At 65.4% G+C, this 54,880-nt stretch carries 59 protein-coding genes and 1 tRNA gene (1 of these 60 running past the window's edge); 19 read left to right on the plus strand and 41 right to left on the minus strand.

Annotated elements, in window-relative coordinates; translation table 11 throughout:
- From ACZL02_RS07510 to ACZL02_RS07580, 15 genes are all read right to left on the minus strand, one after another.
- Positions 1–565 carry the 5' portion of a head-tail connector protein gene (locus ACZL02_RS07510; RefSeq protein WP_472937970.1) on the minus strand. The gene continues 2 nt to the left of window position 1, outside the view, so the window shows 565 of its 567 coding nt (coding positions 1–565); it begins with the start codon at positions 563–565; only part of the stop codon is in view: it crosses the left edge, with 1 base visible at position 1.
- 3 nt (positions 566–568) lie between these two features.
- On the minus strand, positions 569–955 hold the full coding sequence (locus ACZL02_RS07515) for a hypothetical protein (protein ID WP_472937971.1): 387 nt from the start codon (positions 953–955) through the stop codon (positions 569–571).
- 70 nt (positions 956–1,025) lie between these two features.
- Complete coding sequence (locus ACZL02_RS07520) at positions 1,026–2,276, minus strand: phage major capsid protein (RefSeq protein WP_472937972.1); 1,251 nt, start codon at positions 2,274–2,276, stop codon at positions 1,026–1,028.
- A 191-nt stretch (positions 2,277–2,467) separates the two neighbouring features.
- Positions 2,468–3,181 carry an HK97 family phage prohead protease gene (locus ACZL02_RS07525; RefSeq protein ID WP_472937973.1) on the minus strand — a complete coding sequence of 238 codons (714 nt, stop codon included), beginning with the start codon at positions 3,179–3,181 and terminating at the stop codon, positions 2,468–2,470.
- The gene (locus ACZL02_RS07530; protein WP_472937974.1) at positions 3,162–4,439 is read right to left on the minus strand and encodes a phage portal protein; all 1,278 of its coding nucleotides are present in this window, start codon (positions 4,437–4,439) and stop codon (positions 3,162–3,164) included. Before ACZL02_RS07530 ends, ACZL02_RS07525 begins: the two co-directional genes overlap by 20 nt.
- Positions 4,436–6,145 (minus strand): terminase large subunit, encoded by a 1,710-nt coding sequence (locus ACZL02_RS07535; RefSeq protein WP_472937975.1) that lies wholly within the window; start codon positions 6,143–6,145, stop codon positions 4,436–4,438. The genes ACZL02_RS07530 and ACZL02_RS07535 overlap by 4 nt, the downstream gene beginning before the upstream one ends.
- Positions 6,121–6,585 (minus strand): hypothetical protein, encoded by a 465-nt coding sequence (locus ACZL02_RS07540; RefSeq protein WP_472937976.1) that lies wholly within the window; start codon positions 6,583–6,585, stop codon positions 6,121–6,123. Before ACZL02_RS07540 ends, ACZL02_RS07535 begins: the two co-directional genes overlap by 25 nt.
- Positions 6,586–6,830: 245 nt before the next feature.
- Complete coding sequence (locus tag ACZL02_RS07545; RefSeq protein WP_472937977.1) at positions 6,831–7,091, minus strand: hypothetical protein; 261 nt, start codon at positions 7,089–7,091, stop codon at positions 6,831–6,833.
- The gene (locus tag ACZL02_RS07550) at positions 7,088–7,390 is read right to left on the minus strand and encodes an HNH endonuclease (RefSeq protein WP_472937978.1); all 303 of its coding nucleotides are present in this window, start codon (positions 7,388–7,390) and stop codon (positions 7,088–7,090) included. The genes ACZL02_RS07545 and ACZL02_RS07550 overlap by 4 nt, the downstream gene beginning before the upstream one ends.
- A 140-nt stretch (positions 7,391–7,530) precedes the next feature.
- A complete protein-coding gene (gene nusG / locus ACZL02_RS07555) occupies positions 7,531–8,100 on the minus strand; it encodes a transcription termination/antitermination protein NusG (RefSeq protein ID WP_472937979.1) in 570 nt (189 codons plus the stop codon).
- Between the two features lie 366 nt (positions 8,101–8,466).
- A complete protein-coding gene (locus ACZL02_RS07560; RefSeq protein ID WP_472937980.1) occupies positions 8,467–10,053 on the minus strand; it encodes a DNA primase family protein in 1,587 nt (528 codons plus the stop codon).
- Entirely contained in the window at positions 10,050–10,352 is a 303-nt protein-coding gene (locus tag ACZL02_RS07565) for a transcriptional regulator (protein ID WP_472937981.1), read from the minus strand. The genes ACZL02_RS07560 and ACZL02_RS07565 overlap by 4 nt, the downstream gene beginning before the upstream one ends.
- A 32-nt stretch (positions 10,353–10,384) precedes the next feature.
- The gene (locus tag ACZL02_RS07570) at positions 10,385–10,885 is read right to left on the minus strand and encodes a hypothetical protein (protein ID WP_472937982.1); all 501 of its coding nucleotides are present in this window, start codon (positions 10,883–10,885) and stop codon (positions 10,385–10,387) included.
- Positions 10,882–12,138, minus strand: coding sequence for a DUF7146 domain-containing protein (locus ACZL02_RS07575; RefSeq protein ID WP_472937983.1), 1,257 nt, complete (start codon positions 12,136–12,138; stop codon positions 10,882–10,884). Before ACZL02_RS07575 ends, ACZL02_RS07570 begins: the two co-directional genes overlap by 4 nt.
- Positions 12,139–12,159: 21 nt before the next feature.
- Positions 12,160–12,597 carry a hypothetical protein gene (locus tag ACZL02_RS07580; protein ID WP_472937984.1) on the minus strand — a complete coding sequence of 146 codons (438 nt, stop codon included), beginning with the start codon at positions 12,595–12,597 and terminating at the stop codon, positions 12,160–12,162.
- Between the two features lie 244 nt (positions 12,598–12,841).
- On the opposite strand from ACZL02_RS07580, the gene ACZL02_RS07585 reads away from it, so the two are divergent.
- The 12 genes from ACZL02_RS07585 (at position 12,842) to ACZL02_RS07640 (ending at position 18,723) form a co-directional block, all read left to right on the plus strand.
- Entirely contained in the window at positions 12,842–13,159 is a 318-nt protein-coding gene (locus tag ACZL02_RS07585) for a hypothetical protein (protein ID WP_472937985.1), read from the plus strand.
- Positions 13,160–13,161: 2 nt separating this feature from the next.
- Positions 13,162–13,842, plus strand: a complete 681-nt coding sequence (locus tag ACZL02_RS07590; RefSeq protein ID WP_472937986.1) for a helix-turn-helix domain-containing protein — start codon at positions 13,162–13,164, stop codon at positions 13,840–13,842.
- A 325-nt stretch (positions 13,843–14,167) separates the two neighbouring features.
- The gene (locus tag ACZL02_RS07595) at positions 14,168–14,515 is read left to right on the plus strand and encodes a hypothetical protein (protein WP_472937987.1); all 348 of its coding nucleotides are present in this window, start codon (positions 14,168–14,170) and stop codon (positions 14,513–14,515) included.
- Positions 14,516–14,610: 95 nt separating this feature from the next.
- Positions 14,611–14,841 (plus strand): hypothetical protein, encoded by a 231-nt coding sequence (locus ACZL02_RS07600; RefSeq protein ID WP_472937988.1) that lies wholly within the window; start codon positions 14,611–14,613, stop codon positions 14,839–14,841.
- Entirely contained in the window at positions 14,841–15,113 is a 273-nt protein-coding gene (locus ACZL02_RS07605) for a DUF2312 domain-containing protein (RefSeq protein WP_472937989.1), read from the plus strand. The genes ACZL02_RS07600 and ACZL02_RS07605 overlap by 1 nt, the downstream gene beginning before the upstream one ends.
- Before the next feature lie 11 nt (positions 15,114–15,124).
- A complete protein-coding gene (locus ACZL02_RS07610; RefSeq protein ID WP_472937990.1) occupies positions 15,125–15,370 on the plus strand; it encodes a hypothetical protein in 246 nt (81 codons plus the stop codon).
- On the plus strand, positions 15,370–16,479 hold the full coding sequence (gene dnaN / locus ACZL02_RS07615) for a DNA polymerase III subunit beta (protein WP_472937991.1): 1,110 nt from the start codon (positions 15,370–15,372) through the stop codon (positions 16,477–16,479). Before ACZL02_RS07610 ends, dnaN begins: the two co-directional genes overlap by 1 nt.
- 4 nt (positions 16,480–16,483) lie before the next feature.
- Positions 16,484–16,714, plus strand: a complete 231-nt coding sequence (locus ACZL02_RS07620) for a hypothetical protein (protein WP_472937992.1) — start codon at positions 16,484–16,486, stop codon at positions 16,712–16,714.
- A 325-nt stretch (positions 16,715–17,039) separates the two neighbouring features.
- Complete coding sequence (locus tag ACZL02_RS07625; RefSeq protein WP_472937993.1) at positions 17,040–17,255, plus strand: DUF3310 domain-containing protein; 216 nt, start codon at positions 17,040–17,042, stop codon at positions 17,253–17,255.
- A complete protein-coding gene (locus ACZL02_RS07630) occupies positions 17,252–17,437 on the plus strand; it encodes a glycoside hydrolase family 25 domain-containing protein (protein WP_472937994.1) in 186 nt (61 codons plus the stop codon). The genes ACZL02_RS07625 and ACZL02_RS07630 overlap by 4 nt, the downstream gene beginning before the upstream one ends.
- A gap of 69 nt (positions 17,438–17,506) precedes the next feature.
- The gene (locus tag ACZL02_RS07635; protein ID WP_472937995.1) at positions 17,507–17,686 is read left to right on the plus strand and encodes a hypothetical protein; all 180 of its coding nucleotides are present in this window, start codon (positions 17,507–17,509) and stop codon (positions 17,684–17,686) included.
- 8 nt (positions 17,687–17,694) lie between these two features.
- A complete protein-coding gene (locus tag ACZL02_RS07640) occupies positions 17,695–18,723 on the plus strand; it encodes a tyrosine-type recombinase/integrase (RefSeq protein WP_472937996.1) in 1,029 nt (342 codons plus the stop codon).
- A gap of 79 nt (positions 18,724–18,802) precedes the next feature.
- Here the strand turns inward: ACZL02_RS07640 and ACZL02_RS07645 are convergent.
- A tRNA-Leu gene (locus ACZL02_RS07645) sits at positions 18,803–18,886 on the minus strand.
- Between the two features lie 496 nt (positions 18,887–19,382).
- Between ACZL02_RS07645 and ACZL02_RS07650 the strand changes: the two genes are divergently transcribed.
- Positions 19,383–19,529: a DUF1127 domain-containing protein gene (locus ACZL02_RS07650; RefSeq protein WP_472931881.1), complete on the plus strand. Its 147-nt coding sequence runs from the start codon at positions 19,383–19,385 to the stop codon at positions 19,527–19,529.
- A 196-nt stretch (positions 19,530–19,725) separates the two neighbouring features.
- Positions 19,726–21,186, plus strand: coding sequence for a methylenetetrahydrofolate--tRNA-(uracil(54)-C(5))-methyltransferase (FADH(2)-oxidizing) TrmFO (gene trmFO / locus ACZL02_RS07655; RefSeq protein ID WP_472937997.1), 1,461 nt, complete (start codon positions 19,726–19,728; stop codon positions 21,184–21,186).
- Here the strand turns inward: trmFO and ACZL02_RS07660 are convergent.
- From ACZL02_RS07660 to yajC, 4 genes are all read right to left on the minus strand, one after another.
- Positions 21,169–22,962 (minus strand): DUF4153 domain-containing protein, encoded by a 1,794-nt coding sequence (locus ACZL02_RS07660; RefSeq protein WP_472937998.1) that lies wholly within the window; start codon positions 22,960–22,962, stop codon positions 21,169–21,171. The genes trmFO and ACZL02_RS07660 overlap by 18 nt on opposite strands.
- A gap of 227 nt (positions 22,963–23,189) precedes the next feature.
- Positions 23,190–24,041 carry a phytoene/squalene synthase family protein gene (locus ACZL02_RS07665; RefSeq protein WP_472937999.1) on the minus strand — a complete coding sequence of 284 codons (852 nt, stop codon included), beginning with the start codon at positions 24,039–24,041 and terminating at the stop codon, positions 23,190–23,192.
- Positions 24,042–24,068: 27 nt separating this feature from the next.
- Complete coding sequence (locus tag ACZL02_RS07670) at positions 24,069–24,458, minus strand: Mth938-like domain-containing protein (RefSeq protein ID WP_472938000.1); 390 nt, start codon at positions 24,456–24,458, stop codon at positions 24,069–24,071.
- 88 nt (positions 24,459–24,546) lie between these two features.
- On the minus strand, positions 24,547–24,894 hold the full coding sequence (gene yajC, locus ACZL02_RS07675; RefSeq protein ID WP_472931876.1) for a preprotein translocase subunit YajC: 348 nt from the start codon (positions 24,892–24,894) through the stop codon (positions 24,547–24,549).
- 144 nt (positions 24,895–25,038) lie between these two features.
- On the opposite strand from yajC, the gene ACZL02_RS07680 reads away from it, so the two are divergent.
- Positions 25,039–25,911, plus strand: a complete 873-nt coding sequence (locus ACZL02_RS07680) for an ATP-binding protein (protein WP_472938001.1) — start codon at positions 25,039–25,041, stop codon at positions 25,909–25,911.
- A gap of 512 nt (positions 25,912–26,423) precedes the next feature.
- On the opposite strand, the gene ACZL02_RS07685 is transcribed toward ACZL02_RS07680, so the two are convergent.
- From ACZL02_RS07685 to ACZL02_RS07730, 10 genes are all read right to left on the minus strand, one after another.
- Positions 26,424–26,846: a hypothetical protein gene (locus ACZL02_RS07685; RefSeq protein WP_496258419.1), complete on the minus strand. Its 423-nt coding sequence runs from the start codon at positions 26,844–26,846 to the stop codon at positions 26,424–26,426.
- 60 nt (positions 26,847–26,906) lie between these two features.
- Positions 26,907–27,224 carry a hypothetical protein gene (locus ACZL02_RS07690; protein WP_472938003.1) on the minus strand — a complete coding sequence of 106 codons (318 nt, stop codon included), beginning with the start codon at positions 27,222–27,224 and terminating at the stop codon, positions 26,907–26,909.
- A gap of 379 nt (positions 27,225–27,603) precedes the next feature.
- On the minus strand, positions 27,604–29,169 hold the full coding sequence (locus ACZL02_RS07695; protein ID WP_472938004.1) for a peptidoglycan DD-metalloendopeptidase family protein: 1,566 nt from the start codon (positions 29,167–29,169) through the stop codon (positions 27,604–27,606).
- Positions 29,170–29,324: 155 nt separating this feature from the next.
- Complete coding sequence (gene blaOXA / locus ACZL02_RS07700) at positions 29,325–30,134, minus strand: class D beta-lactamase (protein ID WP_472938005.1); 810 nt, start codon at positions 30,132–30,134, stop codon at positions 29,325–29,327.
- A 154-nt stretch (positions 30,135–30,288) separates the two neighbouring features.
- Positions 30,289–30,945 carry a protein-L-isoaspartate(D-aspartate) O-methyltransferase gene (locus ACZL02_RS07705; RefSeq protein ID WP_472938006.1) on the minus strand — a complete coding sequence of 219 codons (657 nt, stop codon included), beginning with the start codon at positions 30,943–30,945 and terminating at the stop codon, positions 30,289–30,291.
- A gap of 43 nt (positions 30,946–30,988) precedes the next feature.
- The gene (gene surE, locus ACZL02_RS07710) at positions 30,989–31,738 is read right to left on the minus strand and encodes a 5'/3'-nucleotidase SurE (protein WP_472938007.1); all 750 of its coding nucleotides are present in this window, start codon (positions 31,736–31,738) and stop codon (positions 30,989–30,991) included.
- On the minus strand, positions 31,738–33,021 hold the full coding sequence (serS, locus tag ACZL02_RS07715; protein WP_472938008.1) for a serine--tRNA ligase: 1,284 nt from the start codon (positions 33,019–33,021) through the stop codon (positions 31,738–31,740). The genes surE and serS overlap by 1 nt, the downstream gene beginning before the upstream one ends.
- A 44-nt stretch (positions 33,022–33,065) precedes the next feature.
- Complete coding sequence (gene tatC, locus ACZL02_RS07720) at positions 33,066–33,887, minus strand: twin-arginine translocase subunit TatC (RefSeq protein WP_472938009.1); 822 nt, start codon at positions 33,885–33,887, stop codon at positions 33,066–33,068.
- Positions 33,884–34,552: a Sec-independent protein translocase protein TatB gene (gene tatB, locus ACZL02_RS07725; RefSeq protein WP_472938010.1), complete on the minus strand. Its 669-nt coding sequence runs from the start codon at positions 34,550–34,552 to the stop codon at positions 33,884–33,886. Before tatB ends, tatC begins: the two co-directional genes overlap by 4 nt.
- 256 nt (positions 34,553–34,808) lie before the next feature.
- On the minus strand, positions 34,809–35,042 hold the full coding sequence (locus ACZL02_RS07730; protein WP_472938011.1) for a twin-arginine translocase TatA/TatE family subunit: 234 nt from the start codon (positions 35,040–35,042) through the stop codon (positions 34,809–34,811).
- Between the two features lie 83 nt (positions 35,043–35,125).
- On the opposite strand from ACZL02_RS07730, the gene ACZL02_RS07735 reads away from it, so the two are divergent.
- Positions 35,126–35,323 carry a hypothetical protein gene (locus tag ACZL02_RS07735; protein WP_472938012.1) on the plus strand — a complete coding sequence of 66 codons (198 nt, stop codon included), beginning with the start codon at positions 35,126–35,128 and terminating at the stop codon, positions 35,321–35,323.
- A 111-nt stretch (positions 35,324–35,434) separates the two neighbouring features.
- On the opposite strand, the gene nagZ is transcribed toward ACZL02_RS07735, so the two are convergent.
- The 4 genes from nagZ to ACZL02_RS07755 form a co-directional block, all read right to left on the minus strand.
- Positions 35,435–36,457 (minus strand): beta-N-acetylhexosaminidase, encoded by a 1,023-nt coding sequence (gene nagZ / locus ACZL02_RS07740; protein WP_472938013.1) that lies wholly within the window; start codon positions 36,455–36,457, stop codon positions 35,435–35,437.
- Positions 36,458–36,560: 103 nt separating this feature from the next.
- Positions 36,561–38,342 (minus strand): SPOR domain-containing protein, encoded by a 1,782-nt coding sequence (locus tag ACZL02_RS07745; RefSeq protein ID WP_472938014.1) that lies wholly within the window; start codon positions 38,340–38,342, stop codon positions 36,561–36,563.
- A 98-nt stretch (positions 38,343–38,440) separates the two neighbouring features.
- Entirely contained in the window at positions 38,441–40,201 is a 1,761-nt protein-coding gene (gene argS, locus ACZL02_RS07750) for an arginine--tRNA ligase (RefSeq protein ID WP_472938015.1), read from the minus strand.
- Between the two features lie 102 nt (positions 40,202–40,303).
- Positions 40,304–41,515 carry a deoxyguanosinetriphosphate triphosphohydrolase gene (locus tag ACZL02_RS07755; RefSeq protein WP_472938016.1) on the minus strand — a complete coding sequence of 404 codons (1,212 nt, stop codon included), beginning with the start codon at positions 41,513–41,515 and terminating at the stop codon, positions 40,304–40,306.
- Between the two features lie 162 nt (positions 41,516–41,677).
- Here ACZL02_RS07755 and ACZL02_RS07760 point away from each other — a divergent pair, with 162 nt between their 5' ends.
- Positions 41,678–42,013: a HesB/IscA family protein gene (locus tag ACZL02_RS07760; protein ID WP_472938017.1), complete on the plus strand. Its 336-nt coding sequence runs from the start codon at positions 41,678–41,680 to the stop codon at positions 42,011–42,013.
- A 10-nt stretch (positions 42,014–42,023) separates the two neighbouring features.
- Complete coding sequence (gene xth, locus ACZL02_RS07765; RefSeq protein ID WP_472938018.1) at positions 42,024–42,806, plus strand: exodeoxyribonuclease III; 783 nt, start codon at positions 42,024–42,026, stop codon at positions 42,804–42,806.
- Positions 42,807–43,261: 455 nt separating this feature from the next.
- On the opposite strand, the gene ACZL02_RS07770 is transcribed toward xth, so the two are convergent.
- The 7 genes from ACZL02_RS07770 to ACZL02_RS07800 form a co-directional block, all read right to left on the minus strand.
- Positions 43,262–44,104, minus strand: a complete 843-nt coding sequence (locus tag ACZL02_RS07770; RefSeq protein ID WP_472938019.1) for a tetratricopeptide repeat protein — start codon at positions 44,102–44,104, stop codon at positions 43,262–43,264.
- Between the two features lie 16 nt (positions 44,105–44,120).
- A complete protein-coding gene (ilvD, locus tag ACZL02_RS07775; protein ID WP_472938020.1) occupies positions 44,121–45,842 on the minus strand; it encodes a dihydroxy-acid dehydratase in 1,722 nt (573 codons plus the stop codon).
- A gap of 381 nt (positions 45,843–46,223) precedes the next feature.
- Positions 46,224–47,588, minus strand: a complete 1,365-nt coding sequence (locus ACZL02_RS07780; protein WP_472938021.1) for a long-chain fatty acid transporter — start codon at positions 47,586–47,588, stop codon at positions 46,224–46,226.
- 305 nt (positions 47,589–47,893) lie between these two features.
- Positions 47,894–50,680, minus strand: coding sequence for a valine--tRNA ligase (locus ACZL02_RS07785; RefSeq protein ID WP_472938022.1), 2,787 nt, complete (start codon positions 50,678–50,680; stop codon positions 47,894–47,896).
- Positions 50,681–50,766: 86 nt separating this feature from the next.
- On the minus strand, positions 50,767–51,864 hold the full coding sequence (locus ACZL02_RS07790; RefSeq protein WP_472938023.1) for a PopZ family protein: 1,098 nt from the start codon (positions 51,862–51,864) through the stop codon (positions 50,767–50,769).
- Between the two features lie 177 nt (positions 51,865–52,041).
- On the minus strand, positions 52,042–53,460 hold the full coding sequence (locus ACZL02_RS07795) for a TolC family outer membrane protein (protein WP_472938024.1): 1,419 nt from the start codon (positions 53,458–53,460) through the stop codon (positions 52,042–52,044).
- Between the two features lie 185 nt (positions 53,461–53,645).
- Positions 53,646–54,296 carry a protein-L-isoaspartate O-methyltransferase family protein gene (locus ACZL02_RS07800; protein ID WP_472938025.1) on the minus strand — a complete coding sequence of 217 codons (651 nt, stop codon included), beginning with the start codon at positions 54,294–54,296 and terminating at the stop codon, positions 53,646–53,648.
- Between the two features lie 310 nt (positions 54,297–54,606).
- Between ACZL02_RS07800 and ACZL02_RS07805 the strand changes: the two genes are divergently transcribed.
- Complete coding sequence (locus tag ACZL02_RS07805; RefSeq protein WP_472938026.1) at positions 54,607–54,762, plus strand: DUF1127 domain-containing protein; 156 nt, start codon at positions 54,607–54,609, stop codon at positions 54,760–54,762.
- Positions 54,763–54,880 lie beyond the last annotated feature (118 nt).

Consider the following 54,880-nt stretch of genomic DNA (forward strand, 5'->3'; position numbering starts at 1 on the left):
AGAGAATGCCGCGGCGATTGCGCCGGACGATGCTGTCGTACTGCGTTTGCAGCGCCTTGAAGCGTTCGCCGTCTGGCCGGTCATATGCCATCTCGACGTCGAGCTTGATTGCCAAACGGATATCGGACGGCACCGCCTCGGGCGCGCCGTAGCCGGCGACGAAGGCTACCCGCACGGCGTCTTCGGCCGCCGAGATCGTCGGCCAGAACCGGCCCGCCTTCGGCCGCACGAACCAACCGACAGCATCGAGGTCGAGGACGGTATCTGCTTCTGCAACCGTGACCATCGCCCCTGACGAGTCGATGTAGCTCACCGTCGCGCTCTGGATCGGCGACAGTGGCAATCTCACTGGGACGCAACGGAAGTCTGCGGCCAACGACCACGTCTGAGTGACGAGTGCCTGACCAAGTTCACCAGAATAGCCGTCGAGCTTCTTCACCGCAGCGGCGAGCGCCTCGTCGAGCGCGTCGTCGTCATCGCCATGGTCGATCCTCAGATGTTTCTTGATCGCAACGAGGTCTACCGGATGGCATGCCGGAGGGCTGATGAGGATGGGCGGGCGCACGGATCAGTCGACCTTGGGCTTTGGCGCAGCCTTGTTTGCATGTTCCGGCGCTCGCTTGTTCAACACCGGCGGCGCGGCTTTCCCGCCTTCGTCTTCGCCTTCGCCTTCGCCGCCGACATCATTGCCGGTACCCGTGCCTGCGGACGTCGCGGCAATCGCAGAGGCAATTTCCTCGGCGGTGCTGCGGGAAACGTAGCCTTCCGGCGGATAGTTTTTTGCCATGTACCCCCTGGCAACGTACTCCGCGACCGTGGGCCCGTCATCGCGCAGGCCAGACGCCTCGCGGACAGCGCCATAGCGCTGCAGCCGGTCGAAATCTGCCTGGTCGAACTCGCGCTCGGTGCCCTCCGGCATGCCGTCCAAGGGCTTTGTCAGAATTGCTTTGATCATGGTCTGCCTCCTTCGGTTCATGAGAAGGGCGGGACAGAGAGCCCGCCCTTCGTGATGAGCCGAACTGGCTTCAGGGAACGCGGCCGAGATCGCCGTAGACGATCGCCTGCGGGCGATAGATTGCCATGGCGAGCCGCTCTTCCGCGCGGATCGTGACCTTGTTCCGGACGAAGTTGTCCTGGTCCTCGGTCGACACGTCGATCGTCGCGTCCTGACGGTCGAAGATCTGGGCCGCGAGGTTGAACGCGCCGACGAGTGCCTTGTCTACGCCCATGGCCTGCGTGGCGACGACAGGCAGGCCCCAAAGTGTCGGAGAGACGGTGCCCTGCGGATTGCCGATGAGGTAACGGCCCTGCGCATCCTTCTGCATCTCGATCGCAGCCCAGTCGATCGGGTTCAGAACGATGCCGTTCGGCGGGTATTCCGCCAGCGCTGCCTGCAGGATCATCAGACGGATGATATCGACCTGCGTGGTGGCGACGAGGCCACCAGCCGCTGCGTATGCGGTCGCCGCCGTGACGAGACCGAGCAGGTTCTGGCCGACGCCCGAACCGTTCAGGAGCTGGCTTTCCTCGGCATAGGAGAGTCCATAGCGCAGACGCTGATCGATGATCGAACGAAGTGCAGGAACATCCGCCAGGATCTGCACCGAAGTGCGCATCCAATGGGCGATCGTGCGGACGCTGGCGACCTTGTCCTCGAACTGCAGTTCCGACTGAGGCTTGGGGGCGCCTTCCGCCACCACCGCGGCATTGTTCGTGAACAGCTTCTCCTGTTCGTACTCGATCGAGTTGCTGGCGGTCGAGCCTGGCAGAAGAAGCGAACGAACGGTGAGGCGCCGCTGCGGAATCTCGACCTGCAGGCCACGTCGGTCCGACTGCACTAGCGCACCAGCGGAGCCGGCAGCGTCAGTGGTCAGCGACGTGATGTCCTTTACATCGACGAGCACTCGGCCGCGCGGGCGCTGCTGACCGGCAAACGATTTGAACGATTCGTCTTCGACAAAACGCTCGCCCGCGGTCAGAAGCTGATCACCGGGATCGCCACGGCGCGACATCTTCTGCTCAAGCTCATCGAGCCGCGCCTTGGCTTCGTTCATACCGGTGATCGCGCTGTCCGCCAGCTCCTTGGCGGTGGACGCGAGAGGAGTGCCCTTCTGGGCTTCGGCCAACGCCTTTTCGGCGATCTCCTTAACCTGGTCATGCTTGGTTTCAAAGTCGCGGCGGACCTCGACCGCCAATTCAGCTGCGGTCTTCTGGCCGCCAGAGCCACTGCCGCGCTCGGGCTCGAAAACAATGCGCGGACCGAAACGCAGGCTCATCATACCGGACGCGAGGTAGGCAATGCCGCCGGCGCCGATCGAGGCGAGCGGCGCGAGAGCGGAGAGTTCAGCCGGCCCAACAAGGCCGACGGAGGCATGTGCGCTGGCCGACGTGATGACGCCGAGCATCGCGATCGTCGCCACAGCGATAATCGTTCGGAAATTCATGGAATTGTCCTCTTGGGGAAGGGTTAGGCCGACTGGCCCGAAAGGGCGCGCAGGAATGCCACGCCGTCATCATCCGCGTCGGCAGGTTCCCCCTGCCCCTTCAGGTGAATGCGCGCGGCGCGCTCCGCCTGCGAATTCGAGAAGCCCAGCCCCTTGAGCCAGGTTTCGAACTCTCGCTGTGTGAGCCGGTCACCGGCCCGCAGCTTCTCGTTGAGATCGTGAGCGGCCTTTGCGGCCTTGACGCTCGAAACGATCGCGTTCTCGTTCGCGCCGACAGAAACGATGCTGACCTCGATGAGGTCGAGCTTCTCAAGCGTCCAAACGCCCGAATCCGTGTCGACGCTGTATTCCTTGATCCGGTAGCCAATCGACAGTCCGTCGATGTCGCCCGCCTTGAGAAGCGCATGAGCCTCACGGCCGCGCTGAACTTCCATGTTCAGCTTGCCCTGCATGAGCAGGCCGTGGCTGTCCTCTTTTGCGCCTAGCCACTTTCCAATCGGCTCGCCCGGATTGTGCTGCCAGAACAGCTTCGGCATCGTGCCCTTCGCCTGGTGGGCCGCAAGACTGTCGGCGTAGGCACCGCTGGCAATGACATCGCCGTAAACGTCCGGCTCGCCGCCGAAGGTGCTACCGTACCCCTCGAACTCGCCGCTGTCCTTGAGCGCCTTGATCTCAAGAACCGGCGCGGTTTTCTTGTCAGCAGCCGAAACAGCGTCCTTAAACAGCAGGCTTGTCATTGCGATCTCCATTTATGGCGCTGGCGAGCGGAACGTCCTGCATCTGCACGGTCACCACGTCACCGCCATCGATCGGCGGCAGGTTCTCCAGCGCACGGACCTCGTTGCGCGTAGCGATGCCCATGCGGATCGCCTTCTCGTAGGCCTCGTATCGGCTGGCCGTATCGCCACGCAGCAGACCTTCGAAGTTGAACTCGATGGTGATGCCCTGTGCCCGGCGCTCGGCCAGGGGCACCAGCTGCTTCAGGAGCGCCTGCTCGATGCGCTTCAGACGCTTTCGCAGCGTAAATTTCTGGAACCCGAGGACGTCGGCTTCCTTGCCGGTGCCCCAGTTCGACGACTTGTCGCCGAAGCCGACCATCGCCGGTGGAACGCCGAAGATGCGGCAGATCTGCTCGCCGCTGAATTTCCGGCTTTCCAGCATCTGCGCGTCGGCCGGGTTGATCGAGAGCGCCGACCACGTCAGCCCTCCGTCGAGCAACATGGGTACTCCCTGGCGGATGGAACCCATGTATTTCGTGCGCAGATGCGCTTCGAGTTCCTCACGCTGCGGCGCCGTTAGCCTTACATTCTCCGGAGTGGAGAGGACGCCACTGGCATTCACGCCATTCTCGAACATCGCTCCAGCGGCCATCTCAGCCGATAGCGCGTCGTCGAAGACGCTCCGGCACATCGATAAGGTCGAGCCGCCCGACAAAGCATCCCCAAGCGATCCGCGGATGTGCAGCACATCCTGCCCCTGCTTCACGACACGGCGCCCGTTCTCGGTCCATTCGTATTCGATCGCGCCGTCGACGAGACGGCGAGCCTTCACCATGTCGGGACGTATGGGGTGAAGCCCCGTCAGGGTGTTATCGCCTCGCCGCTCCATCAGCGCGTATGCGTTGCCGTGAAGCTCGACGCTCGCGGCCATGACCTCCCAAAAGTCGACAGCTGTCTGGTCATAGTTCGGGCTGTCGTGCAGCACGAAGTAAAGCGGGTGATCCTTGGCGACGCTGCGGATGCCTTTCGCGTCGGTCCGATAGACCATTAAAGGCAATGAGGCGATCGTCCCGGCGATGAGCTGCACGCAGGCGTACGTTGCAGAAAGGCCTACAGCTGAGGCCCCGCGGGACGCGCGCCCATCTTGGTAGTTGGCGACAGTCACCTGATTCGTGACGAAGTTATCGCCGTTCTCGGTAGACACCTGCCCGCCGCGCCAAGGCTCGATGTCCTTGGCACCGTCGGGCCGGAACAGCCTAGAAAGCCAGTTGCTCATGCATAGCTCGCAATCCAGTCCGTAGCGTCAAAGTTGGTCGCCTGCGGGTTTCGGCTCATCAGCATGACGGCGTTGAAACTCGCGGCGAGCGGGTCGATCTTCGCCTTGCCGGCGGCCTGCTTCGTGATCAGCACGGCGTTTCCGCGCAGCTCGACCTTGGCGTTACTGACGCACCAAGCCATCAAGCCGCAGCCGGGGTGCCAGAGCGTTCCGTCCTTCAGCTTTCGCTCCATCCCCCAGATGGCGCTTGACAGCCTGAACCCCTGGCTGACACCGACGACACGCTCACCGTCCATCTCTCGCGATGCAAGTTTGTCGACGATGGCTGCGACACCGACCGGGTCGAGGCCAACGCCAGCCTTGTCTGCCAGCTTACCGGCAACATCGATCTGCTCGACGATATCGCAGACTTCACGAATGTCCTGCGTGGCGTCCGTGCAGATCACCAGATCGCCGTCTTTTTCGAAGTCCCGCAGTATCTCGACGATCTCGGGACGGCGCTTCAGAACGTCCTCGTGCGCCCAAGCGCGGTTCCAAAGCAGCCAGTCACGGGTTTCCTTGTCGCGGCCGATCACGGCGAGGCCGAGCAGATCGTCAAGGCCGCCGCCGTCGATACCGACGACCACAGCATCCGAACGCTTAATGATGGTCTCCAGTGTCAGCCGTGGCTCACGCGCACCGAGCCAGTAATCGACGCCAACCCATCGGTCGGAGTGCAGCGCCAGGCCGATCTCGACATTCAGATGCTGCGAGGCCCAGCGCCGCTCCTCTTCCTCGCCCTTCTCGACTGACATGGCATAGTCGGCGGCAAGGCGATCGAGCGTGATGGAGAGCCCGAGGTTTGGAAGCACCATCGGCCAGTTGCGGGCATCCCGCCACGGCATCTTTTTGTCGGTCTGCATCTCCTCTGGGAACTCGTAGAGAACCGGCAGCAGACCCTGATTCTTGATCCTTCCGTCCCGCACGCCGCGGGCATACTGCAGCTCGGACTTGAACACGCCCGCCGGCGGCTGGTCGCTCTGCGTGGTGATGATCACCAGCAGGCTTTCCGGGTTCGGCAGCAAGCCGCCGCGGATCTGGCCGAGCACACGCGAGGCGTATGAGTAGGTCGACATGATGTGCAGCTCGTCAAGCAGCACGAACACCGGCTTTGATCCGGTCAGCACTTTCATGTCGAAGGTTTTCACCTTCAGCTTCGCGCCGTTGATCAAGTCGACGATCGTCTTTTTGTGCTCGACGACGCGGAAGCGTTTTTTCAGATACTCATCGGCTAGCACGATGCCGGACGCTTGAGAGAAAGCCAGGTCCGCCACCTCCTGCGTCGGACCGATCAGGAGCATCTCCGCATTCGGTCGCTCGTTACAGAGCATGGCAGTCATCGAAAGCGCCGCGCCGTTCGTCGTCTTCGAATTTTTCTTCGGCACGAGCGCGAATATCTCAGATACGTTCCTGACGCCGGTTTTCCGGTCCAGCGAGCCGAAGGCGGCGCTGACGATGTCACGAAACCACTGCCCGCCGGCCTCTGCCAGCGTCGGCTGGCCAGGAACGTCCGGCAGCCGCAGCTTGTCAAAGATCGAGACCGCGCGGGCCGCCTCGAACTTATCAAGGGGCAGATCCGGAACGAGCGTGCGGCCTGCTTTGAGACGATCAACCCAGTCCGGGCAAGCCAGGTCCCAGTGCGCTACTGGCGCAACAATGCCCCCCATTCGCTACCCTCATGACCGGTCCGCGCGTCGCGCACCGCCTTCTCTTTTTTGCCAAGCTTCGGCTCGGCGGCAGGGGCCAGATCGCGACGAGGACGCATGACGCTTTCGGCCAGCATCATGTCGTTGCGCTCCAGCACCTTGCGGAATTCCTTGATTGCGCCGACGTTTCCCTGGGTGACACCGACCCAGAGCACCTCGGCAACTCTGGCTTCCATCCGGTCGCGCATCTCGTCGCGAAACTTCAACTCGCGAAAATAAACCTTGCGTAAAGTCGGCGGCGTGATGCCGATGGCCTTCGCTATCCGCTCATTGCTCCAACCGAACGCCAGTAACATACTGACTTTATTGCGTTTTTCATTGGTCGGCATATGGGCCGGCCTGCCTCGACAGCCATAACCCTCTGCTATGGGGTCGCCGAAGAGGTCAAAATTCTCGACCATCGAAAAAAATCTCCGAATGAGATGGAGGCCGGTACGGGCCGAAGAGGGCCTTCCAGACTTTCGCCCCCCCCTCCATGCGTGACTTTTTTGCAACGCAGATTTTTGGAGGTCGATTTTTTGAACGGGCAAGATTTTGGAGGTTTTCGGATCGTTTTTGTAATTTCGAATTCGGCGAAGACTGGACGATTTGGTCCGTAAGCGACGTTTTTTCGGAGCAGGACAGAGGGGAAGCCCTCAGAACTTTTCTACTCGATAGACTGAGAGGGTGCCTGCCCGACCGTCAGCATGACCGGAGGGTGGCCGGTGCCTATGACGCGCAGCATCACTGGCGCACCCGCATTAAGCAGCACCAACTCGTCGGGCGTTGGCTCCCAAGCTGTAACCATCGACGGCGTTCCTTCGCCTTCAACTGCGCAGTTGATCAGCTCATCGCGTAGCGGAAGGCCGAGATAGCCTTGGCTCTTACCGAGGATGCGGGTCACGCCTTCGACCATACGGATGATCATCGCCCAACCCTTCGCGCCTTTGCCTTCGCCGTCTTGGCGTTGTGGCATGGCCAGCACATCAGCATGACGTTGGCCGCGTCCAACTCGGCACCGCCGTCCTTACGCTCGACGATATGGTCGCCCAGCACCCGGCCTCTGGCGCCGCACTTCTGGCATTGGTTGCCGCGCTCGCGCTTCAGCCGCGCCATCAGCCCGCGCCATTCAGGGCTGAGATAGAAGCTCTCAGCTATCTTTGGAGGCGGGCGCAGGCGGGGCGATAAGCTCGCCAGCGCAGGGGCAAGGTTCGTGATCCGACCCATGGCGCACCCTCCAGACACGAAAAAGGCCCGCTTGCGCGAGCCTTCATAGATCTTCAACTGTGCCGACCCGCATGTGGGGTGACTGGATTCGGGTTTGCGGCGATAGCGCAGGGACCCAAGTCGTCCTGCGCTGATAGTTGTCACGCCGCTTGCAGCCAGTCAAGAGGCACTTCGACGTCCGTCACGGCACCCCCGAACAGCGTCAGCAGCAGCTTTGCCCGCGGCCCAGCGATCTCCGTCACCGGCACGCGCATGCCCTCGAAAGGCCCGTCGATCACCTCGACCACGTCGCCGACCTCGAACTCCCGATGCGTGTACATGTACCGCTGCACATCAGGCGCATTCACCCCGCCACCGAGGCGCCGGATCATCTGCACCATGGCTGCCGATGGCAGCCGAAGAGGCGTGCCCTGTATTCCGACCACGCCCGAGATGGCCGGCAGGTTGAACAGTTTGAACCAAAGCGGGACGCCTGGCTCGAACCCGGCGAAGACGTATCGCGGCGAGGCAGGAAACTCGCGGATGGTCTTGCCTTTGGTGAACTTGCTCACACGCCGCCACTCCCGCCGTATCGGCACGAAGGTGCGCAAGCCGTAGCGCCGGAGGATCTTCTGCGCCACGAACTCGCCCTGCGGCGGCGTCAGCAGGGCATACCAGTGCAGCCCTGCAGCCAACGCAGGCACGCTCATATCGATGGTGGCATCCGACATGCGGGCCTTCATCGTCGGCATTTTGGTGCCGGGAGGGTTACTCCCCACGCCGGGAGGGTTTGGGAGGATGGAGGGTGTGCGGCCCGTTTCCATTTTCTCATATCTTTCAGTTGTTTAGTTATTAATTTGGGAGGGTTGGGAGGATTGGGAGGATAAAAACAGTTTAAATCTCAAATGCATGCGCAGGCAGGCACATCTATGGAACCCCTCGCAAACCCTCCCAATCCTCCCGAACCCTCCCAACAGCCTGCGGCGCAAGGGCTCCCAAAACTGACAACCCTCCCGGCATCCTCCCGAAACGGGAGGGTTGATCCTCCCGCGGGAGAACAAACCATGGATCTATTGCGGGGTGCGGGGCGGCCACGATCACGCGTCCTCGTCCGGCGGCGCAAACTCGCGGTCGTCCGGCTCCGGGGTCTCGGATTGCGCTGTGCCGCGGAAGTCGTGCGCTTCCTTGACTAGCTTCAACCCCTCCCACCAGACGACATCGGACGTCTTCTTCCGCCAGCCGCGATCCTCCATCGCCTTGGAGAAACCCTTCTGCGACCACTCCGTCTCGCCGGCCCACTTTGTCCAGGCGACGAACACGGCGTAAAGGACGGAGGACTGCGTGCGGCAGCCGGGCTCCTTCTGCGTGGCCTGCGACAGGAACCGCCCCATTGGGTCGGAAGCATTCTGATAGTCGGACGTCGCGTCTTTGATCGCTTCGGGAATGACGAGGCCATTCTCCAGCCAGTCCCGTAGCCCGTCCAGCATCCAGTTGAATATGCCGCTGGCTTCTGCCTCCAGCTTCTTCGGCAGGTTCCGGTCGACCTGATCATCAGGGATGATGTGTTCAAAGGGAACGAGCACAATGCGTCGCCAGATGCCGTGGTCGGCACCGGAGATAGTCGGCTTGTGGTTGCCGGATATCGTCAGTTTGAAACGCGGGCGAAGCGTGAAGAACTCCTTGTTCAGGAACCGAGCCTTGATCGGCTCGCCGCCGGTAATCAGCTTGATGAAGGCCTCGGCGAGTTTCGCCCCCTTCTCGGGCTCGGACGTCCGCAGCTGACGGATACCCTTCAGCGCTGCGATATCCGGGCTGGCCTCGCTGCCCTTGCGCTTGGTGCCCTGGTCGAGAAAAGTCTCAATGCCGAGCGTCTCGGAATAGTCGCCGAGGATGTTGGCCGTCAGGTCGACCAGCGTCGACTTGCCGTTCGAACCCTCGCCATAGAGGAAGACCAGCTTCTGCGCCGTCGTCAGGCCGGTGGCGTTATAGCCGAACCACTGCGCTAGGAATCGGCACTTCGAAGCCTCTGGCTGGACGCTCGCGAGAAACGCGAGGAACCTCGGGGCGCTGGCCTCCGGGTCGTAGAACACCGGTGCCATCTTGGTGATCCGGTCGATGGGGTCGTGCGGCTTGATGATTATCAACGGCTCGCCATCCGCCACCTCGGAGGGCCTGCGGAAATGCAGGGTGCCATTCAGCACGGTCAGCTTCATCGGATCGCTGTCGAGATCATCGGGCCGGGCACTCATCGAAGGCCGAGACTGTTCGCTCACAGCGTTCAGACGCGGCCTGTTCTCCGACGACCGCCCCCATTGCTGGATGCGGTCGCTCAGCCAAACCTCTGGCCTCGACTTGGTCGCCTCGCTGACGACGATATCGTCCTCGCTCATCTCCATGGCTTCTGCTTCGGCCTGGATGGCGCGGATCGTCTTGTGCACGGCCGACAGCACCTTTGCCTCGCTATCGTCGAAGCTCCAGCGACGGCCATCCCACCACGCCCATCCCAGTTCGAAGCACCACAGCAGTCGGTCTCGGTTGCGGGCATAGAAGCGCTCCGCATTGCCGAGGTCGGTCAGCGGCAGCTTTGCTAGCTGCAGGTCGAGAGGGTCGCTTGGTCGACGCGAAACAGGTCCGGCGCCGGCGGTGACGCGACGACCGCCCTCAATGCGAATGACTTCGCTCATCGCCCTGCCCTCACCATGCATCTGATGGATTTCAACGCCGGACGCGTTGACAGCACGGCCTGTGGCCCACGCCACGACTTCCGCCCTTCGCGCCGTTCTTGGTCCTCGGCCCGATAGTCGGAAGCCAGGCGGTTGATCGCCTGAAACACGCCGAGGGCCTTGGCGAGGCTGCGCTCAAAGCGCAATGCCATGTAGAGGTCGTAGATCTCGGCACCGCGCAGCTTTCGACGGTTGTTGAACTCGCTGCGGCACGATGGGCGGCAGAACTCCGCATGCGTCCGCACGCTCTCGAAGCCCACCCCGCACTCGGAGCACGCGAATACACGCGCCTTCACAGCAAGCCTCCCAGATGAACGGCAGGTTTCAAGCGGGCTTGCCTGATGGCGAACGCCTCCCGCGCTCGACGAGCAAGCTCGGCGCGCTTCGCTTTGCGATCCCGCCTCGAAGCACTCAGCCGGAGATCGTCAGGGGTGAGCCGCTTCATGGCGGCGATCTCGGGGTGCCGCGACAGCGCGGCAGCGCGATCCGCAGCATCAAGGGCATCGCCTGACCATGCCGGAGACAGTCCAATGTCCCTGCACCATCGACGATAGCGCGTGGTCGCGTACAAGACCGTCGTATGGTCCCGATCGAAATGGGTCCCAAGCCAATGATAGGAGGCCGGCTTGCCTGCGATCTTGAGGGGGCCGTCTCGCAGCAAGCCGATGGCTATGGCGCGAGCTGCGGAAGCTCGATGAAAGCGATGCGTCGAGAGCACTATTTCCATCGGCACGTTTACGGCTTTAGCGGAGAGCTGTGCGGCCTCGCGAACGACTTTCGGAAGGGCGCTCATTCCGCGGCCTCCCGGCACTGCTCGGCCGCAACGTCTGCCCAGTCCTTGCCGCTCGGGGCCATGAGACCGCGACATAGGCGGCCGTAGCGGGCATGGCGCTCGGCGCCGCGGATCAAGGCGGCGCGCGTCATCACCGGCTCGCTGTCGCCGTCGCCGAGGAGCACAAGCTCCTCAATGCTCTCAGGCACCGGCAGGCAGGTGCTCATCATGTCCGGCTCTTCGCCGGGCACAAAAACCCTATGCTTGCGTCCGCCGCGGTCGACTTTGAAGGTATCTGGCACCAGCACCCGGCATCCTGCCGCTGCCGTGCCGCATAGATTGCCGAGGTCGCCGGCGGCGCAATAAAACGTGTCGTCGCGAAGGCCATCGAAGGCGGCAAAGCCAAGCACCGTCTCGATCCCCTCGCCTGCTACCATGCGGCGCGCGCCGGAAAGGCGACCGATGAGCGGAAGGATGCCGCCCATTTTGGAGCCGCGCATCTTCTTCGTCGGCAGAAGGCTGCCTTTATCGGGGTTGACGATCGACGGCCGGAACTTCGGCGCATTGTCGAGGTCGATCCACGTCCGGTGCAGCCCGATCATCCGGTATTGCGAGATCTCCGGCACGACGAAGCATGCCAGCAGCGCGGCGCCACGGTGCAGGATCTCACGAGCCTTGCCCTTTAGCTTGAAGGCATAGGCGAGGCTGGGATGGCAACGCAGATAGGCGGGGTCGATCGCCGCTGTCGGCAACCCCCTGGCCCGCAGGTAGCGCTCAGCCGGCGACCCGTGAAACGGCAGTCCGGCATCCCAATCGTGCCGGCAACGCCGCAGCTCGTCATCCCGGTACATGTTCTCGTCATGCCGCTGCTTTTCAGCCCGCACCAGCGCCTCGGCGCGCGAAGCCTCGGCACGGATGATTGCCTCGCGCTGCTCTTCGGCGCGCTCTGTCGGCGACAGGTCGCCATAGCCTGGCCGATCACGACCGACGATCAACTCGCAGGCGCCGATGAAGTCGACGCCGGTGATGTGCATCACCATAGTCAGCGCCGATCCCGCGGCGCCACCGCGGCAGATGAACTTTTGTTTTCGGGGGTTGATGGCGAAGCGGTCAGTGCCGCCGCAGATGGGGCATGGCCCATAATGCTCCGCACCCACGCTCGGCCCGCTGCGCTCAAGCTGCGACAGCGAGAAGCCGGCGCGCTCGAAGGCGGCGAGAATATCGACGGCTTTCGCCTCTTCAACAAAGGCGTCCATTTCAGCGGTGCGGTTCATGCGTTTCCGTCCCGTCCGCGCTCAGCGAACCGTTCGCGCCGGCGCTTCGCTCGACGGACTGACCACCGATCGATGCGCAGCATGATGGCTTGCCAGATGCGGCTCGCCGCGGACTTCGTCAGCCGCTTCATAGGCGAGCTCCTCCCTCTGCCGTCGCGACCGCGCGGCAGCGTTTTCGTTGCGTTCGCATTGAGCGTCGTAAGCCAGCTGCAGCGCTCGATAGGCGGCGCCGGAGACGTCCGTCATCGACTGCCAGCGGTTCCAGATCCGCGCGGCGTAGGACCGCTCGATGCCGGCGGCCTTTGCCGCCCTGTCGCGAGCCGCCGTCCATGTGTCGGTCGGGCCGCGATGCTGAGCAATCGTCAGCGCTTCGAGGAACTTCCTGGATTCGATGACCGCACTCATGCTGTCGTCCTCGACACGTTTGTTGTCGCGCGCGACATGTCTCTTGTCGGACATGGAAAGCTCTCCGGTGCCATTGTCAGGGCATCGGAGCGCTGCAGACGAAGGGGTTTGAAATTCTTGGAAATGCCGAGCGTCCCGTGCGGGTGGCCCTCGGAAGTAGTGCGAATACCAGTCGAGCAGCGGCCGTGCGGGGCGCGCCGACAAACTTTAGAAAGACCGGGTGTGCGGCCCGCAGGGATCAGATGGGGAGGCGTGTCGACTAGTCGGCCGACCTCCCCATCCTGCGTTGAAGGATTTGATGAAAACGGAAGCGACATTATGCGACCGCCTCGGCTGGCGGATACATGTCGGGGCGGAGTTGATGGCGAGACACGCCGGAGATCCGCTCGATGTCGATGACGCGCACAGGTGGGCACACCCGCCACTGCCAGACGGCCTGGGGCGAGATGCCGAGTTCGACAGCAACAGCGGTTGGCCCGCCGACCTGCTGGATGGCCGCCTTGAGCGCGGCATTCATGGTGTCTCGATCGCTCATACAGCCGTTCAAGCACAGCTTGAATTTTATTTCAAGCAATACTTCAGTGGACCCGATGCCGATGCGATCTCCACAACATGATTATGGATGGCACGGTCGGATCAGTTCTGAAGCTCGCTCGAAAGAGCCGCGGCATGCGACAGCAGGATGTTGCGAAGGCTGTCGGTGTGAGCGTGCAGGCCGTCAGCCAATGGGAGCGCGGCGACAACGAGATATCGATGGACAACCTCCGCACAGCGGCGGCTTACCTCGGTTTCGATGCAGTTCCAGCCTTCCGTGGCGAACTGCAGCTTATTGAAACGGACGAACCCCCGAACGAAGTGGAAAGGGTTACCGATGTTGGTCGCCCCGATCTTGGCCCGCGGGACGTCCCGCTTTCCGGCGTTAGCCTGGGAGGCGAGGATGCAGATTTCAGCTTCAATGGCGAGATCGTCGACTACGTTCGGCGTCCGCCAGGCATCGCAAATCTGCGCAACGTTTTTGCTCTGCATGTCATCGGCGACAGCATGGTTCCTCGGTTCGAGCCGGCTGATCTAATCTACTGCGGCGGGCGCCTTCCAGTTCCTGGCGACGACGTTGTCATCGAGATGTTCCCATCTGATAGCGCACCCGCTGGGAAGGGTTTCATCAAGCGACTAATAGCAAGGTCCCCAAGCGTCGTGACCGTCCGCCAGTTCAACCCGCCGCGCGAGATCCAGTTTGACGCATACGAGCTGAAAGCCGTGCATCGCGTGATACCTTGGAAAGAGCTTCTTGGGTTCTGAGGTAGTGGGCTTCCGCCCTTCTGGCGACAGCTTGATCTAGGAACTGCGGCTGAACAGAAATGTTCTTGCCCCGCCTTCCATCCTCTTTGCACGAAGTGCAGACGAGCGCTGACGCGAACTTGTCAAAGGAGGCGTCGGGCTTGATGCCCATGCCGAGCAACTGATCGACCCGGCGCCAGCGCTCTCGTCCACAGTCGCCGCACTCGATACAAACTGACCGCAAATCGCCGATCAAAACCTGTCCCGCCATAACTCAACACCGCGTTTGTTCTTCATCCGTTCTCATAATTGATTCGATTAACGCGAGAGTCCATCCGACTGCTGAATGATATTTTTTCAAGCTTCACTTGATTTCCAAATCAAGCAGTGCTTTATTCCCTCCATCGAACTCGGCCGCACCCGATGGAGAACCCCGATGCAGCTTCCTGCTACCCTCCCCCCTTTCCGTCTGCCTTTTGAGAAGATCGCGCTGATCAAGACGTTCCGCGTCTGGCACCGCCTCGGTCGCGAGGCCGCAGCCTTTGGCTGCGAATTCCGTGAAGCAAGCAGGATCGCCGTCTGGCTTTCTCGCGAAATCCTCCGCGCCGCCGGCAAGGATGTCGCCACTCTCGCTGCGCTCAGCCTCTTCATTTCGGGCTTCATCGTCGGCCTCTGCGCCCTCGCCGGCGTCTGACGCCCGGCGGCCAGCTGCGCTTTGACGGTCGCCGCGAGTGCCCGTCATCGAGCCGCTGGGGCTTGAAGGACTTTGAGATGATCCAGACACGCCAAATGACCCCGACAGAGATCGCCGTGCGCGACCGCCGCCCCGCAATCTTCAAAGTGCCGCCGAGCATCGCCAAGCACATGGCCGCCCACATGCGCGATATCGCGGCGGTGAACGACGGTGCCTGCCTCGATCGCGACCTGCTGCTGCGCGGCTTCACCCTCGGCGAGCTGCGTCACCACGGCGCCGAGGCCAACCGCCTCGCCATCCTCGCCGACGTCGGTGGGAGGGCCTGATGGATACAGATGAACCAATTATCGACACGCCCGCGGACAGCACCGTCGCCGCCGACGAGCTGCGCGCCTTCATTGTGCGCATCGAGCGCCTGGAGGAGCAGAAGAAGACGATCTCCGACGACATCAAGGAAGTCTACGGCGAGGCCAAGGGCCGCGGCTACGACACCAAGGTCATCCGGCACATTGTCGCCATCCGCAAGCAGGATGCCGACGAGCGGGCCGAGATGGATGCCATACTGGAGCTCTACCTCCGGTCCCTCGGCATGCTCTGAGGGAGGTGGCGATGTTCTTTGAGATCGACGAACGCGAAATGGAGCAGATCGCAGAGTGCGTCGCCGCCGGTAAAGCCGACGAAGCGCTGACGCGGCTCTGTGACCTCTGGCCGAGCCTCGGCCTGCCCGGGCAGATCAAGCGCCGCGTCGCCATGCGCGCCGCCGAGCCCGCCTCCCGCCTGAACGATCTACCCCGTCCGGCTCCGGCCGTGGCGGGATCGATCCCGTCTTGGCCGCACATTCGAGGATCGCACTGATGGCCGTTGAGTTCATCATCCACCGCAGCATTCTCCAGACAATGTTGGAGCGGGTCGCGCGCGTCGTCGAGAAGCGCAACACCGTGCCGATCCTCAACAACGTGTTGATCTCAGCCGAAGGCGATGGGCGCGTCACCGTCAGCGGCACCGACATGCAGATCCTCGCCACCGTTACGGCCGAGGGCGCCAAGGTAGGCACGGCGGGCACGACATGCGTTGAGGCCGACCTGCTGTTGCAGGCGCTCAAGCGCAGCGTCGATGGCGCCGTGACCTTCGAGGCCAGCGACACGGAACTGATCCTGAAGGCGGGCCGCAATCGTAGCCGCATTCCTCTGCAGGCTGTTGAGGACTACCCGATTATTCCTATCCGCGAGGCATCGCACCGGTTCACCCTTTACGCCGCCGAGATCACGCAGATCATCGAGAAATGCGTCGTCGCCATCACGGCGGAAGAGAACCGGCACTACCTCGACGGCATCTATCTGCATGCTACGGACGAGCATCTGATCGCCGTCGCGACCGACGGCAAGAAGTTCGCCAAGATCGAGCTGGAGCGCCCAGACGGCGCCGAGGGCATGCCGGGTATCATCATCCCGACGAAGATGGTTCGGCACTTGCCGCCGCTCGTCGGCAGCACTGAAGGCCCGATTACCGTCGCCCTGTCCGAGGATTACATCCGGTTCGAGGTGCCCGACTTCGTGGTCCAGTCTCGCTTGGTTGAGGGGTCGTACCCCGACTACCCCCGGTTCCTGCCGCCCCACTCCGGCAAGTTCGCCACCGTGTCGGTCGCCGCCTTCAAGGCCGCCGCCGATCGCATGCTGCTTTTCGCGCCGGATAAGTACCGCGACATCCGCTGCGACTTTAGTGCCGGCAAGATCGAGATGCACACACATTCTGACCGCGGCGACAGCGCCGACGAGATCGAGGCCGACTGTGACTTCGACATGACCATTGGCTTCAATGGCAAGATTCTCGCGGAAATCCTCGGCACGTTCGACGGCGAGACCACGGCGATGGAGCTGACGGATCAGTCGTCCGGCGTCCTCTTCACCGATCCGGCCAACGACCGACACCTCTGCCTGGTGATGCCGGTCGCGGTGAAGGGGTAGCGCGATGGACGATCTCGGAGATCGCGAGCTGCAGGAGAAGATCGCCGACCGCGTCATGTTGATGCTTAGTCAGGCGCGTCCGATCGATGCCTTCGCCGTACTGGATAGCTGCGTCGTGGACACGATCGCGCGTGTGGCCGCTGACGAGGCTGGCGGGATTGCTACGCTATCGGCGATCAATGGCGACATCACCGAAGGCATCCGCCTCGCCTTTGCAGGAGGGCCGCGCCAGTGAGCGACACTAGAGTCGAGAATGGCGGCGATCTAGCCCGCAGCAGGCCTGAGCTAACATCCCGAATGCGCGCGGACCTCCGGCTTTTAGAAGCAGCGCGGACCAATAACGGCATGGTCCGCGTGCGAAATGGATGGGTTGGGCTGGGGAAAAGCATCGCCAAGGGTCGGGAGGCTCAGCTCACCGTCCATGGGCTCGCGCGCGTGGAATACGAAGGCCATCGATACCCGCGCCTGAAAATCACGCGGGCCGGCAGAGCCGCTATTGGCTTCCCGAAATACGAAGATGTTCCGATCGACACAGACCCCGACGACAACGAGAGCCCCTCATGACCGATGTCGTCAATCACCCGCCGCATTACACCGCTCACCCGTCGGGCGTGGAGTGCATTCAGATCGTCGAGCACATGCCGTTTAACCTTGGCAACGCCACGAAATACATCTGGCGCGCAGGCCTCAAGAGCGACAACGCCGTCGAGGATCTCGAAAAGGCCGCTTGGTACATCCGCCGCGAGATCGCGCGCCTTCAGGGAGAACGTCCTTGAACCGCAAAACTCTGGCCGCCGCCATTGCTGAAGCAGAGCGCTTCCTCGATCGCGCTAAGGCCATGCCGAACGACCGCACCGGCACCGACTACTTCTACAACCACCCCCTTGAGCAGGGCGCCATCAAGCGGGCCTCGATGGACCTAACTCGCGCGCTCGCCGATCTCCGGAGGCCAACATGAGCGCAACAATCGAGAAACTGGTGGAAGAAACGGGCAGCGCCTCTGTTGATGCGAAGAGCACGCCAGAACATGGGTAAGCGCCTCGCGATCATCACCCAAGCCGACGTCGCCCGCACCTTGCGCGCGGCAAAGCAAGCTGGCGCCGACAACGTCGAGGTTCGGCCAGATGGCACCATCATCGTGCACCTGCTCGCCGACCCGAGCCGCCGGCCTGCGCCAATTGAGCAGCACCGGGAGATCGTGCTTTAGTGCCGGACATGCCTCGACCGAGACCGCCCTATCTGCTGCGCGAACAGACCCGACACGGAACGGTGTGCTGGTACGTCCGCAAGGGCGACGGTCCGCGCATTCGCATCCGTGGCGAATACCTCTCGGCCGAGTTCATGGCGGCCTATCAGGCGGCCGTGTCCGGCGAGGCGACGCCGGTGGCCGGCAAGGCGAAGACTGGCTCACTCGAATGGCTTGTCGCCCGCTACCGCGAGACCGGCGCCTGGCAGTCCCTTTCGGCTGCGACTAGGCGCCAGCGGGAAAACATCTTCAAGCACGTCATAGCTGGCGCCGGCGCCGAGCCGTTCGCCGCCATCACCCGAACGACGATGATCAAGGGCCGCGAGCGCCGCTCGGCGACACCCGCCCAGGCTCGCAACTTCCTCGACGCCATGCGCGGCCTGTTCCGCTGGGCGCTCGACGCCGGCATGGTGGAGGCCGACCCGACCGTCGGCGTGAAGAACCCGGCGAGGATCAAGGGCGAAGGCTTCCCTGCTTGGACTGAGGTCGACGTCGAGCGCTACGAGGCGACTTGGCCAATCGGCACGCGTCAGCGTGTTTGGCTCGACGTGCTGATCTACACAGGTCTTCGCCGCGGCGATGCGGTGCGCATCGGCAGGCAGCACGTCAGTGATGGCGTGGCCGTTTTAAAGACCGAGAAGAGCCGCTTCACCACCGAAGTGACGATCCCGATCCTACCCGTGCTCGCGGCCACTTTGAAGGCTGGCCCATGCGGCGACCTCGCATTCATCTGCGGAGAGAAGCGGCAGCCGTTGACGAAGGAGTCGTTCGGCAACGTCTTCCGAGAGGCGCGCACGAAGGCGGGCGTCGAGAAATCCGCTCACGGCGTCCGCAAGATCGGCGCCACGCGGGCCGCAAACGCCGGCGCTACCGTTGCCGAACTGGAGGCGATCTTCGGCTGGCACGGCGGCGGCATGGCCTCGCTTTACACCCGAACCGCCGATCGCCGCCGGTTGTCCAAGGGCGCTATTTCCAAGCTCGCCAAGAACACAGCCTGAACGCTTTATCCCCGCACCTCTTAAAAAGTGCGGGGCTTAACGCGATTTATGTAATGAATACAATACTCTAGAAAGGAAGTGGTGCGGGTGGAGGGACTCGAACCCCCACGCTTTTGGCGCTAGAACCTAAATCTAGTGCGTCTACCAATTCCGCCACACCCGCACGGTGCGCCGCGGCCGATTGCTCGGCAGGCACGGCTGCATAACACCAGTCCGGCAGGCGTCAAAGCGCAAATGCGCGGCGGTCCTCGTCAACGGTCTCAGCCGACGGGCGATCTCTCTGCATCAGGCGCCCGCGGTTGACCGGCGAGCGTCTTGACAGCCTTCCGTCCCCTCGCCAGCCGTGCCTCGGCCCGCGCGACCCGGTGCCCTCCTTGGGCCGACCAATCCTTCCAGGCCATACAGAATCCCGCTCACGCGGAGCACACGTTGAGATTGCGTTAACGCAGCGCGATCTTCTTCGGAATGACAAACCGAAGCCAACGATCGAAAGCCCGCTTTTCCAGGCATTCCGCCGACTTTGTTGCGCTGCACCATCCGCAGATCAGCTATGCAAACGGCGGTCTGGTGCCGGTCCAGCCATGCAGCTACATATAGCCCATCGAAACGGGCAGGCAGCAAGCCACCGTTTCAATCGATTAGAACCCGAAGTGAGAGCCATGAACAACATCGTCCGCAGCTACAACAACTGGCGCCGTTACCGCGAGACCTGCGGTGAGCTGAACCGCCTGTCGCAGCGCGAGCTTTCCGACCTCGGCATCTCCCGCGCCGACATTCCTTCGATCGCCCGCCAGGCGGTCCGCTAAACCCAGAGTTTCGCGAGGGCGCACTCCTCCTCCCAGCGCCCGAGCGGATTGAAGCCTGCGAATCCTCCTCCCATCGCAGGTTTGAAAACGACACCCACCGGTTCCTCCCCCGGTGGGTGTTGTCGTTTGAGGGGTCCGCTTTCCCCGCCGCTGCCCGCCGCTTTCCCCGCCGCCGGCCCGGTGCTAAAGTCCCCCTATGCAAAACAAACCTCTCCATGTCGTCGGCGGCGGGCTCGCCGGCTCGGAAGCCGCGTGGCAGATCGCCGAAAGCGGTGTTCCCGTCATCCTGCACGAGATGCGGCCGGTGCGCGGCACCGAGGCGCACAAGACGGAGCATCTGGCCGAACTCGTCTGCTCCAATTCCTTCCGGTCGGATGACGCCGAGACCAATGCCGTCGGCATCCTGCATGCCGAGATGCGGCTGGCGGGCTCGCTGATCATGCGCTGCGCCGATGCCAACCAGGTCCCCGCCGGCGGCGCGCTGGCGGTCGACCGCGACGGTTTTGCCGAGGCGGTGTCGGCGGCGATCGCCGAGCATCCGCTGATCACGCTCGCGCGCGAAGAGGTCATTGGCTTGCCGCCCGCCGAATGGGGCTCGACGATCATCGCCACCGGGCCGCTGACCGCGCCGGAGCTTGCCGAGGCGATCCGCGCCGAGACGGGCGAAGACGCCCTCGCCTTCTTCGATGCCATCGCGCCGATCGTGCATTTCGAGTCCATCGACATGGACAAGGCCTGGTTCCAGTCGCGCTACGACAAGGTCGGGCCGGGCGGCAACGGCAAGGACTACATCAACTGCCCGCTGGACAAGGAGCAGTACCTCGCCTTCATCGACGCTCTGTGTGCGGCCGACAAGACGCTGTTCAAGGACTGGGAAGGCACGCCCTATTTCGATGGCTGCCTGCCGATCGAGGTGATGGCCGAGCGCGGCGCGGAGACGCTGCGGCACGGGCCGATGAAGCCGATGGGCCTCACCAACGCGCACCAGCCCGACATCAAGGCCTATGCCGTGGTCCAGCTCCGGCAGGACAATGCGCTGGGCACGCTCTACAATATGGTCGGTTTCCAGACCAAGCTTCGCTACGGCGACCAGGCCGGTCTCTTCCGTGGCATTCCCGGCCTCGAGAACGCCGAGTTCGCGCGGCTTGGCGGGCTCCACCGCAACACCTATCTCGATTCGCCTCGCTTGCTCGACACCGCCCTGCGGCTGAAGTCGCGGCCGGACCTGCGGTTTGCCGGCCAGATCACCGGCTGCGAGGGCTATGTGGAATCGGCCTCCATCGGCCTGCTCGCGGGTCGCTTCGCGGCGGCGGAGGCGCTCGGACGAGATCCTGCGCCACCACCGGCGACCACGGCGATGGGCGCGATCCTGTCGCACATCACCGGCGGGCATCTCTCGACGGTCGAGGAAGGAGGCAAACGCTCCTTCCAGCCGATGAACGTGAATTTCGGCCTGTTCCCACCGGTGGAAGTCTCGAGACTGCCACGCGTCGACGGCAAACGCGTTCGCGGCAAGGAGAAGACCAACCACCGCCGCCGGGCGATGTCCGCCCGCGCGCTGGCCGACTGCCGCGCCTGGCTCGGCCTGCCAGCCCTGGCGCCCGCTTCGCCAGCGGTAGAAATGGCCCCGGACGCGGCCTCAATCGCTGCGGAGTGAGGGCCAGTCGGCACGGCGCAGGAGAAGCGTCAGCGTCATCTGCGTCGGCAAGCCCGTGCTTGCGTCGAGCGTCGCATAGCTGATCCGGGCACGGATCTTCCGGCCGGTCTCCGAGGTCAGGTCGGCGATGACCGGGGCAAGCTCTGCCGCGGGCGACGGAGAGCGGTCAACATCCATCGCCACCAGCGCCGGTGCGAGGGAGAACCTGTCGTTTTCGCGCGGCGTGCTGAGCACCAGGTTGCCGCCATCCAGCGTCGCGAGCAGCGGATCGGGCGTCAGGCCCGGTGCCTGTCCAACGACCGGATAGACGGTCTGCTCGGGGAGCGCCGTGTCGAAACCGTCCAACGCGAATGCGGCGGGACGAATGGCAGAGAAGTTCCTCTGCACCGGTTCGTCGGTCGATCCAGCTGTCACCTGCCCGTAGCCGATGCCAAGCCGGGTCATCAACACCTGCTGCAGCGTATCCGGTGCTTCGCTTTCCACGGCAGCCATTTCCGTGCGCAAGGGTTCGGGCAGCAGCGGCAAGATCCGCGGGATCTCTCCGACTTCGCCGAGCGCATAGAGCCGTGTGCGCAGCGCCTCCGACTGGGTTGGGCCGAGCGCCTCTGTGGCGCCTGGCCCGAGCAGCGAGGCGGCGATGAGCCCGGCCTGGCTCCGCCCGACCGTCGCGCCGGCGCCCCACGGGCCCGCAGCCGACAGCGCCAGCAGAAGCAGCGGCAGGCCGCACATCAGCCGGATGTCGCCCCGCAATCGCGGCACCGCCTGCAAGGCGACGATTAGCACCGCCGCAAGGGTCGCGAGGCTGAGATAGTAGCGTTCGAGCGTGATGCCCTCGGCTGCGATGCGCACGCCGGCGGCGTAGGTGAGAAGACCCAGCGGCACCACGAGCATCAGCGCCCAGACCCGGCCGAACAGCCGGGTGCTGGGCCCGCCGGTCTCGGCGAAAGGATCCACCATCACCCGGATCGACAGCACCAGCAGCGCATAGAAGCTGACGATCCAGCCGATCTCGTTCTTCGGCACGGCGCCGAGGAGAATCTTGGCGGCATAGAGGTGCAGCACGACAGCCGTCACGAGAGCCAGAGGCGTCGCCACCCAGTCGAACAGGAAGCGCACGCCTTGCGCCAGACGGTCGTCGGTCGCCGAGGTCGTCTCCTCGAAGTCGGTCGGGATGCGGCCCAACGCGAAGAGGGGGCCGACCAGCGTCAGCGCAGTCGCGTAGATATGGCCGTAAGCGTCACTGCTGAGGCCGATCTCGAAGAGATAGCGGACCATTTCGAGAATGGCGGAGACGCCGAGCACGAAGAGCAGCACCGACAGGAAGGCGAGCGTCACGCCGACGACGGTCCACAGCGTAAAAGTCCAGAATTTCGCATCGTCGGGCCGACCGATATAGGGCGCCAGCGGGATGCCAAGCGTCAGGGCGGTCAGCACCGGCGGTGCGAGCAGCCAGAGCTCACCCGCCGCGGTGATGACGAGGCCCGCTGCGGCTGCGGCTGCCAGTGGCAGGAGCATTTGAACGCCCCGGCGCATCGCCCGCGCCTCGGCGAACAGGCGGGTGCCGACGGCGATCGCCGCCGCCGCATGCAGCGCCAGCAGCAGCCGGATCATCTGCTCCTCGGGGAGAAGGTTGATCCCGGCCAGCGACACGTTTGCCAGCACCGACACCGTGAGAATCGCCAATGCGGCAACCGGAAACCGTCCGGTCGCCAGCCCCGCGCCCCGCGCCAGTTGGCGCGCAAACCGCGTGATGCCGCTCATGCGTGTCGGGGCCATCGCTCTCTCCATGGTCGGCGGACGACAGGCCGGGCTGCCGCGGATTGTCGGCGATTGCGGAACGGCCGGGGACCTGGCGTCCGATCGGCATACAACGGACGCTCTGCCACCGGGAGTCCAGAGGATCACGCCATCGCCGGGCGGTCCGGCTGCAAAAAGATGACGCCGTCCCTAGACGCGAACGAAGCGTACTCACAGCGTCAGTTGGCAGCGTCAGGCGGCCCTCGTTAGCGCCGCATCGCCCGCCAGTAGAGGAAGGACCGGCGGAAGGGACCGATACGGGACGGCGTCTCGATTTCCACGGAGCCGCGGGCGGCAATGCGGTCGAGATAGACAGCGGTCATCTCGGCCGGCAGGAACGCCGCGCGCACGCTGGCCGGAAGCCGGTCGCGTTGCCGGCGATAGCGGCTGAAATGATCGCGGCCGAGCGCCAGCATGGCCGAGACCGCCCGTAGCGTCGGTTCGGATGCCCCGGAAAGCAGGTCATCCGCCGAGGTACCGGCGGCGGAAAGAAGGTCGGCGGGGAGGAACACCTGGCGGCGGGCGCGGTGGATCGGCAGCAGGCGCACGGCGCCGACGGCTGCCTGCGCGACGCCGGCATGGCCAGCCGCATCAGTGACTTCGGCGGCATCCCTGCCACCGAGAATCATCGCGGCGAGCACGATGATGGCCGAGGCGGTTTCCCCGGCATAGCCCTCGAAGGCCTGCCGGTCCGGCATCGGGTCATCGTAGAGGTCGAAGATGCGGGCCTCGAGATAGCGCCCGAGAGCATCGATCGGCAGCTCGAACCGCTTGATGGTATCGAGCAGCGCCTCCGCCACCGGATTGCCTTGCCCGCCCTCGCCGTCCGGCCCCGCCTCGATCCGGTCGCGCCACCATTGCAGCCGGATTTCGCCGGGCAGCGGCTGGCTGATCTGCTCGCGCACCCGCGCTGTCTCGATGTTGAAGGCATAGAGGGCGAGAAGATGCGGGCGTTTGTCGAGCGGCGCGAAAAGGACCGAGACCGCGCGGTCGGGATCCTGCGTCTCCACCAGCCGCGCGCACTCAGCATAGGCTTCGGCAAGCGCTGCCGGCGTCATCGGCGTGCGTCCGGACGACCCGCCACGTCAGTCCACCGCCACGAGGGCAGCAGCGACTGGGCGGCCTTCGGCCAGCATGACGTTGAAGGTGCGAACGGCCGCGCCCGTCGACATCGGGTCGCAGGAGATGCCGGCCTTGCGGAAGCGCTCGGCAAGCGCCGGCGGCAGGCGCCGGATGTCCGACCCGGTGCCGAACAGCACGAAACGGATCTCGTCGGACTCTTCGAACACCTTCAGGAGGCGCTCGCCGGTGAACGGCTGCTCGATCGTCGCTTCCCAGCCGTAGATGCCGGAGGGCAAGCAGAGAATCGAGCCGCGGTGGGACATGGCGGCGAAGCGGAAGCCGCCATTGCCATAGGCTTCGATCGGCGCCCTACCGGGAAAGTGCGCCTTGCGAAACTCGATGCCCTCAGCCATTCGCCTGTCCCTTGGCGCCGCCCGCAGGCCGCGCGTGCCGACCGGATCTGTCCGGCCGGCGATGGTTTTGCTCCCGCGGGAGGCTGCCTTACTTCGCGTTGGCGGCCGTCGGCTCGCCCTTGACGCGCACTTCGGTGACCGTGCCCTGCAGGACGCGGATCTTCACCTGCTCGGCGATCTGAACTTCCAGCTCGCCGTTGTCGAGCACCTTGATGACCTTGCCGATGATGCCGCCACCGGTGACGATGGTGTCGCCGCGGCGGATGTTCTTCAGCATTTCCTCGCGACGCTTCAGCTGCGTGCGCTGCGGCCGGATGATCAGGAAGTACATGATCGCGAAGACCGCGACGAAGGGCAGGATGCTGATCAGCAGTTCGCTGGTGCCTCCGCCAGTGGAAGGAACTACGCCCTGGGCGAAGGCTTCGGTCACGAACATCGACTACTCCTGGAGATACATGGCGAGGAAAACGACCGCGTCATCCTTTACGTCCCGCGCGGAATATACGATCGGTCCCCCCGAATGCAACCGCTGCCGGCCCGCAAGGCGCGGCCGCACACCGGTTTGATGAGGGAACGACGCATGGACATGAACCCGGACGATCTGATGTCTGTGCTGAAGCGGATCGCGGCGAGCCTCGAGCGGCTGGCCCCGATGAAACCCGAAGCGCCCGATTTCACCCTTGGCGACTGCTTCGTCTACGAACCGCCGGCAGCGCTGCTGCCCGTGGCGCGGGTCAACCGCGTCGCCATCGACCTCCTGCGCGGCATCGACCGCTCGAAGGATATCCTCACCGAGAACACGCTGCGCTTCGCCAAGGGCCTGCCGGCCAACAACGCCCTCCTCTGGGGCGCGCGCGGCATGGGCAAATCTTCGCTCGTCAAGGCGGCGCACGCTGCCGTCAACGCCGAGATCGGCGGTACTCGGCCGCCGCTTAAGCTGATCGAGATCCACCGCGAGGACATCGAGCACTTGCCGCATCTGATGGGCTTCCTGCGCGCCGCGCCGTTCTCCTTCCTGCTGTTTTGCGACGACCTCTCGTTCGACCAGGGCGACGCTTCCTACAAGTCGCTGAAAGCCGCGCTCGACGGCGGCGTCGAGGGGCGACCGGACAACGTGTTGTTCTATGCGACGTCGAACCGCCGGCACCTGCTGCCGCGCGACATGATCGAGAACGAGAGCGCGACGGCGATCAACCCCGGCGAGGCGGTGGAGGAGAAGGTCTCCCTCTCCGACCGTTTCGGGCTGTGGCTTGGCTTCCACAAATGCAGCCAGGACGACTATCTCGCGATGGTCGACGGCTATGTCGACGCCTACGGCATCATCGCCGATCCCGCCGAGACCCGGCATGCCGCGCTCGAATGGGCGACGACCCGCGGCGCCCGCTCGGGGCGCGTCGCCTTCCAGTTCATCCAGGACCTCGCCGGACGCCTCGGCCAGCCGCTCTCGTCCTAGAGCCGTCTCCAGAGTCTCCTCCGAGCGGCGATACGACTGCCCCCGGCCTGCGAACGCGAACGGCGCCCGCGGGTCCGGCCCCGAGGGGTATGGCGAAGGCCTGGCTTTCGCGCCATGATGCCGTCCAGCCCTGGGGAGATCCCGAGCGTGTGGGCGGGCAGCCCGTCGGCTCGACCCGCGGGACACGCCTCGCCTGGCCCCTTACGGCGAACATCTGGCTTCCAGGCTGTTCGTTCCGCCCCACCCCACCCTCACGCCAGATGGTTGCCTCAATGCGAAAAGCAGTCTTTCTTCCTTTGGCTGCGTTTCTGCTGTCGATCCCGGCGGGTTGCCTTGCCCCTGCGCAGAAGTGCGCCGATGCCGTTTACCCCCGCTCGGGAGCGGTGCACCGCGTCTGTGCCGACGGAAACCAATACCACGTCGAAGAAATCACCCGGCCGCGCGGCCGCAGCCAGGAAGCGCAGGTGGCCCGGTCGGTGGAGTATGTCCGCCGCGCGGGAGGGAACTGACGGCTACTCGATCGGCCGCGGAAAACCGTTGATCATCGTGATGGACTTTTCGAGGTCCACGCCGAAAACCGCCCGCTGGGTTCTGGTATCGAAGATCTCGACCCCATCTGCCGTCGCCTCGACCGAGAGCCGCTGGCCGTCGCAGACGACGATGTCGGTGAGGCTCTGGTATTCCTGTGGGTCGATGCTGAGATCGCGGCATTCCGCGAACCTGTCGACGGAGGTCACGCCGTTGGAACCGGTGATGACGACGCTCGCGCTGTTTTTCGCCGTTGCGAAGGAATACTGCAGACGAACCGTCGCGCTTTCCCCCTTCTCGACTGGCCGCTCGACGCAGTTTGCTTTGCGCGTTAGCTCGGAAAGGCTTCTAGCCTGGCCGCAGGGCCCGGCGATCGCGGCCTGGGCGGCAAAATAGAGTTCCAGCAACATTCTGATCCCCCCAAAGGTGACGAGAGGAAGGAGCAAGCCTCCCCCCTCTCTTTCGGCTCAACGCGCCCGTGCACCGCAGGTTTGCGGGTCGAGGCTGTAGTGTTCTTCCTCGACGACGCGGCGCACCTTCTCGTAGACAGCTGCATGGCGCTCGTTCCGCACAACACCGCCGTTGACCATCTCACCCGTCCAGGAACGGCGTTCGCCCCGGATCAGACGCCCTTTCGTGTTGACTTCGACTGTCCGAGGAACGTACTCGACCGACCAGCAGCTGTCGCGATTCGGTACTTCCGTATACTTCCTGAACTCGGCCAGAGCGGAACTCGAAAATACCGCCGACATCATAAGGCCGATAACTATCACCCTGACTTTCATTTCTAATCTCCTCTACACCCATTCAGTGAGCGAATGGTGCTTTATCTATCGGGAGATTGACTTCTAATGTAAATAGAAAAGCTCCGTTACGTCAGTCTACGCTCTTATATTGTCAATGCTCAAATGAATATAAAAACTTAATGAAAGCGTCAGGGGGCGCGCGACTAGTGCCCTGACTTAGTATCCGCCCCCCAGACGATCAGTTCGGCGAGGGACAAGGTCGAAAGGCGGAAAAGCCGCGACGGGAGGAAGGACCGCCAGGCCCACAGCCGCTCGGCACATTGGACGGCCGATGATGCCGAGACCCGCAGCAGGCCCGCCAACGAAAGAAGCCCGGCGACCTTGCGGTGCCGGGCTTCTGAAGGCGTCGGGGTAGATCTTACTGCAGGTACTTCGACGGATCGACCGGGGCGGAGTCCTTGCGGACCTCGAAGTGGACCATCGGCGTATCGGTATCGCCGCTGACACCGGCGGTGGCGATCTCCTGGCCGCGGCGGACGGTGGCGCCGCGCTTCACCTTCAGTTCGTCGGCATGGCCGTAGACGGTGACGAGGCCATTGTCGTGCTTGACGAGAACGGTGTTGCCGAACTCCTTCAGGCCGTCGCCGGCATAGATCACGACGCCGTTCTCGGCAGCTTTCACCGGCGTGCCACGCGGCACCGAGATGTCGAGGCCGTCGCTGCGCTTGGCGCCGGACTTCTCGCCGTAGCGCTTGATGACGCGGCCCTGAACAGGCCAGCGGAACTGGTCGATGCCGGTTCCGGCGGGCGCGGCGGTCGCAACCTCTTTCTCGGTCTCGTCGGAGACGGTGCTGGTCGGCGCCGCCTTTGCGACGGGTTCGGCCTTCACCGGCTCGGCCTTCACCGCGGCGGCGACGGGGGCTGCAGCGGCCGGCTTCTCGACCTTGGCGGCCGCGACGAGCTTCGGCGCCTCGTAGGGCTTCGGCTGGGCGGCGGCAACCGGCTGGGCCGGCTGCACTGGCGCCAAGGCCGGGGCGGCCTTCGGCTCGGCACTGGCGACACGCTTCGGTACAGCCGTTCCCGCGGGGAGCTTCAGGGTCTGGCCGATACGGATATTGTCGTCGGACAGGCCGTTGGCGGAACGCAGCTCGGCCACCGGCACGCCGGTGCGGCGCGAGATGCCCATCAGCGAGTCGCCGGACTCGACGACGATGCCGGCGCCGCCGCGAGATGCGTTCTTCTCGGGAACGCGCAGCGGCTGCGGCGCCGAGCCGAGTGCCGGCGCCTCCGGGTTCGACGAGGCCGCGGCGGTGCGCATGCCGGTCTGGCCGTAGGAATAGGTCGGGATGGCGATCTGCTGGCCAGGACGCACGTCGCTGGAGCTCTTCAGGCCATTGGCCGCCATGATCGCCTTGGCGGGGACGCCGTAGCGGTTGGACAGCGTATCGACGGTGTCGGTGCTACCGACGGTCACGGTGTTGCCGGTGTTCTGCCAGCCCGCCTTGCCGGTTGCTGCGGCCCGTGCCGGCGCCGGGACGGCAGCAGGCTGGTAGGTCGGCTGCTGGCGCATCGGCTCGGACGCCGGCGGATCGTAGCGCGGCGCGTCGTTCATGGCAGGCGAGCCGGAGGGCGGCGCGAGGGTGCTGCGCTCGACGGCAGCGGTCCGGGTGGTCGCACCGTACTGTCCGCTGCCGGGTGTCTGCGCGGAATAGAGCGGCGCCACCTGCTGGCGGTTGCCGCCGGCATTGCCGGCATAGCCGCCCTGACGCACCGATCCGGTGTTCACCGCATCGAGGTCGCCGGGATAGCTCTGGCCGCCGACATTGCTGCGCGGCATCGGCTTCTGCGGGACCGCTCCGGTGTAGAAGCCGTCGTCGAAGCGGGCGACATCGGAGCTGCACCCCGCCACCAGCGTCGCCAAGGCCAACACCGCGACGGAGCCGGCAAGCCGCAGTCTATCAAAATTCAGCACACCAACACGCATCGATGACCCCAAGCTCACGCAATCTCATTGGGATCATTCAACACTGTTAATCTTACTGGCCCGTTAAACACCGGGGTATCGTCGACATTTCTTGTTATTCATATCCGCCGATTTTCACAGGCCGGAGAAGTCGGAGAGGACGGCGCCGGACGCCGTCACTTTCCTGTCGCCGCGATCAGCCGGGGGAGTTCACCGAGAAAGGCCTCGCGCGCCCGGTTGCCCGCGGGACCATCCTCCTTACGGTCGTCCTGGATCAGGCGGGCGAACACGACGGTCCGCTCCCCCTTCACCGCCCAGCCGACGAACCAGCCATAGGCATGGGCCTCGTTGAAGCTGCCATCGGCGTTGCGCGGATAGGCCATGCCGGTCTTGCCGTGTGCCTGCCATCCATCGCCGATCGGACGCTGCTCGACCACGGCATCGACGAGATCGAAGGCCGCGGGTGCGACCGGCAACTGCCGCCGCACCAGCTTCGAGAGGAACGCCACCTGCTCGTTTGGCGAGATTTTCAGCGAGGAGATGATCCACGCCCGCTCCAGACCGTTGTCCTTGCCGGGATCGCCGGAGAAGTCGGCATTGCCGTAGCCGAAATCCCGGGCATAGCGTGTGAGCGTTTCCGCCCCCAATGCCTTGGTGATCTGCTGGGAGTACCAGACCACGGAGTATTTCATCCATCGGGCCGGGTCGGTATCTTGCATCCAGTTGGCACCGCCCCAGTCGGGATAGCCCTTCTTGAAAGGCAGGCTGGGCGCATGGGCGTCCTTCAGGAACCCGGCGTCGGATCCCATCAGGGCCAGCGGAACCTTGAAGGTCGAGGCCGGGGTCACCCGCGTCTTGCAGTCGCCCTCCTCCGTCAGGACCTTTTCGTCGGCGGCATCGGCAAGAACAGTGCAGATCGTGCGGGCCTCGGCGGCCATCGGCGCGGCGAGGAAGAGGCACGTCACGGCGGCGCGAATCGGGATCATGGCGGCGGCTCCTGATGAACGATAAGCCTTCGATAGTACCGCCCGGCATTAACAGAACATGAAGATCGTCGGCCAGCCTTCGCCGAGGGCCACGCCTCGCCAAGCCGCAAGGCCGCCGTCGCCGCCGGCAAAACGGACGGCAGGCCAGCGCTCGCTACAGCATCTTCGCTGTGCCGGCGGCGAGCGGCTGGTAGTAGACCTGGCGCAGATCCTCACGCTCCAGCCGGCTGCCGACCTTCTGAAGGCGGACAAGGGTCTGCGCACCGAGCCCCGGGCCGATGGCGCAGACGATCTGGCCGTGCTGGGCCAATTGCTCGAGGAAAGTGCGCGGCAGCGTCTCGAAGGCGGCGTGGACGATGATCCGATCGTAGGGTGCGGCGTCGGGGTAACCCTCGCGCCCGTCCTCATGGATCAGCGAGACATTGGAGATGCCGCAGGCCTTCAGCCGCTCGTCCGCCGTCTTCAGGAGCGAGCGGTAGCGGTCGAGCGAGACGACGCGGGCCCCGAGCCGGGCGAGCAGCGCCGTGACGTAACCGCTGCCGGTGCCGATCTCGAGGACGCGGTTGCTCGGCTCGACGCCCAGCGCGTGGACCAGCGCCACCGCCGACGAGGCGCCGGGCATGGTCTCGCCGCAGTCGATCGGCAGCGCCGAGTCGCCATAGGCCTCGTCGATGCCGTTGCGCAGGAACAGCCGCCGCGGCACCGCCTCGACCGCCTCGGTCAGGCGCGTACCGGCCATGTGCGCCGAGCGCAGCTTCAACAGGAAGGCCGCGAGTTCCTCGCGGTCCGGGCCGGTTACGCTCATGCTCATGGGAGAAGGTCCGTTCGGGTCTGGGGCGCTCGGCGGTCCGGCCTTATGCGAACAGCGATTGCAGCTTCTCGCGAAGCGCGTGATCGGTGAGGTCGAGCATCAGCGGCGTCACGGAGATCCGGCCTGCCGAAAGCGCGGCGATATCCGACTGCGCCATCTCCGGACCGACCTGGCGCCCGAACTTCAGCCAGAAATACGGAAAACCGCGGCCATCGCGTCGCTCCTCGAAGCCGAGATTGTAGTCGAGCTTGCCTTGGCGGGTCATCTCGGTGCCCGTCACCGCGTCGGCTGCGACAGCGGGGAAGTTGACGTTGAACAGGACGCCTTTCGGGAAGTCGATGCCGGCGAGCTTGGCGAGTACAGCCGGGGCATGCGTCTCCGCGGTCTCCCAGGGCGTTGCCCGGTCGGGTCCGTGCGCCTGGCTGAGCGCGATCGACCGGAAGCCGAGCATGGTGCCCTCGATGGCGCCGGCGACGGTGCCGGAATAGGTGACGTCGTCGCAAACGTTCTGCCCCGCATTGACGCCGGAGAGCACGAGGTCCGGCGGCCCCGGCAGCACGTGCTTGACGCCCATGATGACGCAATCGGTCGGCGTCCCCGACAGCGCAAAGCGCCTTTCGAAGATCTTGCGCAGCCGCAGCGGCGAGGACAGCGTCAGCGAGTGCGCGAGGCCGCTCTGGTCGGTCTCCGGCGCGACCACCCAGACGTCGTCCGAAATCGTCGCGGCGATCCGCTCGAGCACGGCCAGGCCCTCGGCATGGATGCCGTCGTCGTTGGTGATGAGGATGCGCATCAGGCGGCCTTCTCGATCTTCTCCAGCCCGCCCATGTACGGCCTCAGCGCCTCGGGCACGGTGATGCTGCCATCGGCGTTCTGGTAGTTCTCGAGGATGGCGATCAGGCAGCGGCCGACGGCAACGCCCGAGCCGTTCAGCGTGTGCACGAAGCGCGTCTGCTTCTCGCCGGCGGCCTTGTAGCGCGCGTTCATGCGCCGTCCCTGGAAGTCGCCGCAGACCGAGCAGGACGAGATTTCGCGGTAGGCGTTCTGGCCGGGCAGCCAGACCTCGATGTCATACGTCTTGCGCGCCCCGAAACCCATGTCGCCGGTGCAGAGGACGACGGTGCGGAACGGCAGGCCAAGTCGCTTCAGCACTTCCTCGGCGCAGGCGGTCATCCGCTCGTGCTCGTCGATCGAGGCTTCCTCGGCGGTGATCGACACCATCTCGACCTTGTAGAACTGGTGCTGGCGCAGCATGCCGCGCGTGTCCCGTCCGGCCGATCCCGCCTCCGAGCGGAAGCAGGGCGTCAGCGCCGTATAGCGCAGCGGCAGGACGGCGGCGTCTACGATCAGCTCGCGCACCAGATTGGTCAGCGGCACCTCGGACGTCGGAATGAGGTAGTGGTCGCCGGTGGTCTTGAAGAGGTCTTCCTCGAACTTCGGCAACTGGTTGGTGCCGAACAGCGCGTCGGCCTTCACGAGGATCGGCGCGACGACCTCCTGGTAGCCATGTTCGGCAGTGTGGAGGTCGAGCATGAACTGTCCGAGGGCCCGCTCCAGCCGGGCGAGGCCGCCCTTGAGGATCGTAAACCGCGAGCCGGAGATCTTCGCCGCCTGGTCGAAGTCCATCAGGCCGAGCGCCTCGCCGAGCTCGAAGTGCTCCTTCGGCGCAAAGCTGAGTTCCGTCGGCGTGCCGTGGCGGCGCACTTCGACATTGCCGCTTTCGTCGGTGCCGTAGGGCACGTCGGCATGGGGAATGTTCGGCAGGCGGGCGAGCATGTCGCCGAGCGTGGCGTCGATCCGGCGCTCGGTCTCCTCGCCCTCCTGGATCGCCGCCTTGATCTCGGCGACCTCGGCGATGACCGCTTCGGCTCGGGCGTTGTCGCCGGAACCCTTGGCCTTGCCGATTTCCTTCGAGGCGTCGTTGCGCCGGGTCTGCAACTCCTGCAGCCGGGTCACATGGCCCCGCCGCTCCTCGTCCAGACGCAGAAGCTCGGCGGCTACAGGGGCCGCCGAACGCGCCTTCAAGGCCTCGTCAAGCGATTCTGGATTCTCGCGTATCCATTTGAAATCGAGCATGTTTCCCCTCGTCTCCAGTCAGCGGAAGACGGGGCCGGACCGGCCTAGACCGGGTCGCTCGTCGCGTCGCTCTCGCTGACCTCTTCGGCCCGTTTGCGTTCGATCATCCGCGCCGCGATGATCGAAATCTCGTAGAGAAGGATGGTGGGGATCGCAAGGCCGATCTGCGACATCGGGTCCGGCGGGGTGAGGATCGCGGCGGCGATGAAGGCGAGCACGATCGCCCATTTGCGCTTGGAAACAAGCCCCGCGGCAGTGACCATGCCAGCCCGCACCAAGAGCGATGTCACCACTGGCAGCTGGAACACCATGCCGAAGGCGAAGATCAGCCCCATGATCAGCGACAGGTATTCCGAGACGCGCGGCAACAGCTGGATCGCCGCCTGCCCCGGCACGTCGCCCGACTGCTGCATCGAGAGGAAGAACCACATCACCATCGGGGTGAAGAAGAAGTAGACGAGCGAGGCGCCGAGCAGGAAGAGCAGCGGCGTGGCGACCAGGAACGGCACGAAGGCCGCGCGCTCCTTCTTGTAGAGGCCGGGCGCGACGAACTTGTAGATCTGGATGGCAATGATCGGGAACGCCAGGAAGAACCCGCCGAAAGCCGCGATCTTCACCTGGGTGAAGAAGAACTCCTGCGGCGCGGTATAGATCAGCTCGACCTTGTCGTCGTTGATGCCCGCCCAATGGACGGCCGTCTGGTACGGGATGACCAGAAGGTTGAACAGCTCGCGCGCGAAGAAGAAACAGATGAGGAAGGCGACGAAGAAGCCGCCGAGCGCCCAGATCAGCCGGGTGCGAAGTTCGACCAGATGCTCGATCAGCGGGGCCGAGGAGGCTTCGATTTCAGCGGTATCGCGGCTCAATGACTGTCTCCGCTGGCATCCTTGCCATTCAGGGGGGCGCCGCCGTTCGGCCGCGCGGCTGCATGCTCGGGTGGAACGGCCGGGAGGGTGATGTCGGCCTGCGGCACCGGCAGGCTGTCCGGCGCTTCGGGGTTGGCAAGGTCTGCCGCCAACGGCCCTGGCACCGTCTTCGGAAGTTCCGCGATCGGCTGCTCGGACGCGGCGAAGCCTTGCGTGTGGGAAGCCACCGGGGGGATACCTGCCGCAGACGGCAGCGAGTCGGTCGATGCCGATGCAGATGTCACCAAAGGCTGCATGTCGGCATTGCCGATCACGCTCGGCTCGGCAGGCCTGGCGGGCGCGTCGGCCGAGGGGACTTTCGGCTCGGGCGCCTTGGTCGCCGTCATCAGGCTGGAGCGAATCTCGTCGCCGACGGCGCGGATCGGGTTCATCGCTTTGCGGATGTCAGCGGTCGGGTTCATCGACTTGATGTTGTCGCGAACCTCGTCGAGCTCGGCCTCGCGCAGAGCCTCGTCGAACTGCTTGCGAAAGTCGCCCGCCATCCGCTTCAGCTGGGTCGTGGTCTTGCCGAAAGTGCGGAGCATGCGCGGCAGGTCTTTGGGACCGACGACGACGATCAGCACGACGCCGATGACCAGAAGCTCGGACCAACCAATTTCGAACATTTCGGTGACATTCCGATGGGGCGCTGGAGCAAGGCTGGCCGGACGTACCGGCAGACCACCAAGCGACGGTCACCGCGCCCTGCAGCGGTGATCTCGCCCTGAGACGATCCGGCAGGAACGGGGGTGAACCTCGCTCCTGCCGGATGATCGATACCAGAGTATCCGGCGACTGGGTGGACTCACCCGATCAAAGAAAGATGCGCTGGACTCAACTAGATAGAGCGACCCTTGTGCGTCCGTCCGGACGCACGGCGCTCTAGAGGCGCGACTTCTCGGTCTCGCGGGTCACGATCTCACCGTCGTTGTTGTCGATGGTGCGGCGCTCGTGCGTGGTCGTGGTGGTCGTCGTCTCGTCGTCGCTCATGCCCTTCTTGAAGTTCTTGATGCCCTTGGCGACATCGCCCATCAGTTCGGGAATCTTGCCGCGCCCGAAGAGCAGCAGCACGACTGCCAGAACGATCAGCCAATGCCAGATGCTGAAGCTACCCACTGTCATTCTCCCTGTGCCGCAAGGCACGTGCCCCGCGAGTTGTGCCGCAAGGCGCATGCCCCGCGAAGTATGCCGCAAGGCAGATGGCCCGCGAAAAATTTCGTCGTTCCGACCGACCATTCCCGCGTTTCGATGCGGCGAGCATCGACGGTGCAGCGGCGGCTTGTCGTTTCTGTGACGCGCCGGCACCCCTGACACAGGAGATCGGGCGTCAGCCCGGCTCTTTCAAGCACGATAACTGCGGCAAGATCAACGGAGACGACGCGGTTGTGACCAAGTAGACGAAATGATGCAGGAAGCGGCAGCGACGGGCGTCAACGTTGCGCCTCCGTCGGGGCACGGGCGCATGCGGCAGCGCTTGCCTACGTAGCGCGGGGGCTCGCCGCGTCCGATCAGGCCACCCGTTCGACCAATGCCGAGTATTCCGCCCGCAATGCCGCCTCGTCGGCCGGATGGGGAACGGCGGAGATCACCGCCTCGGCGGCCTTCGCCCGACGCTCCGCCTCCCCGCGCAGCGGCTGGACGGCGCTCGAGACCTTGCGCATCTCGTCCATGTCGCCGTTGCAGTGGAGTACGACGTCGCAGCCCGCGGTGATCGCCTTGGCACTGAGTTCGCCGATGTCGCCCTGCAGCGCCTTCATCGACATGTCGTCGGTCATCAGCAGGCCGTCGAAGCCTATCTCGTTACGGATGACCTGCTCGATGACGATCGGCGACAGGGTTGCCGGGAAGGTCGGGTCGATATCGGTGTAGAGGAGATGCGCCGTCATCGCCGCCGGCAGATGGCGCATCGCTTTGAACGGCAAGAAGTCGGTGCGCGACAGTTCGGCGCGGTGTGTGCCGACCACCGGCAGCGACAGATGGCTGTCGGCATTGCCCCGGCCATGCCCTGGCAGATGCTTCATCACCGGCATCACCCCGCCGGCGGTCAGGCCATCCGCGGCCGCGCGGCCGAGAGTCGCGATGGTCGTCGCGTCCATCGAGAAGGCGCGGTCGCCGATCACCGAATTGGCCCCCTCGACGGGCATGTCGAGGCAAGGCAGGCAGTCGGCGTTGAAGCCGAAACCGGCAAGGTCCCAGGCGATGAGGCGGCCGTGCAGCCAAGCAGCGCGCTCGCCGGCAGCCGGGTCGGCATCATAGATCGCCCCGAGCGTCGCCGCCGGCGGGTAGCGCGGGGCCAGCGGCGGCCGCAGGCGCTGCACCCGCCCGCCCTCCTGGTCGACGAAGACCGGTGTCGAGATGCGGCCCCCGGCCTCCTTCAGGCTGGCGACGAGATCGCTGACCTGAGCAGCCGATTCGATGTTGCGCCCGAACAGGATGAAGCCCCAAGGGTGCTCATCGGCAAAGAAGGCGCGCTCGTCGGCCGACAGGCTCAGCCCCGCGACGCCGGCGATCCAGGCTTTCGATCCGGTCATGAAATCTCCCTCGCAAACAGAAAGGGGCGGCCTGCACGTCGGCGGCCGCCCCAAGGGTCAGATGATGGGCAAGCGGCCGAGACAGAGCCCGGACGCGAGCATGTCAGCGGGCGACGAAGCAGTTGCCGCCAGCGGCTTTCAACTGGCCGCAGATGTCGGAGGCATCGTCCTTCGAGGCGGCGGCGACGCGGACGCGGTAGAACGTCCCCTTGCCGGGGATCTCGGCGGGCTGGATGCCGACGGCACGGCCCGAGATCACGCCGGAGAACTTCGCCCCGAGGCTGCGCATTGACTGCTGTGCGGCGGCCTCGGAAGGCTGCGACGAGATCTGCACGTAGTAACCGCCCGCTGCCGAGGTGGCGGCAACCGGCGCCGGCTTCGGCGCGATGGCCGCGACTTGCATCGGGTCGGCGGCCTCGTCCGCCTGGCGCGGCGAGGGTGTGACGTCGGCGACCTGCTGGACGGAGCCGGCGGCCGGCTCGAGCGGCGCGGCGGCTGCAGCCGCAGGGGCAGCCTCGACCGTGCGCACCGGCGGCGGCGGGGCAGCAGGCACGGCAGCGACGGCTGCCGCCGGTTCCACCGGAGCGGCCTCGGCGGGCGCGATCGTGCCATCCGGCCGAACGACCATGGTCCGCACCTTGCGCGGCTGCAGGACGGGAACCGGTGAAGACGCAGCGCCATCGGCGGAAGCGACCTCAATCCGCTCCTGGCTCGGATCCGATTCGGCCGACTGCGCCCCGATCGGGTCGACGCCCGGTAGATCCTGATAGGCGGCGGGCTCTTCCTCCACCGGGAGATCGATCGGCTCCTCGGCATCGGTCAGCAGCGCCTGCTGCGTGGTCGAGGCGCCCGCCTCGCCGTTGACGCGGTTGTAGACGGCCTTGTTCTGGTTCGGAACGGTGCGTCCGCCCGGGTCCTTCGGCACCATCTTGAACGGCTCGTTGTCGGCCTTGATCAACAAGGGCTCGTTCGAGGCCTGAAGGCCCGCATCGGCGGACTTGCCATTCCAGACGAACAGGCCGACGGCGCCGATCAGGGCGAGCGACAGCACGCCGCCGCCGAGCGTCACCGCGGTCCGGCGACGCGAAGAGCGGGCGATCGGTGCCGGCGCGGCGTCGTCGGCGTAATAGCCGTCGTCGGCATACTGGGCGGCATCGCCAGGGCCCTCGCCGTGCGCTGCCGCTTCATCCTGCTGATAATAAGCCTGCGAGCCGCCATGCACCGGCTCGTTCATTACGGCCAGCTCGCTGGCGATCAACTCGTCGAAGTCGTCGAGCTCCGGCTGGGCGGGCTCATGCCGGTAGTCGTCCACCACCCGCTCGGGGGCGAAGGACTGGGTCTCCACGACAATGACGTCGCGCGGATTGGCGGGCGCGCTGAGGCCGTGGATCGCGGTCTCGAGATCGGCGCCGAGCGAGCGGCCGCCAGTATAGCCGGAGCGGCCATGCGTCACGGTTGCGGTCGTCGCTGCCGCCGATCGCGCCGGATCTGCCGCCGCCGGGCGGCTGCCCCGCGGCACGATCCAGCTCTGATAGGCATCGGCAGGATCGGACTTGGGTGCGGCGGCAGCCGGACGCTCAGGCCGGCGCGTCGAGGTCGCCGCCGGGAACTCGTCACCGAGGGCCGCTTCGAACGCGGCATCGAAATCATGATCATGCGGCGCCAGCGGCGCATGGCGCCCAGCCGCATCGACCCGACTCCGCGTGCCGGCGGAAGCCTGGACGTAGCGCTCATGGTCGGAAACGGGGCGGACGGCAGGGGCGCGACCGGCATGCGGGTCCATCGCCAGCTCGGCCTCGAACATGTCGGCGAGCTCGGCGAAGGGATCGCTGTCCTCAGCCCTCGAAAGGGGGACGCCGCGACCCGGATTCTTCATGTCTCCCATGCCGCCAAACTCCACTATTTCCGTCCCAGGCCGGCCTTGAAAAGGCTGGCCGGAAGGACATCACCGCTATGAGACGATATTGACCAAAGCGTGATCCATCACCGCATTTCCTCCGGTGCATGGACGCCGATCAGCGCCAGACCTGAGGCAATAACGGCCGCGACCGCGCGAACCAGGGCCAGTCTCGCCAAGGTCAACCTTCGCTCTTCAGGGTTAACAAAGCGTAAGCCGGGAACGTCGCGGCCGCGATTATACTGGGCATGGAAAGTCTGGGCGAGATCGTAGAGGTAGAAGGCGATCCGGTGCGGTTCCTTCGCCTCGGCGGCCGACTGCACCAGACGCGGATATTCGGCGAGCTTGCGGATCAGTCCGATCTCGCCCTCGTCCGCGAGCAGCGCCAGAAGCGCCGCGTCGCTCTCCGCGTCGGTGACCGCGATCCCCTCGCCCGCCGCCTGCCGCTCGACGGCTTTCGCGCGCGCATGGGCGTACTGGACGTAGAAGACCGGGTTGTCCTTCGACTGCTCGGTGACCTTCTGGAAGTCGAAGTCGAGCGGCGCGTCGCTCTTGCGGAACAGCATCATGAAGCGGACGGGATCGCGCCCGACCTCCTCGACGACGTCGGCGAGCGTCACGAAGTCGCCCGAGCGCTTCGACATCTTCACCGGTTCGCCGTTGCGGAAGAGCTTGACCAGCTGGCAGAGGACGACGTCGACCTCGGCGGTGCCGCCTGAGACCGCCTTCGCGACCGCTTCCAGCCGCTTGACGTAGCCGCCGTGATCGGCGCCGAGGACGAAGACCATCTCCTGGAAACCGCGGGCGAACTTGTCCTGAAAGTAGGCGACGTCGGCGGCGAAGTAGGTGTAGCTGCCGTTCGACTTGACCAGCGGGCGGTCCATGTCGTCGCCGACATCGGTCGAGCGCAGCAGCGTCTGCTCGCGGTCCTCGTAGTCCTCCGGCAGCTGGCCCTTCGGCGGCGGCAGGGCGCCCTGATAGACGAAGCCCTTGTCGCGGAGATCGTCGATCGCCATCGCGATGCGGCTGGCATTGGCGCCCTCCGGCACGGCATGCAGCGTCCGCTCGGAGAAGAACACCTCGTGCGTGATGCCGAGGAGCTTCAGGTCGTCGCGGATCATCATCATCATCGCGTCGATGGCGTAGTCGCGGATGACCGGCAGCCATTCGGCCTCGTCCTGGCCGAGGAACCGGTCGCCATAGCGGATCGCCAGCGCATGACCGACCGGCTTCAGGTAGTCGCCGGGATAGAGCCCGGCCGGGATTTCCCCGATCGTCTCGCCCATCGCCTCGCGGTAGCGCAAGTACGCCGAGCGGGCGAGGACGTTCACCTGCTCGCCGGCATCGTTGACGTAATATTCCTTCACCACCGCATTGCCGGCGAAGGCGAGGAGGTTGGCGATGGCATCGCCGACCACGGCGCCGCGGCAATGGCCGACATGCATCGGCCCGGTCGGGTTGGCCGAGACGTATTCGACATTGATCTTGCGGCCGGTCGCGGTCCCGCGGCCGTAGTGCGCAGCGTCCGTCAGGAGGACGGCGAGGTGCTTCGTCCAGAAGGCGGGGTGGAGCCGCAGGTTGATGAAGCCCGGGCCGGCGATCTCCACCGCCGCGACGTCGACGTCCTCCCGCAGCCGCACGGCGATCGCCTCGGCAAGATCGCGCGGCTTCAGCTGAAGCGGCTTCGCCAGCACCATCGCGGCATTGCTGGCGAGATCGCCATGGCTGGCGTCGCGCGGCGGCTCGACGGTGATGCGCGACAGGTCGGCCTCGGCGATTCCCTGAGCGGCCAGAGTCGCTTGCACGGCGGCTTTGATACGAGTCTCGAAGTCGGCGAAAATGTTCATGTAGAGGTTCCAGAAGGGATCGCAGGCGGCTCGCCCCGGCGAAAGGGCGGGCGGTGGACGGACCATAGAGGAAGGCCCGCCGTCAGGCGAGGATCGGCGCGCCTAACGCAAATCGGGGGTGGCGTCAAACAGCCGGCGGTGCTCCGCCAGGGCATAACTGTCGGTCATGCCGGCGAGGTAATCGGCGACGCGGCGGGCCTGGCGCGCCGGATCGGACGCTGCCGTCGCCGGCTCCCCGTCGCCGTGCATCTCGGCGGGGTCGGCGAAGTAGCGGTCGAAGAGATCCGCGACGACGGTCTCGGCCTGGTCCATCACCCACATGATCGCCGGGTTGCGGTAGACGCGGCTGAACAGGAAGCGCTTGGTCTCGGCCTCCGCCGCCTGCATCGCCGGCGAGAAGGTCACCAGCGTGCGACCGGCATCGCGCACGCCGTCGGCATCGACCGGCCCGAGCGCTGCGAGCGCCGCGAAGGTCGTGCGGATCACGTCCTCGACCATCCGGGTGATGTGCCGGCGCATGATCTCGTTGATCAGCCGCGGCCGCTCGAGGCCGGGATAGGCGGCGCGGACCTCGCGGAGGATGCTGCCGGCGAGCTCGAGTTCGGCCAGATCCTCGATGTCGATGAGGCCGGCCCGCAGGCCGTCGTCGAGGTCGTGCGTGTCGTAGGCGATATCGTCGGCGATCGCCGCCGCCTGCGCCTCGAGGCTGGCATGCCGGGAGAGGTCGAGCGGATAGAGCGCGTCGACGTCGAGAATCGGCTGCGGCACCGGTTCGCCGGTCGCGGCAGGTCCGGTCAGCGGCCCGTTGTGCTTGACCAGCCCCTCCAGCGTCTCCCAGGCAAGGTTCAGCCCGTCGAACTCGGCATAGCGCCGCTCCAGCGCGGTGACGATGCGCAGCGACTGGGCATTGTGGTCGAAGCCGCCGAAAGCCGCCATCTTCGCCGCCAGAACCCGCTCGCCGGCATGGCCGAAGGGCGTGTGGCCGAAATCGTGGACCAACGCCACCGCCTCGGTCAGGTCCTCGTCGAGCCGGAAGGCGCGGGCGAAGGCGCGGGCGATCTGCGACACCTCGATCGTGTGGGTCAACCGCGTGCGGAAATGGTCGCCCTCGTAGGCGACGAAGACCTGCGTCTTGTGCTTCAGCCGGCGGAAGGCGGTGGAGTGGACGATGCGATCGCGGTCGCGCTGGTAGGGCGTGCGGGTCAGGCTCGGCGGCTCCGCGACGTAGCGTCCACGGCTCGTCGCGGGATCGACGGCGAAGGGCGCGCGGCCGTTCTGTCCCATGCCGATGGCGGGCATCTCAGCATCGGTCATGTCCGGATCGGTCCACTCTGGCTGGGCGCGGCGGCAAAGCCCGCGGGCGGCGATGGGAAACGGGAACGCGGATTGACCGTCCCCTCCGGCGTGCATACTTAAGGTCCAGCGTTTCAACAAGCAGAGGCCGGATGCCCGCCGTGGCGGATGCCGGATGAGATCATGAGCGAAACGATCCCCGTCACCGTTTCCGACGCCGCCTTCCGGCGGATCGCCGCGATCGTCGCCAAGAGCGATGCAGGCCGCGCACTGCGCATCTCGGTCGAGGGCGGCGGCTGCTCCGGCTTCTCCTACAAGTACGACCTCGCCGACGATGCCACGGCCGAAGACCTCGTCCTTACCAAGGACGGCGCCACGGTGCTGATCGACCAGGTCTCCTTGCCTTATCTCGACGGCTCGGTGGTCGATTTCGTCGACGACCTGATGGGCCAGTCGTTCCAGATCCGCAATCCCAACGCCGTCGCCTCCTGCGGCTGCGGCACCAGCTTCTCGATCTGATTCCCATCGCATGCTGATCGCCACCTGGAACATCAACGGCATCAAGGCCCGCATCGACACGCTGCTGGCCTGGCTCTCCGAGCGCTCGCCCGACATCGTCTGCCTGCAGGAGATCAAGAGCGTCGACGAGGGCTTTCCACGGGAGGCGATCGAGGCGCTCGGCTATCACGTCGAGACGCATGGCCAGAAGGGCTTCAACGGCGTCGGCCTGTTGTCGAAGATGCCGCCGAAGGACGTCTCGCGCGGCCTGCCCGGCGACGAGAGCGACGAGCAGTCGCGGTTCATCGAGGGCGTGTGGCGGGTCGGCGAGCGCACGATCCGCGTCGCCTCGATCTACCTGCCCAACGGCAATCCCCTCGGCACCGAGAAGTTCGACTACAAGCTGAGGTGGATGGCGCGGCTGGAAACCCATGCGAAGTTGCGGCTCGAGGAGGAGAGCGACCTCGTGCTGGCCGGCGACTACAACGTCATTCCGCAGCCCGAAGACGTCAAGTTTCCGCAAGCCTGGCTCGGCGACGCGCTCTACCAGCCGGAAAGTCGCGCCGCCTGGCGCCGGCTGCAGAACCTCGGCCTCGTCGACGCGCTGCGGGCTACAACGTCGGACGCCGGCATCTACACGTTCTGGGACTACCAGGCCGGCGCCTGGCAAAAGAACAACGGCATCCGCATTGACCACCTCCTGCTCTCCCCGGAAGCCGCCACGCGCCTCGCCTCCGTCGGCATCGACAGCCACGTCCGCGGCTGGGAGAAGCCGTCGGACCATGTGCCGGTGGTGATCGAACTGGCGGTATAAGGCAGGCTGCGGGGCTAAGGCTTCGGACGAGGTCACCGAGAGTTAGTCTTGCGGGCGTTCTCCGCAGTTGCGGAAGAATGGCGCGGCGCCATCGCGGTTAGGAAAACTTCGCCATCGCGGCGGGACAGTACTGGCGCTCAAACTCTAAGACGCTCGTCATCCCGGACCTGATCCGGGATCCATTCCTCTCCGCGTCAACGCCGCTCCGGCGCAGATCAGTTTCCAAATATCAGACGGTTTGGAATGGATCCCGGGTCAAGCCCGGGATTACGAGCGTCGCGAAGCGCGGCAGAACGTCCTGCGCGGGCCGAGACGCAACCCGTGCGGCCAGAGGTGTAGCCCGTCGCACCTGAACGATCAGAGGCCAGAGAAGCCGTCCGCAAGCTTTTCTCGCGAACCCCTGACCGCCTTTGCAGAACAAGTGCAGGACGCCTGCACCCACCAAAACTCGAACCTCAGTTCCCCGCAAACCCCCTGCCGCCCTCGGCATAGGCGAGCGCCGTGCGGCGGTCGGCTTCGGTGGCGAGCGAGAAGGCCTCTTCCTGCAAGGGGCGGATCCAGGCCTGGTCGGTCGGCTCGGCTTGCTTCAGCGCCGCGGTGAGCATGGCAAGACCGCGGACCGGCTCGGCGCGCAGCTTGATCTTCTCGCCGTCGAACAGGAGATAGCCGAGCAAGGCCTGGGCGCTGACATTGCCTTTTTCGGAGGCGAGCTTCAGCCAGCGGGCGGCCTGGCGCGGGTTCGGGCGACCGCCCTCGCCGTTCAGCAGCATGCGGCCGAGCTGGTACTGCGCGCGCGGATCGCCGAACACCGAGGCGGCGTGGAAGTAGAGCTGCCGGGCCTGCGACAGGTCGACCGAGACCGGCGAGTCGGGAATGCCCTTGCGCATGTAGTCGGCGAGCGCGGTCACCGAGCTCGCGACATAGGCAGCGTTCGGCGAGGACGACGTATCGTCCTGCTCGGCATTGATGATCTCCTCGAAGATCTTGAACGCCTCGAAATCGTTCTTCGGAACGCCGTCGCCTTCGGCATACATCTGCCCGAGCTTCCAGCGCGCACCGGGATGGCCCTTGTCGGCGGCATACCGCAGGGCTTCCACCGCCTCGGTCTTCTCGCCGCGCTTGTAGGCCTTGAAGCCGAAGGAGAAGAGCTCCATCGGGCCGGCATCGGGCGTGACCAGGGTATTCGGGTCGAGGGCAAGCGTCGGCCGGACGCCGACACCGACGACCGCGGCGAGCGACAGTGTCGCAAGGACCAGCGCGCGCGGCAGATAACGGCCCGCGCGGAAACCGGCCGTCATGGGAGCGCCGGCTGCCCTAGAGGTCTGCATAGGTGTGCTTCTCGGCAGCGCCGCCGGGATGGGTGACGGCGCCTTGACGGGCGGAGCCGACCTGCTGCGCGTATTTCCAGATCGAGCCCGAGGCGTAATTCGTCTCCCGCGGCCGCCAGGCAGCTGCGCGTGTGGCCATTTCCTCGTCGCTGACGCGCACCGACAGCGTGCCGGCGATGGCGTCGAGGTCGATGATGTCGCCGTCCCGCAGATGCGCGATCGGGCCACCGGTCGCCGCCTCCGGCCCGACATGGCCGACGCAGAAGCCGCGGGTGGCGCCGGAGAAGCGCCCGTCGGTGATCAGTGCCACCTTGTCGCCCATGCCTTGCCCGTAGAGCGCGGCGGTGGTCGACAGCATCTCGCGCATGCCCGGCCCGCCGCGGGGTCCCTCGTAGCGGATGACCAGCACGTCGCCTTCGGCATAAGCCTTGCTCGAGACTGCCGCAAAACACTCTTCTTCCGAGTCGAAGCAGCGCGCAGGGCCGGAAAAGATCAGGTTGCCCATGCCGGCGACCTTCACGATCGCCCCGTCCGGCGCGAGGTTGCCGCTGAGACCGACGACGCCACCGGTGACGGTGATCGGCTTGTCGGCCGGACGCACGACGTCCTGCTCCTCGTTCCAGGCGATCTTCGCCATGTTCTCGGCGAGCGTCAGCCCGGTGACCGTCATGCAGTCGCCGTGCAGATGGCCGTTGTCGAACAGCGTCTTCATCAACAGCGGAATGCCGCCGGCCTCGAACATGTCCTTGGCGACGTAGCGGCCGCCCGGCTTCAGGTCGGCGATGTACGGCGTGCGCTTGAAGATCTCGGCGACGTCGAAGAGGTCGAACGCGATGCCGGCCTCGTGTGCGATGGCCGGCAGGTGCAGCGCGGCATTGGTTGAGCCGCCCGACGCGGCGACGACGGCTGCGGCATTCTCCAGCGACTTCCGTGTGACGATGTCGCGCGGCCGGATGTTCTTGGCGAGGAGCTCCATCACCTTCTCGCCGGCGGCGTAGTTCAGCTGCTCGCGGATCGAATACGGTGCCGGGGCGCCGCAGGAATAGGGCAGCGCCAGGCCGATCGCCTCGGCGACGGTCGCCATCGTGTTGGCGGTGAACTGCGCGCCGCAGGAGCCGGCACCCGGACAGGCCGCCTGCTCGATCTCGGAGAGGCCAGCATCGTCGATCGCGCCGACCGAATACTGGCCGACCGCCTCGAACACGTCCTGAACCGTCACTTCCCGTCCGCGGAAGGTGCCGGGCAGGATCGAGCCGCCATAGATGAAGACCGAGGGCACGTTCAGTCGGACCATCGCCATCATCATGCCCGGCAGCGACTTGTCGCAGCCGGCGAGGCCGACGATCGCGTCATAGCCATGGCCGCGCATCGTCAGCTCGACCGAGTCGGCGATCACCTCGCGCGAGACCAGCGAGGCCTTCATGCCCTGGTGGCCCATGGCGATGCCATCGGTGACGGTGATGGTGACGAACTCGCGCGGCGTACCCTTGGCGGCAGCGACGCCCTTCTTCACGAACTGTGCCTGGTGCATCAGCGAGATGTTGCAGGGCGCTGCCTCGTTCCAGCAGCTGGCGACCCCCACCAGCGGCTGGTGGATCTCCTCGGTGGTGAGGCCCATGGCGTAGAGATAGGAGCGATGCGGCGCGCGGGACGGGCCTTCCGTCACGTGACGGCTCGGCAGTCTCGACTTGTCGAATGTTGTTACCAACGCCACATCCCTCACATACCCATCGGAACCGGCGCCCCCGCCCCTTACCTGCCGTCACTCCCCCGAATGACGCCCCTGAGGTGAGCGTCGTTTATGGCGGCAAGGCGGCAATGTCCCGTTGGGCGTGTATAGCCGATGCAAGATTGCAATAGTGTTGCCAGAAGCCCACAAAGCCATCTGAACGTCTCGCAGGAACATCTGGTAAGACGCTGAACAGAAAACGAAAAAGGCACGCCTCGCGGCGCGCCCATTAATTTGTGCAGTGAACATTCAAATTGCGCTTCGCGGAGAGGAATGCGCGGCTCCGCGGGCTTCGGATCGGCCTGCCGATCGCCAGGCATCAACCTCGCCTAGCGCGGCCGATCCGTCGGTGCACTTTCCTTAAAAGCTGAGTTTCAACGAGGCGTTGCCGGCGTAGACGAAGGTGCCGTCCACGCTCCCGTTAAAAAAGGCGCCCTCGGAGATCTTCTGGTCGCCGGACGTCCAGTAGCCAACGAGGCCACCGAAGCGGATCTCGCTCCACTTGTTCTGCTTGAACGAGACGCCGCCGGAGACGGTGTAGAGGTCGGTGTAGGTCGTCTCCGCGCCCGACGAAACGCCCTTGTCGTAGCCGAGCGTCAGGACGCCGGAGATCTCGTCGTTGAAGGCGCGACCGATGCCGATGCTGCCGGTGTAGCCGTCCTTCCAGTGATAGGGCGAGAAGCTGGAGGAGGAACCGAGGGTCGGGCTCGAGATCGTGCTGACGACCTCGTTATTGGTGCTCCAGTCCGTCCAGCGGAACGAACCCAGCAGCAGCGTGCCCGGCGCGATGCCGGTCTGGGCGTTGATGGTCAGCGTCTGTGGGCTGACGGCCTCGCTGAGCACCGAGTCGACGTTGAGGACACTGCCGACGCCGAGGCCGCGCTGCGCCAGCGCTGCCGAGACTGCGCCGCCGAAGGCGGTCGGAATGCTCGCCTGCTGGCCGTTCGGCAAGGTCAGGAAGGCGGTGTCGGAGATTTCGACCGTGCCGGAGCCGCGGATATCGTCGTGCCGGACCTCGGATCGGTAGAGGATCTGCGCGCGCAGGGCGATATCAGGGCGCTCATAGGCCGCGCCGATGCGGTAGCCAAGTTCGAAGCCGCCGTCGCTCTCGACGTCGACGAGCGTCGGCAGCGTGATCTGTGCGCCACGCAGCGACGCGACGAGCCCTGCCCCCTGGGCACCGGTCGACCGAAACAGCGGGTTCAGATTGCGCTCGCCAATGCTGCTGCCGTCAAAACTGAAATCCTCGACGAACAGGCCGCCGATGAAGGAGAACCGCGCGGCCTCGGTGGAGTAGCTGATACGGCAGGTCGCGCCGAATTCGTTCGTGCTGAAGTCCGTGCTGATGGTCTGCGAGGTCGAGGTGGCCGAGGATACCTGCCGCGGGAGGGCGCCGTTCGGCGCGCCGCTGTAATCTGCCTCGGCCGCGAACGGAATGGTGTAGGTTCCGGCGCAGGCAAAGCCCTCATTGCCGAAGGCGACGGCGAGCGACGGGATCTTGTACGTCCCGGTATAGTCGCCGAACTCACCCTTCTGGCCGTTGATCGAATCGAAACCGCGGTTGGGGTTGACGTAGGTGAAGCCGAAACGCGACGACACCGCGCCTTGCTCGTAGAGGATGTCGGTATCGGCAGCGCCGCGCTGGAAGCCGCCCGCCATGGCCATCGACGCGGAAAACAGCAACGCCAGGACGCTTCCTGCCCGAACCAGCTTCAAATACCGCATCGCTTGCCCCCATCCGTGTTCCTCCTCCCCCGAGGAGCCGGGCTTTCACATCCCGTTGACGCAAACGTAAATGAAAAGACGGGGTTTGCAACGGAACGAGATGCGCCCGGCGGTTGCCGAGGGCAGTTTCGCCACAGTCTCGCAGCCTGCAAGACCGATTCCGGAAAGGTCGTCAAAGGTCTGACGATGCTGCGCTATCTCCTCCTGCCGAAATCGCCGACGGCCCTCCGGCGGTATCTTCCGCCGAAGGGCCGTCCAATCGCCGCCGGACCGTGGCGAAAATGCGACAGTTTCAGGAGTGGCCGTCAGTCGTCCTGAAGCAGCAGGAGGGCCTGCGAGAGCTTCTCGGCCTCCAGACGATAGGCCTCGCGCTTGCGGCGCTCCTCCTCGACGATGTCGTCCGGCGCGTTGGCGACGAATCGCTCGTTGCCGAGCTTCTTGTCGATCCGCCCCATTTCATCGAGCGCCTTGCCGTGTGCCTTGGTGAGGCGCGCCCGTTCGGCCGAGATGTCGATCATGCCCTCCAGCGGCAGCGCGAAGGTAGCGCCCCCGACGAGGATCTGAGCCGACTGCCGCGGCGCGACGTCCGCAGCCGTGATCGACGACAGACGTGCCAGCCGCTTCAGCGAGGCATCGTGGCGCGCCAGCCGCCCGGCCAGCAGATCATCCGGCTGCACGGCGACAAAGGCCGCCTCGGCGCCCGGCGGCACATTCATCTCGCTGCGCACCGACCTGATCTCGTTGACCATCTCGATCAGCCAGTTGATGTCGCCCGCGGCATCCGCGTCGAGGAAATCGACCGATGGCCAATCGGCATGGCAGAGCAGCGTCGCGCGCGGCGCGGCTTCCGGTGCCGTCAGTGTCCAGAGCTCCTCCGTCAGGAAGGGCATGAACGGATGCAGCAGCGCGAAGACGCGATCCAGAACATAGCCGGTGACGCGCCGCGTCTCCTCCTTCGCCGACTCGTCCTCGCCGAGGAAGATCGGCTTCGACAGCTCGAGATACCAGTCGCAGAAGTTGTTCCAGACGAAGCGGTAGAGCGCGCCCGCCGCCTCGTTGAAGCGATAGGCCTCGATCGCCTTCTCGGTCTCGGCGACCGTCCGCGACAGCTCGGTCATCAGCCAGCGGTTCAGCTGCAGCGTCAGCGTCGACCCGTCGACCGCAACGCCATGTTCTGCGCCGTTCATCCCGGCGAAGCGCGTCGCGTTCCAGAGTTTCGTGCCGAAGTTGCGGTAGCCGGCGATGCGCTGGGTATCGAGCTTCACGTCGCGGCCCTGCGCCGCCATGATGGCGAGGGTGAAGCGCACGGCGTCCGCACCGAACTCGTCGAACAGCTCGATCGGGTCGATGACGTTGCCCTTCGACTTCGACATCTTGGCGCCGTTCTTGTCGCGGACGAGCGCGTGCACGTAGACGGTCTTGAACGGCTCCTCGCCCATCACGTGCAGGCCCATCATCATCATCCGGGCGACCCAGAAGAAGATGATGTCGAAGCCGGTGACCAGCGCCGAGGTCGGGTAGTAGGTGGCAAGCTCCGGCGTCTTCTCCGGCCAGCCCATGGTCGAGAACGGCCAGAGCGCGGAGGAGAACCAGGTGTCGAGCACGTCCTCGTCGCGGGTGATGAGGTTCGCCCGCAGCGCCGGGTCCGCGGCCATGGCGCGGGCCTCGTCATCCGAGATCGTGCCGTTGGTCACGTAGTACGCGAGCGCGGCGGCGACGGCCTCCTCCTCGGTCTTGGCGACGAAGATCTTGCCGTCCTGGCCGTACCAGGCCGGGATCTGGTGGCCCCACCAGAGCTGGCGCGAGATGCACCAGGGCTGGATGTTCTCCATCCACTCGAAATAAGTCTTGTCCCAGTTCTTCGGGACGAAGTTGGTGCGGCCCTCGCGCACGCTGGCGATGGCGGGCTTCGCCATGGTCGCGGCATCGACGTACCACTGGTCGGTGAGGTAGGGCTCGATCGGCACGCCGCTGCGATCGCCGTGCGGAACCGTATGCGGGTGATCCTCGATCCGGGCGAGGTAGCCGCCCTCCTCCATCATCTCGACGATCTTCGCCCGTGCGGCGAAGCGGTCGAGACCGTGGATCGCGGCGGTGGTCGCGTCGAGCTCGGCCGTGCGGTCGAGACCGGCGAGGAAATCCTCGTTCTCGGCAAGCGTAATCGCGGCCTCGATCGTCATCAGGTTGATCTTCGCCAGATCGTGCCGCTTGCCGACCTCGAAGTCGTTGAAGTCGTGCGCGGGCGTGATCTTGACCGCGCCCGAACCAGCCTCCGGGTCGGCGTAATCGTCGGCGACGATCGGGATCAGGCGGCCGACCAGCGGCAGGCGCACGTGCTTGCCGACGAGCGACTGGTAACGCTCGTCCTCGCCGTTCACCGCGACGCCGGTATCGCCGAGCATGGTCTCCGGCCGGGTCGTCGCGACGGTGATGAAGGTGGCGGGGTTCTCCGGATCGAAGGTCTCGCCGTCGATCGGGTAGCGGAAGTGCCAGAGATGGCCCTTCACGTCCTGCTGCTCGACCTCGAGGTCCGAGATCGCCGTCAGCAGCTTGGGGTCCCAGTTGACGAGGCGCTTGTCCTTGTAGATCAGGCCCTTCTCGTAGAGGTCGACGAACACGGTGCGGACGGCTTCCGACAGCCCCTCGTCCATGGTGAAGCGCTCGCGCGACCAGTCGCAGGAGGCGCCGAGCCGGCGCAGCTGGCCGAGGATGGTGCCGCCGGACTCTTCTTTCCACTGCCAGATCCGCTCGACGAAGGCCTCGCGGCCCATGTCCCGCCGACCGGGCTCCTTTCGCTCGCGCAGCTGCCGCTCGACGACCATCTGCGTCGCGATGCCGGCATGGTCCATGCCCGGCTGCCAGAGGACGTTCTTGCCGCGCATCCGCTCGAAACGGACCAGCACGTCCTGCAGCGTGTTGTTGAGGGCATGGCCGATGTGCAGCGAGCCGGTGACGTTCGGCGGCGGGATGACGATCGAATAGGGCTCGGCACCGGGCTTGGCGCCAGCGCCGGCGCGAAAGGCGTCCGCCTCCTCCCAGCGCTCGGCGATGCGCGGCTCGAGGCTGGCGGCGTCGTAGGTCTTCTCGATCATGATGTCGTCCGATGGAAAGCAGGAAGGCGTGTCGCCCCGGTTACGCCTAAGCTTTCCGCCGTGTCAACGAATCCTGCGGCCGAGCGTCAGCGGCGGGGCCCGCGCGAGACGCGCTCGATCTCTTCGCGCACCATCCGCTCGACGATGCGCGGCAGGTTGTCGTCCAGCCATTCCTGCAGCATCGGCCGCAGCATTTCGCGCGCCATTTCCTCCATCGACTTCATCTGCCCGTCGCGGATGGCCCGGGCGAGATCGTCGAAGGCGGCCGCAACCTGGGCACCGGCGGCTTCCGACATCAGCGAGGACGCGGCGGTGATCACCGAGGGCTCCGGCGCAGGCGCGGATGGTACTGGCTCCGCCGCCTCAGCCGCGTCCCGCCCAAGGCCGACCGCGCGGTTCAACTCGGAACTGAATTGCTCTTCGTCGAAGCCGGCCACCAGGTCGACAACCTCGGGCGCAGCCGCTGCGACGGGCGCGGAGCGGCTGGCCTCGACCAGCGTGCTGGGGACGATCCGGTCAGCGGCGACGATCGTCACGTCCGGAAGCGCAGCTGCCGGAGCTGTCACTCGCGCAGCTGTCACTGGCGAAGTTTTGGCGTCCTCCCCCTCGCCCATCGCGGGTCTGACGGCACTTTCCGCCAACGATGGTAATGGCGATGACGATGGCGACGCCTCCCGGCCGAAAGCGCCGGCGAGCGACAGGCCGTCCCGGGTGACGCCCTCCCGCAGGAGAGCGCGCGGCGGAAGCTCGGGCCGGCGGGGCATCGGCTCGCGCCGTGACACACGCGACCGCGAGCGCAGAAGGGTGGAAGAGTCCAGCGAGACCGGCTCGGGCTCCGACGAACCCGGCTCGGATGGCGGCGCGGCGATCACGACATCAGCGGCCTGGGCCGGCTGCTCCGCGGCAGCGACAGGTGCGGCATCGTCGGCGGAGGCCTCGTCAGCCGCGGCGGTCACTTCGGCGTCGACGGCGGGCATCGTCTCGGCGCCGGTCCGGGGCGCATCAGCGTTGGCCGGCGCGAAGTCGCGGGCGAGCGTGCCGAAATCCCAGTCCGGGCCATCGGCCGACATCTCGGCATCACCGCCGCTCGGCGCAGGATGGCCATGCAGCACGTCGCCCGCAGGCTTCGGCCGTTCGTCGCCGCTTTCGATAATCCGGCGTATCGACGCCAGGATTTCTTCCATCGAAGGCTCTTTGAGGGAAGGCGCGTTGCTCATGGGGGCTGCCTGCATCTTCGAGAACGGCCGCACGCGGTCGAATCATGAAGAACAGCCTAACGCGAAAGCCGGCGGGAAAGAATCCCCGGCCGGCTTTCGCAATCGATATCACCAGATGAATACGCCCCGGTGGGCGCGCGCGGCCTAGCGGCCGTCGGGCGTGCGCATGCCCGACCACTTGTCCTTGACCGCCTCGTAGTGCTGCTTCGGCTCGTAGACAGCGACCGCGAGTTTCAGGCGGGTGACCGAGAGGCGGCCGATGGCCGAGGCCAGGGCATAGCTCGCCACCACCTCGTCGCGCTGTGCGCCGACGAGCAGGATCTGCGCCGAGATCAGGTCGCCCTGCGCGTTGAGGACGTCGAGCGTGGTGCGCTGGCCGACATTGCGCTCCTCGATGACGCCGTTCAGCGCCAGCCGGGCGGCGCGGGTCTGCGCGTTGTAGCCGGTGACGTTGGCACGTGCGGCCTGCAGTTCCGCCCAGGCGGTGGCGACGGCGGCGCGCACCGCATCGCGCTGGCTGTCGACCTCGATCTGCCGCTGGCCCAGCACTTCCTTGTACTGGCGGACCTGCGAAGCGACGATGCCACCCTGGTAGATCGGAATGCTGAGCGTTGCCCCAACCGTCGCCGACATGTCGTTGCTGGTGGTCACGTCGACGCCCGGCAGGCTGTTGGAATTGGGCGTCGTGTCCGACAGCGCATAGTCGTTGTCGACCGAACCTGAGAGACTGAGGGTCGGCAACGCCTGGCCTTCAGCGGACTTCACCTGGAACGCCGCGGCGTCGACCGCGTAGAGCGTCGCGAGGATCGCCGGATGCTCTTTCTGGGAGATCGCCAGCGCCTGGACGATCGAGTTCGGCATCATGCTGTTCGGCGCCTTGCCGGGATCGAGCTGGTTCGGCGCATCGCCGATGATCTGCAGGTAGCTGGCCTCGCTGGTCGCGACCTGAGCCAGCGCCGAGTTCAGCAGCGCCGTCGCCAGCGCCTGCTCGGCCTCGGCCTGCGCGACGTCGGTGCGGGTGCCCTCGCCGACGTCGAAGCGGGCGCTGGCGGCGCGCACCTGCTCGTTGAGGAAGGCGAGGTTCTGCCGGCGCAGCGCCGCGATCTGGCGGTCGCGCAGGACGTTCATATAGACCGTCGCCGCATCGTAGAGCGTGTTCTGCTCGGTGTTGGCGAGGTTCTGCTGCGAGGCTTTCACCGTCGCCTCGGCCGAGCGCACGTTGTTAGGCGTCTGGAAACCGTCGAAGAGGGTCTGGCTGACGGTGACGCCGAAGCCGATCTGGTCCGCGCGGTTGCGCTGCGTCGTGATGTTGTCGCCGTAGGTCGTCCGCGAGCGATTGAGCTGACCGCTGCCGGAGGCGGTGACCCGGGGACGCAAGCCGCCCTTGGCCTGCGGCACGTTCTCGTCGGTCGCCCGCAACTGGGCCCGCGCGACGTTCAGATCCTGATTGTTGCGATAGGCACGCGCCAGCGCACCGGTCAGGCTTTCCGCACTTACATTCCCAACACCGGCCAACACGGTACCCGCCGCCAGCGCGACTTTGATCCAGGAATTAAACTTCACTCGACGTCTCCAGATCTAAAGTGCCACCGCAGCCATATACCCTGTGGCCTGCGGTGTCCGCGTCGCAAGGAAATCGTGCCGCATTCTCCATCGGAAAACCCGGGTTAACCCCTGCAGCGCTGCTGCGACCCCCGCGACACGTTAGCACTTGAATCGGCCGAGTGGTGTGGCCGGAAACAAACACTCTAGAATGTAAATTTTGCAGTGCGCTCGAAGCCTGGCAGCGGCCGGATGCTGCAGTTGAAGGCGAAGCGACCGGACACCACGCCCTCCTCCTTTATGTAAAGCATTGCCGCGGCAGCATTTCCCAGTCCCTCGACGGCGACGAGCCGGCCGCCCTCCGCCAGCTGCGCGAAAATTGCCTCGGGGATCACGTCGACGGCCCCCTCGAAAAGGATGACGTCGTAGGGTGCGCCATCGGCCGCCCCGTTGCCGAGCGGCGCCTCGACGACGCGGCACGAATCGTGTCCGAGGCGGGCGAGCGTTGCCGTCGCGGCCGACGCCAAGCCCGCGTCCGACTCCACCGCCACGACACTTGCGGCCAGGTGGGAGATGATGGCCGCCGAGTATCCGGTGCCGCAACCGATATCGAGCACCCGGTCGTCGCCGTCGATCTGCACCAGCTGGAGGAGCTTGGCGAAGGGCGACGCTTCCATGACGAAGCGGCCCGGACCGATCGGCAGATCGCCGTCGATATAGGCAAGCCGCTGGCGCGGACCGGTGACGAAAGCCTCACGCGGCACGCTGAGGAAAGCCTGGAGAATGCGCAGGTCGGTCACATCCGTGGTGCGGATCTGGTTGTCGACCATCTTGATGCGAGCGGCTTCGAAATCCATGTCCGCGGTCCCGTCTGCGAGCGATGCCCTCCCTTAGTCGCCCGCCCCGGGCTGTGCAAGACGGAACGCCGGAAGGCGCCTGCCACGCGGGTGCGACGGAGCCTTCCGCCTGCCGGAAAGCGGCTGTTTGGCGGCATCGACGCCGACGCCTTCGCCTTGGCGTTTTTATAAGCACGCCTATCTGAACGGCCTACAAAATAGGCGATCCATGCCACTTCTGCATAAGTCGCGTGCAGTCTTTGCTCTTCTTTTACGCACACGCGCGGCGTATCTAAGCAGCATCAAATGAACCCGAAAGCACACCAACACCATGTTCGCCCTCCTCGCCAACCGCATCAAAGACTTCCGCGCCCACCGCCGCACCGTCAGCCTGCTGTCGCAGATGGAAGACCGGCAGCTCTGGGACATCGGTCTGATCCGCGGTGACATCGATTCCGTCGTCCGCCGCGGCCGCATCCAGCATTAAGCTTCGAGCATCCTGCGACCGGGTGAACGCCCTCGTCGCAGTGTGATGCCGGAGGCTCGAACACCGCGCTTTGGTGTCGCCGATCAGCGGACCTAGATTGCGCCGGTTTGGATCTACC

The sequence above is a fragment of the Mesocryomonas fontinalis genome, from assembly GCF_055730125.2.

Bases quoted from the DNA above. Each gene is read 5' to 3' on its own strand.
- ACZL02_RS07515 (WP_472937971.1), bottom strand. From the start codon at position 955: ATGATCAAAGCAATTCTGACAAAGCCCTTGGACGGCATGCCGGAGGGC.
- ACZL02_RS07520 (WP_472937972.1), bottom strand. From the start codon at position 2,276: ATGAGCCTGCGTTTCGGTCCGCGCATTGTTTTCGAGCCCGAGCGCGGC.
- ACZL02_RS07525 (WP_472937973.1), bottom strand. From the start codon at position 3,181: ATGACAAGCCTGCTGTTTAAGGACGCTGTTTCGGCTGCTGACAAGAAA.
- ACZL02_RS07530 (WP_472937974.1), bottom strand. From the start codon at position 4,439: ATGAGCAACTGGCTTTCTAGGCTGTTCCGGCCCGACGGTGCCAAGGAC.
- ACZL02_RS07535 (WP_472937975.1), bottom strand. From the start codon at position 6,145: ATGGGGGGCATTGTTGCGCCAGTAGCGCACTGGGACCTGGCTTGCCCG.
- ACZL02_RS07540 (WP_472937976.1), bottom strand. From the start codon at position 6,585: ATGGTCGAGAATTTTGACCTCTTCGGCGACCCCATAGCAGAGGGTTAT.
- ACZL02_RS07545 (WP_472937977.1), bottom strand. From the start codon at position 7,091: ATGATCATCCGTATGGTCGAAGGCGTGACCCGCATCCTCGGTAAGAGC.
- ACZL02_RS07550 (WP_472937978.1), bottom strand. From the start codon at position 7,390: ATGGGTCGGATCACGAACCTTGCCCCTGCGCTGGCGAGCTTATCGCCC.
- nusG (WP_472937979.1), bottom strand. From the start codon at position 8,100: ATGTCGGATGCCACCATCGATATGAGCGTGCCTGCGTTGGCTGCAGGG.
- ACZL02_RS07560 (WP_472937980.1), bottom strand. From the start codon at position 10,053: ATGAGCGAAGTCATTCGCATTGAGGGCGGTCGTCGCGTCACCGCCGGC.
- ACZL02_RS07570 (WP_472937982.1), bottom strand. From the start codon at position 10,885: ATGAGCGCCCTTCCGAAAGTCGTTCGCGAGGCCGCACAGCTCTCCGCT.
- ACZL02_RS07575 (WP_472937983.1), bottom strand. From the start codon at position 12,138: ATGAACCGCACCGCTGAAATGGACGCCTTTGTTGAAGAGGCGAAAGCC.
- ACZL02_RS07580 (WP_472937984.1), bottom strand. From the start codon at position 12,597: ATGTCCGACAAGAGACATGTCGCGCGCGACAACAAACGTGTCGAGGAC.
- ACZL02_RS07585 (WP_472937985.1), top strand. From the start codon at position 12,842: ATGAAAACGGAAGCGACATTATGCGACCGCCTCGGCTGGCGGATACAT.
- ACZL02_RS07590 (WP_472937986.1), top strand. From the start codon at position 13,162: ATGGATGGCACGGTCGGATCAGTTCTGAAGCTCGCTCGAAAGAGCCGC.
- ACZL02_RS07595 (WP_472937987.1), top strand. From the start codon at position 14,168: ATGATATTTTTTCAAGCTTCACTTGATTTCCAAATCAAGCAGTGCTTT.
- ACZL02_RS07600 (WP_472937988.1), top strand. From the start codon at position 14,611: ATGACCCCGACAGAGATCGCCGTGCGCGACCGCCGCCCCGCAATCTTC.
- ACZL02_RS07605 (WP_472937989.1), top strand. From the start codon at position 14,841: ATGGATACAGATGAACCAATTATCGACACGCCCGCGGACAGCACCGTC.
- ACZL02_RS07610 (WP_472937990.1), top strand. From the start codon at position 15,125: ATGTTCTTTGAGATCGACGAACGCGAAATGGAGCAGATCGCAGAGTGC.
- dnaN (WP_472937991.1), top strand. From the start codon at position 15,370: ATGGCCGTTGAGTTCATCATCCACCGCAGCATTCTCCAGACAATGTTG.
- ACZL02_RS07620 (WP_472937992.1), top strand. From the start codon at position 16,484: ATGGACGATCTCGGAGATCGCGAGCTGCAGGAGAAGATCGCCGACCGC.
- ACZL02_RS07625 (WP_472937993.1), top strand. From the start codon at position 17,040: ATGACCGATGTCGTCAATCACCCGCCGCATTACACCGCTCACCCGTCG.
- ACZL02_RS07635 (WP_472937995.1), top strand. From the start codon at position 17,507: ATGGGTAAGCGCCTCGCGATCATCACCCAAGCCGACGTCGCCCGCACC.
- ACZL02_RS07640 (WP_472937996.1), top strand. From the start codon at position 17,695: ATGCCTCGACCGAGACCGCCCTATCTGCTGCGCGAACAGACCCGACAC.
- ACZL02_RS07650 (WP_472931881.1), top strand. From the start codon at position 19,383: ATGAACAACATCGTCCGCAGCTACAACAACTGGCGCCGTTACCGCGAG.
- trmFO (WP_472937997.1), top strand. From the start codon at position 19,726: ATGCAAAACAAACCTCTCCATGTCGTCGGCGGCGGGCTCGCCGGCTCG.
- ACZL02_RS07660 (WP_472937998.1), bottom strand. From the start codon at position 22,962: ATGGCCCCGACACGCATGAGCGGCATCACGCGGTTTGCGCGCCAACTG.
- ACZL02_RS07665 (WP_472937999.1), bottom strand. From the start codon at position 24,041: ATGACGCCGGCAGCGCTTGCCGAAGCCTATGCTGAGTGCGCGCGGCTG.
- ACZL02_RS07670 (WP_472938000.1), bottom strand. From the start codon at position 24,458: ATGGCTGAGGGCATCGAGTTTCGCAAGGCGCACTTTCCCGGTAGGGCG.
- yajC (WP_472931876.1), bottom strand. From the start codon at position 24,894: ATGTTCGTGACCGAAGCCTTCGCCCAGGGCGTAGTTCCTTCCACTGGC.
- ACZL02_RS07680 (WP_472938001.1), top strand. From the start codon at position 25,039: ATGGACATGAACCCGGACGATCTGATGTCTGTGCTGAAGCGGATCGCG.
- ACZL02_RS07690 (WP_472938003.1), bottom strand. From the start codon at position 27,224: ATGAAAGTCAGGGTGATAGTTATCGGCCTTATGATGTCGGCGGTATTT.
- ACZL02_RS07695 (WP_472938004.1), bottom strand. From the start codon at position 29,169: ATGCGTGTTGGTGTGCTGAATTTTGATAGACTGCGGCTTGCCGGCTCC.
- blaOXA (WP_472938005.1), bottom strand. From the start codon at position 30,134: ATGATCCCGATTCGCGCCGCCGTGACGTGCCTCTTCCTCGCCGCGCCG.
- ACZL02_RS07705 (WP_472938006.1), bottom strand. From the start codon at position 30,945: ATGAGCATGAGCGTAACCGGCCCGGACCGCGAGGAACTCGCGGCCTTC.
- surE (WP_472938007.1), bottom strand. From the start codon at position 31,738: ATGCGCATCCTCATCACCAACGACGACGGCATCCATGCCGAGGGCCTG.
- serS (WP_472938008.1), bottom strand. From the start codon at position 33,021: ATGCTCGATTTCAAATGGATACGCGAGAATCCAGAATCGCTTGACGAG.
- tatB (WP_472938010.1), bottom strand. From the start codon at position 34,552: ATGTTCGAAATTGGTTGGTCCGAGCTTCTGGTCATCGGCGTCGTGCTG.
- ACZL02_RS07735 (WP_472938012.1), top strand. From the start codon at position 35,126: ATGGCCCGCGAAAAATTTCGTCGTTCCGACCGACCATTCCCGCGTTTC.
- nagZ (WP_472938013.1), bottom strand. From the start codon at position 36,457: ATGACCGGATCGAAAGCCTGGATCGCCGGCGTCGCGGGGCTGAGCCTG.
- ACZL02_RS07745 (WP_472938014.1), bottom strand. From the start codon at position 38,342: ATGGGAGACATGAAGAATCCGGGTCGCGGCGTCCCCCTTTCGAGGGCT.
- argS (WP_472938015.1), bottom strand. From the start codon at position 40,201: ATGAACATTTTCGCCGACTTCGAGACTCGTATCAAAGCCGCCGTGCAA.
- ACZL02_RS07755 (WP_472938016.1), bottom strand. From the start codon at position 41,515: ATGACCGATGCTGAGATGCCCGCCATCGGCATGGGACAGAACGGCCGC.
- ACZL02_RS07760 (WP_472938017.1), top strand. From the start codon at position 41,678: ATGAGCGAAACGATCCCCGTCACCGTTTCCGACGCCGCCTTCCGGCGG.
- xth (WP_472938018.1), top strand. From the start codon at position 42,024: ATGCTGATCGCCACCTGGAACATCAACGGCATCAAGGCCCGCATCGAC.
- ACZL02_RS07770 (WP_472938019.1), bottom strand. From the start codon at position 44,104: ATGACGGCCGGTTTCCGCGCGGGCCGTTATCTGCCGCGCGCGCTGGTC.
- ACZL02_RS07780 (WP_472938021.1), bottom strand. From the start codon at position 47,588: ATGCGGTATTTGAAGCTGGTTCGGGCAGGAAGCGTCCTGGCGTTGCTG.
- ACZL02_RS07785 (WP_472938022.1), bottom strand. From the start codon at position 50,680: ATGATCGAGAAGACCTACGACGCCGCCAGCCTCGAGCCGCGCATCGCC.
- ACZL02_RS07790 (WP_472938023.1), bottom strand. From the start codon at position 51,864: ATGGAAGAAATCCTGGCGTCGATACGCCGGATTATCGAAAGCGGCGAC.
- ACZL02_RS07800 (WP_472938025.1), bottom strand. From the start codon at position 54,296: ATGGATTTCGAAGCCGCTCGCATCAAGATGGTCGACAACCAGATCCGC.
- ACZL02_RS07805 (WP_472938026.1), top strand. From the start codon at position 54,607: ATGTTCGCCCTCCTCGCCAACCGCATCAAAGACTTCCGCGCCCACCGC.